A 46,764-nucleotide genomic window follows, 5' to 3' on the forward strand; every position below is an offset into this window, starting at 1 on the left:
ACCCGTGCGCCACTGGTATTGCTACCCGTTCGACTTGCATGTATTAGGCCTGCCGCTAGCGTTCATCCTGAGCCAGGATCAAACTCTCCATAGTATATGAAGTTTTGTCCTTTATTGCTATTGCTAGCGATAAAGGACAGTGTCTGTTTGATGGCTTACTTTATTTTTCGAAATTGACTTGTCAAATTAACTACTTCAATGAAGTAGCAACCAACAAATGCGCTTATTCGTTTACGCTTGCTTTTTATGCTGTTTTGTCTGCCAAATATTCAAAGAACGTTTGCTAACCTCCACACACATTTGTATGCTTACAGTCAACATGGTGACCTAAAAGTCTAGTCTCACAAGAGATACTAAAACACAAAAATAGAATTTTAACTTCTGATACTTTTTTTTCTTGACTTTGCAGCTTGTCATTAACACTAACAAGAAAGTCTAAATCAGAAATGGGGTTGTATTGCCGGAGAGATACTCTTATCTGCCACTCGCTTTCACCACCTTCTGTTTTTCAAAAAAAACAGAATCTATTATTTCAATAATCAACACTAGAAACTCTAGCGAACAAAATCAGAAATCATTATTCCCGATTGACAATAAAGAGTCATTTTCAACACTCTTTCTCCTCTTTTTATTTCGCTTCTCAGCGCCTTCTTCCGTAAGGGGACACAAAGGTAAGGACAATTATTTAAAATACAAATCCACCCTATCTTTTTTTCAACTTTTTTTTCACATTAAGTTAATACCTTCACCAATATATCTGATAATGAAACCATTACACTCATCAATTAACAGAAAAAAAATATTATCAAGAAAAATCTGTCTTCAAAATACTTTACATTCTCTTACTAACTTATACCTACGTACCAAAGAAATGTTCTTAGTTATCTGGATGAAGCAGTTACACATCCTGTCTAATTAAGCAAATCACAATTAAAAGCCCATATCCTCACTGATAAGTAAATTCGGTAGTATAATCAATTAGCGTATACTTCTCTAAAGTTTATTCTTAGCTTGTCAGATTGGAGTTACAGTATGTGAAACAACCTCAACGCAACAAGTGCCCATAGTTCGAATCGTTTAAAAAATAACCAAACTCTATACTCTTTGGGTTTTGAAATAACTGATCTATTAAGAATAAACAAGGATGAGCATTTATTCATTTTCAATCAAACCCTTGTAATGAATATAATTTTAGTGATTCATATGGGAAAGCCATATCATTTTTTCAACTATATATCTCATCTACTACATATACATATAGAGAAATATGTTAGTCCTGCCCAATTTAAGCCATATGTTGTCTGATCCAAAACTCATACTCCTCTAAAAATATTAACTAATAAATAAAAAAAGTAAAATAGGATATGGGGATTGTACCATTTGACTTGTCTGAAGGATGTTATTTATCTGCTTTGATAAATAATAAGGCGTAATACTACTTACATAGGATGCACTCTCCTCTCACTTTTTGGAAGAGTACTTCTGTCATCTTTCATTCTTATTCAAAACAATTCCTATGAGAAAATTAATGCGAATGATGCTGCTTGCAATGGTAGTAAGTGGTGCATGTATCGGTATCACAACCGCACAGACCTACAACTGGAATACAGTTCCGATAGGTGGTGGAGGGTTTGTAACAAGTATTAAAGCACACCCCAAAGTGCCTAATCTGTTTTTTATTACAAAAGATGTCGGAACTCCCTACCGATGGAATGCCACTACCCAAAAATGGGAAGAGATGATGTTGTTTGGTAAAATTCCTACTACTTACTGGAACTGGGAAGGAGGTGCAAAATGTGCAGAAGTCGCCTTTGACCCAAGTGATGCTACAGGTAATATACTGTATGCGACTATCGCTACAGGAAAAGGTACAGTCCCAGGAGGAGGAACGTCAATGGGAACGCTGATGAAATCCACAGACAGAGGTCAAACCTGGACAGATTGTCAATTATCCATAAAAGTTACACCTAACGCATCAGATAAAGCTTATACCGACCGAATTGCTGTTGATCCCAATAATAGTAATATAGTGTATGTAACAACCACCTACAATGGTACATACAAAAGCACATCAGCGGGTGCTGTAGGATCATGGGTTAAGGTAAATACATCTTTTCCTGATTCAGATATAGGAAGATTTGTCATTTTTGATAAAACGGGTGGAGTTATCAATGGAGTCACCAGAAATATATTAATCGGAGGCTCACAAGGAGTATATAGGAGTACTGATGGCGGAAACACCTTTGCACTGATGAATGGAAGTCCGGGAGAACCGAGACGTTCATCTTTCAGCAATGATGGAACCCTATATGTTACCCAAGTAGGACAATCTGCAACACGACCATTAGGGGGTCAAGGCTTGTATAAATGGAATGGAAGTTCATGGAGTGAGATAGCGCCTGTGGCAGGAAAAGAACTAGGAGGTATAGCCGTTAACCCGCACAATAGCAATGAAGTGATTGTTACTACAACGGGAACATGGAACAATGATGTTGCCTATCGTAGCCTGCTAGGCGGAGTACCAGGTAGCTGGACTGCTTTAGTGCCTACAACCCGGGATGCTTCAGAAGCACCTCATTCACTGGGTAATGGAGCGAATGGAAATTTTGGCCACAATATCTGTGCGTTTATGTTTGATCCATTCAATGCAGGTCATGTATGGTTTACAGATATGCTCGATGTTGGGCAGACTACCAATGTATGGGCATCTACGGTTCACTGGAAACTTCGCGATGCTGGCCTGGAAGAAATTGTGGTTTCAGGAAACATGGTTTGTCCACCCAGTGGAAGTAATTTTTTGTTATCTACTACTGGTGATGTAGGAGGATTTGATCATAAGTCATTTACCAGCCCACCCGCAAAAGGGATGGCGAGCTTCTTTAGCACCTTCAATGGAGTAAACACATCTGGCGTGGCCTTTCAGCAAACAAATCCTGATTTTATTGCACGGGTAGGAAGCGACGGATGGAATGGGGTTGCTATTGGTGGCTATTCTACTAATGGCGGACTTAGTTACACGAAGTTTCCGACTGTTCCTTCTAGTGGCTCGGCAAGAGGAAGGGTTGCTGTGTCTGCTAATAGCCAGAGGATAGTTTGGGTTACACAGGGAATGACAACAGGAGGTTTGACTTATTATTCAACAAATCTTGGATCTACCTGGACTGCCAGTACAGGCCTTCCTTCTGGTATTCTCAAGCCAGGAGATATTTACACCATCTGGGCAGGGATGAATCCATTGGCTGCTGACAAAGTTAACGGGGATATTTTTTATGTATACTCTGGTGGTACAGTATATGTAAGTACGAACGGCGGTGTTAGTTTTTCTGCTGCTGCTACCAATCTTCCCAATGTAGGGAATGTTGCTCAGATGAATGTAGAGACAACTCCAGGAAAGACAGGTGACCTTTGGATTGCCTTTACCACCGGATTGTATCATTCAACAGATACGGCAAAAACATTTACCAAAGTAAATCCGAATGTGGTAAAAAACCCTAAGTGGGTGGCAGTTGGAAAAGCTGATACTTCAGCCTCTTCCAATCCTATTGTTTTTGTAACCTCTGAGTCTGGTACTGTAGACAATCGTACCTATAGTGTTTTCAGATCAGATGATAATGGACAAAACTGGACAACTATTCTAGATACTGTTCCTGATGTAGTGGCAAACTTAGCCGCTGACTACCATGGAAGAGTGTTTTTGGGAGCATCTGGCAATGGGATTTTTGTTGGTGAACCTGCAGGTGGTCCTGTAACCAGCGTTTCTGTTACACCAGCGTCGGATTCTGTAGTTGTTGGATTCACCCGACAGTTCAAATCTGTTCTTACTCCTACCTATCCAACAAACAGTGCCGTTAGCTGGAGTTCCTCGGATAATTCTATTGCTACTGTAAATGCCTCAGGACTGGTTACAGGTGTTTCACCTGGGACAGTTACGATCACTGTAACTACTCAGGATGGCGGCAAGACTGCACAGAGCACACTGAAAGTAACACCAACAATACCTGTTTCAGGCATTGCCCTTGATTCGGTCATTATTATGGGATTGGGAACGTCACAAAATCTGATTGCCAGGATAACTCCTGCTAATGCAACCAACAAAGCAGTAAACTGGAGTTTATCAGACACAACGGTAGCTAAAATCAATTCCAGTGGATTGCTGTCTGCACTTAAATTTGGTACAACAGTCGTTACTGCCACAACAGTAGATGGTGCAAAAACAGCAACCAGTACAGTGACCATAGGAACGAGTATTATCGCCAATAACTGTGGTGGACCTTCGATTCTTAATTTTATCGCAGACACTCCCTCGTCTGGGTCTATGTGGACCACTGGTACTACCACTCCTGTAAGTACAACCGGCCTTACAAATCCTGCACCGGCACAGGTTTATCTCTCTCAACGCCAAAGCGGACAGCCAATGACCTATACCTACAAAGGACTCATACCAAATTCCAAATACAAGGTACGGTTACATTTTGTAGAAATCGGTACCACAACAAACGCAGGACAACGGAGATTTAATGTGACAGGAAACTCAGTAGCGGATACATTATTGAAAAACTTTGACATTTATACACAGGCAGGGGGCAGATTCAAAGCCATTATTCGGGAGTTTGAAATACGTTCGAATGGTGCGGGTCAGATTTCTGTGGTTTTCCGTCCTATTGCAAATTATAGTTATCCTGCTGTCAGTGCAATCGAAGTATTACTCACTCCATTAACTTCTATCGCCATTACACCGACTTCCTTTTTCGTAGGTGTAGGTGATACTACCCGGCTTACCTCAATAGCTACTCCTGCCAATGCCAGCAATCAGCGGGTACTCTGGAGTTCTTCCAATTCTGCCATTGTGACTGTTGATAGCAAAGGGCTGGTAAAAGGAATGTCTCCTGGAAATGCTATCATTACTGCAACGTCAGAAGAAGGTGGTTTTACAGCTAGTTCTACGGTAACGGCAGCTAATATTCCAGTAAGCGGGATTACGCTTAGCAGCACAACGGCCAGTGTAGGTGTCAATAACACTGTTACATTAACGGCAACCTTGCAACCTGCTAATGCAACTAATAAAGCGTATACCTGGAGCTCATCAGACACAACAGTCTTGACTGTTAGTCAGAATGGACTTTTGAAAGGGATTTCTCCTGGTAATGCAACTATTACTGTAACTACTCAGGATGGAAATAAGACAGCGACTTGTGCCGTATCGGTATCTAATATCTTAATCTCTTCGATTGTGCTTAGTAAATCAGCGTTAACAGTAGGAGTGGCAGATACAACCTCGTTAAAAGCGTCAGTACTTCCAGCTACTGCAAGCAATAAAAATGTAAACTGGTCTTCCTCCGCACCCGGTGTTGCCACTGTAAATGCAAATGGCAAGATCACGGCGATTGGTGTTGGAACGGCGAACATCATTGCAACTGCACAGGATGCTGGTGGGGTTAGTTCTACGGCTCAGCTTACTGTTATTAGTGCAGGATCATGTGGTCTAATGACCAACAATGGTTTTGAAAGTGGATTCGTTAACTGGATCCTTCCCAATGGCAGTAAGACAAAAGTAAGTGAAACCATTACACATAGTGGACTCAAAAGTGTTGCCGTTATGGGTGATAACTCGGCTATTAATTATGGTAGTAATCTGATTGTTGGAGGAGGGAAAGAAATTACCTTTGAAGTCTGGGCAAGAATAGAACGAACACCAGATCCTTACAACCAACTTCAGAACCCTTATTGGGCAGGAATTGGCATTGATTACTATGATGCCAATGGCAATAAAATTGCCAACGCAAGTAACCAGCTTCAGGCCTATCCTTCTGCTACACCGAGTGTTTTCACCCGTTTTTCCGTCACCCGCATAACTCCTCCCAATACAGCGTATGCAGGTGTTTGGGCGGCCAAGGCAGGTCCTTACGGTGAGCTATACCTGGATGATTTCTGTCTTACTGTTGCACAGGATTCTCAAACGGTTTCGTTTGATTCCCTTAGTGTAAAAACAGTAGGTGATGCAGATTTTACTCCTGTTGTCTCTGCAAGTTCAGGTCTGCCTATCGCTTTATCAAGCTCAGATACCTTAGTTGCTACCATTACAAATGGAAAAATCCGGATTGTGGGACCAGGAAGCAGCATCATTACTGCTTCACAAAGCGGAAATAACGCCTATTTGGCAGCTGCTTCAGTACAACGTACGTTAACAGTTTTGTCTGGTTTAAAAGTGCTTTATATGGATGGTGATACAGGTAAACTGACAAATAACAGTGTGCGTCCTTATCTCAAGGTTGTTAATGAGAGTAATGTTACAGTTCCATACAATGAGTTGACAATCCGGTATTGGTTTACAGCCGAAAACTATGCAGGTATCAGCCATTGGATTGATTATGCTCAACTGGGAAATAACAAGGTAACGATGAAATACGTAGAGATGACTAATCCACGTACCAATGCGTTAGGGTATATCGAATATGGATTTGATCCTTCTGCAGGAGGCATTCTACCTGGAAGCAACTCAGGTCAGATCAAATCAAGATTTGCTAATACTGACTGGCAACTGCTTTCGGAAAGCAATGATTATTCCTATTCTAATGCAACTACCTATACAGCCAATCCATCCATCACTCTCTATCGCAATGGTAAACTTTGGTGGGGTACTGAACCTGGAAGCATTGCTTCAGATACAACGCTGAAAGTCTACTCAGAAAACAGGAATACAACAGCGTCCAGCGCCATTCGTACCTGGCTTACGATTGAGAATACTGGCAATGTACCCGTTGACTATAAGGATCTGAAAATAAAGTATTGGTTTACTGACGATAATGCTTCTTCTCTTTCGTATACAATTGAATACGCAAAGTTGGGTGCCAGTAAGGTGACAGGTGTTTTTGGAGCTAGTACAGGTCAAAATTCCGATACCTATTTCGAATCTAAAATAGATTCATCAGTAGGAAAATTATATCCGCTAAGCAGTACGGGAAAAATTCAGTACAAGATCTATAGATCAGATGGATCTCTATTTAATGAGACAAATGATCATTCCTATATGCCTGCGGCACCTTTTGCTGAAAACAGCCACATTACCTTGTATTATAAAGGGGTGCGTATTTATGGAATCGAACCTACAGTTTCGTCATCTGCCAGAATAGCACCAAAAGAGGCTTCTACAGGCTTACAGGTAACAGTACTTGGAAACCCTACTGCTACAGATCAGGCTGATCTACGTCTAAGTGGATTGAGTGGCTTGCCTGTCCGTTTACAGGTGATAGACACAAAAGGATCTGTCTTGTTTGAAAAAACAGTGTCTGCTCCTCTGGAAAATGAGGTTCAGACAATACCTTTGGGAAAACAAGCAGGTATTTATCTGATTCGGTTGGGATCTGGAACACAAACAACATCTGTAAAGGTCATAAAGCTCTAAACTGTTATTTTAACTCTGGTGATTGAGGAAAGTAGAATCTTTCCGCAATTCCTATTCGCTCAATAAGCCTGACCTACTTTATATAAGGTCAGGCTTATTGCATTTATAATTATTTCAGAAGGAAAAAAACATCTTCTTACCCTATAATGCTATAGACAAGTTCAAGAACTCACTTTTTTCAACTCAATTTTTACTTTCATATATAACTATCTGTTTGTCAATTCACAAGGCATGTATTTTTTAGACTTAGTATTACGAGCAACAATTATAAAATCAACAATACATCTATGATTTCCATTTTAATAGCCGCGCGTAATGAAGAAGATTCTATTTTAACATGTCTGCAATCTCTGAATCAGTTGACCTTTCCCATAGATCAGTTGGAAATATGGATTGGAGATGATGACTCTAATGATCTCACAGCAACATTGGTTCTAAAATATATTAGTGATAAACCACATTTTCACTATAAGAAGATTACTACCCATTTAGGTATGGCCCGGGGAAAGGCTAATGTACTGGCTCAATTGATTCGTTTTGCTAAAGGCAGCTATTTTCTCATTACAGATGCGGATGTAACGGTTCCTCCAAACTGGATAGAGGTTATGCTGAGTGCACATACACCTGGTATAGGAATTATTTCCGGAGTAACAGTATCTCAACCTGTTACACTTTGGATTGCAATGCAGGCTATTGACTGGGCACAGGCACTCTGTATGATTTATCACTTGTCACATTGGGGAATACCGATCTCAGGTTTGGGAAATAATATGCTGGTAACCAAAGAAGCCTATAAGGCAACAGGTGGATATGAAAACATGCGGTTTTCCATTAGTGAGGATCATCAACTGTTCAAGGCTGTTCTTAAAAAAGGATATGGCTTCCGGCAACTTTTTGCAGCAGACTGTCTGGTAGAAACTCAGGGGCTACCTACCTTTGATGACCTTATCAATCAGCGAAAACGGTGGATGAATGCAGCCATGCAAACGCCATGGTATATTCGAATGCTGACATTACTACCTCTTTTTCTACTTCCAATTATTGTAATTTCTTTTATTACTCAACCTTTTACCAGTCTGCTTTCATGGATAGGATTGTTACTGATACAGGGTCTAATAACATTAAGTTGTGTTCATGGATTAAAAGCTCACCACCTGTATATATATGCTTTGATTTATCCGGTATATTTTCATTTTATAACATTTTCAACGCTGATCCAATATGCTCTTGCATCACCAACATACTGGAAAGGACGCAGGTATGAACTCACAGAGATCACTTAACTTCTCTGATAGAACACTCACTCCGAGACACATAGATTTATTCTATATCTCATTGCCATTATACTTTTTCACTTGCATATTCATTCGGTGTTTTTCCAAACTGCTTTTTGAAACAACGACTAAAATAGCCTGGATCATTGAATCCAACCTGATAGGCCACCTCTGAAACAGTAAACTGACTTTCTTTTAGTAATTGAGCGGCACGTTGAATGCGAATGTAACGGATAAAATCGCGGGCAGACAAATCTGTTAGACTTTTTAGCTTTCGGTAAAGCTGCATCTGACTCATATTTAATCCTTCCTGCAACTGTTCTGCATCAAAGTTAGGTTCATCTATATGTTCCTCTATCAGGGCAGTTGCACGCTGGAGAAATACTTCATCCAATGAAGTTACCTTCACATTGCTGGGGCGTAACCAAACCTCCTGACTGAATGCTCTGCGTAGACGCTGACGGTTTTCAATCAGATTGTGAACTCTACTTTTTAACAAAGCGGCAGTAAAGGGTTTGGTTATGTAATCATCCGCGCCTGCATTGACACCAGATAGCTGATGAGACTGACTGGATCTGGCTGTTAGTAACACCAGAGGGATATGACTGGTTTTTTCATCCGCCTTTAGATGTTGACATAGTTCAGGGCCTTCCATTCCAGGCATCATCCAATCTGTAATAACCAGATCAGGTAAATGTTGTAATGTCAGGTCAAGTGCCTGTTGTCCATCAGAAGCTTGCAATACAATATAAGAGTCTGTGAAACAATCGGCAAGATAACTACGCAGATCGGGATCATCTTCAGCAATCAAAAGAATAGATTTAGGACTGCCCCCAGTAAAATTTTCTGCAGAAGGAGTCAGTTGTTGAGTAGCCTGATTGGGGGGCTCATCTGGGAAAGAGGCTATCCACTCCGATGGAAAATCGGTACTAACAATAGGGAGTGTGGCAACAAACTGGCTACCTATACCTTGTGTACTGAAAGCAAATATAGTCCCTCCCAATAACTCTGTTAATTCTCTCGTCAGCGCCAGGCCTACTCCCGTACCCAGTGGGTTAGATGCTTTTCCCTGATAAAATCGTTCAAAGATTCGGGGTAGTTCATCCGGTGCAATTCCTGCTCCAGTATCACTGACGACCAGTTGTAATTTATTTTCACAGATTGCAGCTTCTACTGAGACCAGCCCACCTTCAGGAACATATTTTAAGGCGTTAGAGAGTAAATTGAAAATGATTTTTTCAGTAATATCTGCATCATACCAGGCCTGACGGAGGGTAGGGTCAATTTGTAATTTTAGTTGAACCTGTTTAGATTCGGCCAATTGCTCAAAGGAACGAATGCTATTTTCCAGATGCTGATACAGGTTGCCCTGGCTTATTTGTGGCCTGAGAGACCCACTTTCAATTTTGGAAAGATCCAGAAGCTGACTAATTAACCGAAGCAGACGGTTTGCATGTCGGTTCATCAGACGAAACTGATGTTGCAGCCGTTCAGGAGAAGGTAGCTCTTCTGTTAGCAGTTTTTCCAATGGAGTAATAATCAGTGTAAGCGGAGTCCTTAGTTCATGGGAGACATTGGTAAAAAAACTGGTTCTCACTTGTTCAAGTTGACGAATGCTATCGGCTTTCAACTCCTGTATACGAATATCTGCTTTGAGTTTTTCACGAATACGCACAATTTGACGAATGAGTCCAAGAATTACCAGCAAAATAGCCAAGTATAGAGCCACTGCCCAGCCTGTTTTGAACCATGGTGGTTGAACGATCACTTCCAGTCGTTTTTCAGGTCCCCAGGGCTGGCCACTTTGTGCAGCTTTTAGCCGAAACACATACTGACCCGGAGGAAGATTGGTATAGGTCGCATTTTCCTGGTTGTCCAGGTAATTCCAATCCGGATCGAAGTTGTCAAGTCGGTAGGCAAACCGGACATGTCTGTTACGACCATAACTCAAGGCTCCAAATGTGAGGGTAAACACACTTTGTTGAGGATTGAGCACTAGCTGACTGGTTTTAGAGAGTGCTTTTTGTAATGGATCACCAGCAGTTCCAATACCTACTGGTCTGTTGAATAATTTTAATTCGTCCAGGTAAGCTTTGGGAGGTGATGGAATTTCACTAAAACGTTCAGGATGTACAATGAGCAGACCTTGTGAGGTTCCGAAAGCAACCTCACCTGTGGGCATACGTGTACAGGCCAGGTTTGTAAATTCTGCAGAGGGTAGCCCATCTTCTTCATTAAATACAACCATGTGTTCGTTTTCTATTGTCAGGCGGGTAAGGCCACGAGTTGTACCTATCCACAGATTTCCCAATTGATCTTCTGTAATGCTATTGACCACATCACCTGACAACCCTTGTTGGCTTGTAAGTAAACGAAACTTGCCATTGGCAGAAAGAAGACAATTCAATCCACCGCCATTTGTTCCCATCCAGAGTTTACCCGATTTATCCTGGTAGAGACAGGTAATGTGGTCATCACTCAGGCTGCCAGCTTTAGCTTTGGCCTGATAATGAATTATCTGACCAGTCTGAGGATGCCATCCCACTAACCCGTAGGTATAAGTGCCAAACCACAACCAACCTTGCTTATCCTCCAGTAAGCAGGTAATGGTCATGTTTTGTTTCAACTTAAACAGGTTGAACAGATTGACTGCCTGCTCTAGTTTTTCGGTAAGTGGATCATATACATAAAGCTTCAGATCATTGCGCACCATCCATACTTTACCGTTTCCTCTCTGAGCAAAACAGAGTACATGCCGTGCAGTCTGTTCAGAAACAGGGATGACAGTGCTTGTACCATCTCTTTTGTGTCGTACTACTCCCCCATTCCAGTAGCTGGCATACACATCCCCCTGATAGTCTGTAAAGAGAGTATATACATCCTGTGTGTTAAAAGCAGAGGGTGCAGATATAGTAACCCTAGATTGAGTTTTACCCGAAAATCGTAAAATTCCTCGCACAGATCCTACCCATAAATCCCCTTGTAAATCTGTAGTCAGTGCTGAAACTTTAGGAGCAAGTAACCTTCGGGTGCCAGCTGGGTTAGGTTTTATGATCTCAAATCTGTTAGGTTCTGCATATCGAACGTTCAGACCTCCTTCCCATGTACCTGCCCACATATTGCCTGACTGGTCGGTGAGCAAGCACTGAATAGCATGGCTGCTTAGACTGTGTTCATCAACCGGATCAGGATGAAGTCCAATCCAGTTTGTTGAATCGCCATTAGGTAATATACGGATACCATCATCTGTTCCGGCCCAGATGGAATGTTGAGTATCTTCAGCGAGGCATCTTATAAAATTACCTTTCTCAAATACACCCGGCTCGTCAAATACTTTTATAAATTGACCACTGCCTTCTATAAAACGATACAAGCCTCTGTTTTTAGTACCTATCCATAGATTTCCACGATAGTCACGCAACAAGGCCTTTATATTAAAATCAGCTCTGGAGTGTGACTCAGCAGGCATACGAAAAACTTCCCATTGATTCTGCCCCTTTGGCAAATGAGCCAGAATACCATTTCCCATTCCAAACCATAATGAATGGTCTTTGTCTGTCAGGACAGAAAGGACTGATGCATTTCCAACAGAAGAAGTGTCCAATCGATACTGGCTTACTTGGCCGGTCCGCGTATCTACAACTAACCATCCATAGTCTGTTGTACCAGCCCAGACTCGCTGACGATCATCTTCGGCGAGGCAGTTAATAGACCAATGACTTACATCTACACCAGATGAAGTTTTACCATAATGGGTGAATGTTTTTCCATCAGCATTGAGACGATGCAAACCGCCATTGATGGTACCAAGCCAGAGTTGACCGTCTTTTCCTCCTCCCAGCGCCGTTATATCACTACTTTGAAGACTGCCAGGTTTCCTTGGCTGTCGATGATAGGATTGAAAGGAGCGTCCATCATATCGGTTAAGACCATCCCGGGTAGCAATCCAGATAAAACCTTCCTGATCTTGATGAATAGCATGAACTGTACTTTGGGATATTCCCTGGCTAGTCCCCAGATGTTCGAAAGAAATAGGGTGTGTAGAAACAGACTGTCCCTCGGATGGTGCTGTCCATAAAATGAACATGACAAGGGTCAAAACAGGAAGTGTGGTTTGCCACAAAAAACCGATCGTTCTCAATGGAGTTTCCCTTTTAAGGTGGTAAATCCAAAGTAGGAACAACAGCGGAATTAACCTAATCTGAAAGCATCTGTTTAGCTAAAAAAATTGATAATTGCAAACTGAGTACGATACTTTGCAAATAGCGTCCCATACAAAAGTAGCCTTTCCAGCTACTTTTGACACTATCAAAGAAATACTCTTTCAGGAAGTGCTTCTAAAACAAGTACCTGTAATCGATTAAAAACCATACATCAGAACTGTTCAATTATGTCACTGTTTAAAAAACGAATGCTTTGGCGACTCCCCACAGGAAGGTTTAGCTGGCTTTGGGCAATGGAATTTGTGCTGATAGGTGTATTGGTTTTTATCATTCTGGTTTCTGTCTACCTATGGTTCTGATGTAAAACCATGACTTGAGATCAAGTTGATTTTCCCATATACTTCTTTCACTTACTTTTATTCTCAAATTCCACTTTTTCCATCTTTCCTGCAAAAATCAGCCTGTTGCTGTTAGATCGGTTACTCTTTTCCAACAGAAGAGAGTGCACTTGGTGAAGTAACCATTCATTGTTAAAGAGTGATATTTTTTACCACTTTATCAAAACTAACAGGAATGAAAAAACAACTACCCTTTTTAAGCTATTGGGCATATACTGCTGACTATGCCCTACCTGGCTATTCATTATGCCAGTATTCCAGGAAAACGTCTCCTTTGACAACTTTTCATACCTTGTTTAATGACATGAAACTCATGTTCAGAACCGTTACCCCTTCAACCTGTTTGTTGCTATCCGAATGCTGTACACCTGGGGAGGAGGCTAAAGTATGAACGATGAATGTTTAATCCGGTCAGCTTTTGCCCAAAACACGAAGAAGGGCTGCGAGCTTTTGTTTCGAAGATATTATGTCAACCTATGTAATCATACCTTGCGGTTTGTACACTCCAGAGAGGTCGCAGAAGATATAGTTGCTGAGGTGTTTGCTGCTTTTATACAAAATAGGACATTCGAGCAGATCACCTATTCCTATCGTGCGTATCTCTATAAGTCTGTACGGCATCGTGCCTATAACTACCTCAAATGGAATCTAAATCGGACAGCTCCACTGGAGGGTATCAACATGCAGGCAGTAGCTTCTGCCTATAATCCCTTTGAAACATTGCATTTCAATGAACTATATGCACAGGTGGAACAGGTAGTAGAGCAACTTCCTGCACAATGTCGACGGGCCTATGTACTCAAACGTGTAGAAGGCAAAAGCCTCGAAGAAATTGCTACAGAACTAGAAATTACTTCAAAGTCGGTAGAAGCATTGATTACAAGGGCACTATCCCGACTTCGCAGTAAGCTTAAAAATCACTGTCTGATGTAGAAATACTATAGCTTGATACAAAATAGTAAAACAGGACATGGGGATTCTCTCCCCAGAATTGTCATATCTGTTACAAACTCCACTTCCAATTCTATGTTTAGCAAGAAAAACATACAAGTGCAAGCTGAGTACGATACTTTGCAAATAGCGTCCCATACAAAAGTAGCCTTTCCAGCTACTTTTGACACTATCAAAGAAATACTCTTTCAGGAAGTGCTTCTAAAACAAGTACCTGTAATCGATTAAAAACCATACATCAGAACTGTTCAATTATGTCACTGTTTAAAAAACGAATGCTTTGGCGACTCCCCACAGGAAGGTTTAGCTGGCTTTGGGCAATGGAATTTGTACTGATAGGTGTATTGGTTTTTATCATTCTGGCTTCCGTCTATCTATGGTTCTAATGTAAAACCATAATTTTGACACTGAGTTGATGCTACTCTTACTAATTATCCTGCTCTGTACCCAATTTCTGATTTACTCATCTTCCTTTCTGCACAGAATAAGCCTATCGCTTTTCCACTGAGTAACTTTCTTCTTCCAGAAGAGAAGCTTACTTGGTGAGCCAACCATTCATTGTTAAAGAGTGCAGTTTGTTTACCACTTTATCTATTTAACAAGAATGAAAAAAAGAATACTCATTTTTAGTCAGTTGGTATTTGCAATCTGCTATACCTCACCTGGCTATGCATTACCCGTACACATCCCGTCTTTAACGGATGTCGGGATAAAACTAAAAGCAGATATCCCTGTTTCGGGTACTGTTCGCTCAGAAGATGGCGCACCTATGCCAGGAGTTAGTGTACTTATCAAAGGAACTACCAATGGCACTACCACTGATAAAGATGGCAAGTACCAAATTTCAGTACCAGAAGGGGCTACATTGATCTTCAGCTTTGTAGGATATCTATCACTGGAAAGAACTACAGATAAGCTTTCCATTATTGACATACAACTAGAGCCTGATATCCAGACACTTGAACAAGTTGTAGTTGTAGGATACGGTACTCAGCAAAAGAAAGATCTGGTTGGCTCTGTTGCTGTAGCAGGCCGCAAAGAATTTGGAGATGTCAATGTAAGTACGGTGAACCAGCTTATCCAGGGAAAAATTGCGGGTGTTCAGGTTGTCAATAACAGTGGTGTACCAGGATCTGGTACCAATATAGTTATCAGAGGTACTGGTTCTTTCTCAAGTGTTGCCCCTCTATATGTTATTGATGGTATTCAGAGTGACGCCGGAACATTCAACTCATTGAGTCCTTATGATATTGAGAGTATTACTGTACTTAAGGACGCTTCATCTGTGGCTATATATGGAGCACAGGGAGCCAATGGTGTAGTACAGGTAACTACCAAACGAGCCAAAAGTGGTGCCCTGCGGATTGCTTATGACGGCTATTATGGTATTTCACAAGCCTGGAAGAAACTAGATCTGCTTAATGCCAGTCAATACATAGATCTGGTAAAAGACATTGCTGCGGTTCAAAACACAAAAATTCCGGATAAACTGAATACACCGGATGTATTGGTAGACCGCACCGACTGGCAGGACGTTATTTTCCAGACAGCAAAATTACAGGAGCATCACCTGAGTTTGTCTGGAGGAACTGATAAAGTGTTATACACCATAGCAGCAGGATACACCAATCAGGAGAGTATTGAGGTGGGGTATAACTTCAAGCGACTGAATCTATTAATAAATCTGGAAGAAAATATAGGAAAGCATATCCGTTTGGGGCAAAGCCTGAATATGCGTTATACACTACGTACTGGCACCACTCCAGACTTCACAGCTGCCTTGCGTATGCCTCCCTATGCACCTGTCTACGATCCAACCAATCTCGGAGGGTATTCAAGGGTAACAACCATCAATGACCTTAACGACTCTTTCAATCCATTAACAAATGTATTTCTACGTGATAAAAAGGATAGAAGCTGGCTCAATTATGCTCAGTTCTTTGGCGAAATCGACATTTTAAACGGATTAAAGTTTCGTTCTCAGGCATCGCTCAATATTGGATATGGCAGTGGGTATGATTTCATCCAGGCCAATAAGAACGGTAATCTAACCAATCCAGATGGGATTATTGAAGGATATGGATGGAGTTTGTTTCCATTACTGGAAAATATTTTGAGCTATAACAAGCACTGGGGTAAACATATGGTGTCTGCTACGCTAGGAAATTCATATCGTGATCCTGGCGCTGCTCGTTCTGTTAGCTTGTCAGGAAGTGGGTTTAACAACTATGATATTACCCAGATTGGCGTAGTAAGTAAAGCGAACCTGAACCCTGCCGGAGGAACAGCCGCAGGAGCAGCCACTTCCGCTCTGATATCTTATTTTGGTCGGGTCAATTATTCTTTCCGCGACCGATATCTGCTCTCTTTCACCTTGCGTAGGGATGGAGTATCTGTATTTGGACCCAGCAAACGTTTTGGCAATTTCCCATCGGTGGGCTTAGGCTGGAAAGTCAATGAGGAACCGTTTATGAGTGGTCTTACTTCTGTGTCGTCCTTGAAGCTTCGGGCTAGTTGGGGCAAAACAGGCAATGCCAGTATTCCACCGTTTTCGTATGAGCCACTCGTCTTTAAAGGGGTCGCCAATAACATTGTCTATTCGCTTGGACCTGACAAGATTTATGTAAGGGGCGCAACTATTGGCGCTGCCTCCAATCCTAACTTAGGCTGGGAAGAAACTACTCAAACTGATGTGGGAATAGATCTTGGGCTGTGGGAAGATCGATTAAATCTGACCGTGGATTATTATAATCGGCAGAATGATGGCTTGCTGGTGAATGTAAATATTCCTCCTTCTACAGGTGTAGGAGGCACCGGGTACATTCCGACTGCTATCCTCACCAATGCCGCCTCAGCATATAACCGAGGTCTGGAAGTAAGTGCTACCTACAATGGACAAGTGGGCCCGCTGCAGTTTAGTATTAGCGCAAATGGAGCCTATAACAAAAACCAGGTAACGACACTTGGTACTCAGAATGCTGTACCAATCACTGGGGGTGGTTATGCTGGCGTGTCTGCCATGACCCGCACAGAGCCCGGACATCCGATCGGAGCCTTTTACGGGTACAAGACTGATCATGTAGCTATCAGCCAGGCCGATGTGGATGCCTACAATAAACTGGCACAGGAACGTTCAGGAGGAAAAAGCACTGTCTACCAGGCTAATCTCAAACCAGGCGATATTATCTTCCAGGATCTGAACAATGATGGAGTGGTAAACGAAAAAGATCAGACGTTTCTAGGCAGCCCCATTCCGAAATGGAACTATGGAGCGAATGTAAACCTGTCATATCATTCCTTTGATCTGATGGTTTCTTTACAGGGAATTGGTGGTGTTCAGACTGTGAATGCACTCCGGTATTGGACAGAAGGCACTACCCGTCCTTTTAACTCCAGCACAGCTGTATTGGATCGCTGGCGCAAAGAAGGAGATATTACCTCCATACCCAGAGCAGGCCAAAATGCCAACAGCAATCTGAACCTGCGTCCTTCAGACCGCTTTGTAGAGGATGGATCTTACCTGCGCGTGCGAAATGTAACACTGGGGTACGGAGTCCCATCGGCTGTATTGCATCGTTGGATGGGTAATGCTGTTTCCAGTATACGTATGTATGTAACAGCCCAGAACCTGTTTACTATAACCAAATACAGTGGATATGATCCGGAAGTCAGTGGACAATCGTTCCTGTTTGCACGTGGCATCGATCAGGGGCAGTATCCTCAACCACGTACGTTTCTGGTAGGCTTGCAACTCGGTTTTTAATGAATGTACTTTCAATTCGATTAATCTGTTTTGACTTTCCACCTATGAAAAAAATAACCTTATCCCTACTAGCAGCTGGACTTTTACTGGCTAGTAGCTGCTCAAATGATGCGCTTGATATAAAAAATCAAAATGCCTATAGTGATGCTACCTATTTTAAAACAGCTACTCAATTCAACGAAGCTGTTATTGCAACTTATTCTGTATTCCTGCATCAGGGCATGTATTCCCGTGACTGGTATTTTCTATTTGACTTACTGGGTAACGATGCTGAGCGGGATGCCCCGTTACTGGGGGATCTCTTACAATTGCACGATTATAGCTATGGTACTACCCAACAACAGATAACCAGCTTGTGGGGGTCACTCTACCGCATGATCTATCGTGCTAATCTGGTAATTGACAAAGCCGGACAATGGTCGCCAGAGCTTCCAGAAGAGATAACTAAAAAGAATCAGTACCTCGCGGAAGCTCACTTTCTGAAAGGGTTTGCCGAGTTTCAGCTAGTTGCATTATGGGGACGAGTACCACTCAGACCAGATTACTTTAGTTCAACAGCTTATGCGGCTCCGCGAGCCACGATTGCCGAGGGTTGGGAAGCTGTGGAAGCAGACCTGAAGGCAGCTATTGAAGGTTTGCCTGTAACGTATGCCAGTGCAGACCTGGGTCGTGCCACACAAGGTGCTGCCATTGCCTTGCTTGGCAAGGCCTATCTGTATCAGAAAAAATATGCTCTTGCTTCTACTGAGCTGGAAAAACTTACCAAGCCGCCTTTTGCGTATGCGTTAAATCCGAATTTTGACAATCAGTTTTCTGAAAGCAATGGCACGAGTCCCGAAACGGTTTTTGATATACCTCATAAATGGGTAGATGCTGCGACTGGACAACAAACCTATTATTTTGGTGGACAGGAAGCATGGGGTGGACTTGCCACCCACTCAGGTCGTGCACAAGAGTATGGATGGAACGATTGGCGAAATGTATTTATTTCCAACGCTGCCGTGCAGGCGTTTACCTATTTGGACGAAGAGGGAGAATCCTATACAGACCCTCGTGCGAAATTGACTTTTTATGGAGATGCTGCCAGTGGTGGCGATACAGATTTCTGTCAGACATGTCCTGCCAGCAAGATAACTCCACTGCCTTCCTATGCAGCCAACTCGCCCAATGGCGGACCATTCCCCTACCCGTTTGAAGCAGCAGGATACCGGTGGCGTAAATATGAAAATTACGAAGTGGTAGAACAGTTTGGAGGTCCACAAAGTAATATCAATTCTCAGGTAATTCGCTTTGCCGATGTCCTGTTGTTACTGGCAGAGTCCTACATCCAGCAATCCAATATGGAAGCGGCACTACCACTGATCAACCAGGTGCGTGTTCGTGTGAATGCTTTTCCTTATACACAACTGGGTAACCAAACCGAAGCGATGAAGCTGCTGATGCGTGAAAGACAACTGGAATTATGTGGTGAACAATCCCGCTGGTTTGATCTGAATCGCTGGGGTATTGCCAAACAGACTATCAATCCTGAAAAACAGGCAGCTATTGGCTCACAACCGTTAACAGACAAGTACTTACTGTTACCAATTCCCGAAGCTGAGAAATTAACTAATTCGGCTGTCGCAAGTGACATTGCGGACGATTGGAATTAAGAAAAGGGGGTTAAAGGGTATGTAGCTGGTCGTGTATCAGTTGCATATCCTTTTGTTTTTTACATGGACAAAAAGTGTTCATACCCACTACTACTGATAGGATATATGAGTTTGATCCTTTTCTAGATCCTTTTTCATACTACTTCAACAAAGTACTTCACAATTCTTTGTGTAGTTTACTGACTTATGAATAAAAATATAACATTTATAGTAACCCTGTTATATAGTTGTGCTCTCTTTGCACAGAAAACGCCTCTTCCCAAAAACGAAATACATTTTAAAGCCAGTTGGATTGCCCCTCCCAAGGTTTCTTTGACCACCTATGGCGTTTACCATTTCAGAAAAAGAGTAGACTTAGCATCAAAACCGGAGTCATTTACTATCCGGATTTCGGCAGATAACCGTTATCTGTTGTATGTAAACGGAGTATCTGTACTTTCTGGTCCCCAACGCTCTGACCTCACTCACTGGAGGTATGATACAATGGATATTGCATCGTATCTTCATAAAGGCAGTAATAGTATTGCCATTCAGGTATGGAATCAGGGAGAAGGGATGGCATGGGCACAACTGTCATTGCAGACAGGCTTGTGGGTAGAAGGTATTGGAGCAGCCTCGATTATCAATACGGACACGACCTGGAAAGTAATTAAGAACCAAGCCTATAGCCCCCTTATCAGCACATTACATATTACCGGGCCATTCGATCACATTACATCTGAAAAATATCCGTGGGGCTGGCAAGATCCAGACTATGCCGATGATACATGGATGTACGCCATTGAAACAGAAAAAGCGATTTCTGTTCATCACGCTAGCGCATCAGAAAGGCAGTTGTTGCCACGTAACATTCCAATTATGGAAGAAAAACAACAGATTTTTGCTCATATCAGAAGAGCCGAGGGAATAGCAGTAGACGACAGATTTTTAAGAGGTAATCATCCATTATATCTATCTTCCCAACAAAAAGGTACACTCCTGATTGATCAGGGTGTACTGACAACAGCTTATCCGCAGTTAGTGGTAAGTGGAGGAAAAGGGTGTACGATAACCGTTACCTATTCAGAAGCATTGTATTCTGATACAAATGGTGTAAAAGGAAATCGTAATGAAATAGAAGGAAAGCATAGCAAGGGAGACAAAGATGTATTTATACTGGATGGAGGAGATAAAAGACTTTTTTGTCCATTGTATTACCGCACATTTCGGTATGTAGAACTCAAGATAGAAAATGCTCAGTTTCCATTAACCATTCATACGTATAACAGTCGTTTCACAGCCTATCCTTTTATGGAGAAGGCAAGTTTTACTTCCAGTGATACGAACCTACATACTATATGGGAAGTTGGTTGGCGTACAAGCCGCTTATGTGCATTTGAAACCTATATGGATTGCCCCTACTATGAGCAATTGCAATATATTGGAGATACACGTATTCAGGCACTGATTTCATTGTATGTTTCAGGAGATGACAGACTGATGAAAAATGCGCTTGAGCAGTTTGATCAGTCACGTATTCCAGAAGGGCTTACCCAAAGCCGCTACCCTTCTGGTAAGAAACAGATTATTCCTCCATTTTCTCTTTTCTGGATTGCTATGCTGCATGATTACTGGATGCTAGGCAGTGATCCGGATTATGTAAAGCGTTTTTTACCCGCAGTTGAGGAAATTATACAATGGCATAGCAGGTATATAAACCAGCAACAAATGCTAACTCAAATGCCCTACTGGAACTTTGTGGACTGGCCTAAAGAGTGGCCCTGGAAAGGAGACGAAAATATAAGTGGAATACCTTCCGGAGCCTTGGAAGGGAATTCTGCAATTTTAACCTTACAGTATGTTTATGCTCTGCAAAAGGCAAGGGACTTGTATTATGCTTTTGGTAAGGTTGAAGAAGCAAAAAGACTTGATCAGCTCGAACAAAAGATAAGAATCACTACCTATAAAACATGTTGGGATCAGACAAAAGGAATGATGGCGGACACACCTGAAAAAACAGTGTTTAGCCAGCATGTGAATGCGTTGGCAGTGCTAACCGGTACTATTCCTAAAAAGGATGAAAAGAAATTACTACTACAGATAGAAAAGGACACCAGCATCATTCAATGTACCCTCTATTACCGCTTTTATTTGATTCAAGCCTTTAAAAAAGCTGGCTTGGGTAACGAATACCTCAGACTACTTACCCCATGGTATCATATGATAGATTTAGGGTTAACCACTTTTGCAGAACGCCCCGAACCTACCCGATCAGACTGTCATGGGTGGAGTGCCAGCCCTACCTACGATCTGTTAGCCACTGTATGTGGAATTGAGCCTGCACAACCAGGATTTAAGCGTGTACAAATAGCTCCGAATTTTGGTCATTTATCATGGATTAAGGCAAGCATGCCTCATCCTACAGGCAAGATTACTCTTCGTCTTGAAAAAAAAGGAAAACAGATCAAAGGAGAAATAGCCTTACCTCAAGGAGTTGAAGGAGAACTGATCTGGAATTCTAAAACACTGACATTAAAAGGAGGCTCACAAAAAATTCAGTTGGATGGAAACTAACCCTAATCAGATATACATGCTCTGTTTTCAGTTAATCAACAATAGAGTGTAACTTAGCCTATTTCCAATGTATAAATTGTATTGTAGAAAAGCTTGCAGATATGTTATCTCCTGAGGAAGTTTTGTAAAATAAAATTGCCCAGAATAAACTTCCATTGGAAGATGGGATTCAGTGGTATGATTGCCTGGATGAGGAGCAACAGAAAAAAGCTATGTATCATATGATGTTTTATCTGTCTCAATCAGGTCCTACACCTGAAACGATAGTACAGGGAATTGAAGAGGCACCTATAAAGAAAACGATGACTCCAGTAGTCATTTTTCAAAAAAATAATCTTTCTCTGGCATTTCAGAAGATAAGCAAACTTCCTGCTACAGAATATCGCAAATCATTTATTGTAATGCTGAGTATATTTAAGGCTTCCGATACACTTCGTCGGGAAAAGTGGTGCAAAGGAGAGTGTTCTCATGAATGGCATCATCTGGATGACGAATAGTGTGTTGTGTCTATCATCAGATATATAAGAAATCGCCCTATGAAAGGAGTTTATCCATGCAGATAGGGCGATTAGTTATTTAGTATTATGAGGTTCTATTATAAGGCTTTATTCAGTGCCTGCTCAATTTCTGGTTTAGTGATCCCACCGGATTGTCTCCATACAGGCTTGTTATTTTTATATAAGATTAGAGTAGGTACAGACTCAATTTGAAGCTGGCTTGCCAGTTGACGGTTGTCATATAATTCAATCTTAACAAGTTTCAAGGTAGACGCATGCTCATTGGCAACTGTATCTACCACAGGCGCCAGCTTTTTACAACCTCCACAATATTTAGAGCCAATTTCAACCAGTACTAGTTCATTTGATGCCACCAGTTGGTTATACTCCTGTTGAGCCAGTCCTTTACCTGCTTTTGTTTCTACAGGTTTACCAGCTCCCAACCAATGGGCTATACCTCCTGGCAATTCATATACACTAGAGAAGCCTTGATTACGTAATTGTTTTGCAACCTGACCACTACGTCCATTGTTAATTGAATACACAAAAACGGGTTGTTGTTTATCAAGCAAGCTAACTCCCTTTTTAAAGCCAATGGAATCTGCCACACTCAGGTTTATAGCTCCTTTCAGGTGATTTTCTGAAAATTCAGCAGGTGTACGGACATCCAGAATCTGAGGATGTGTTGTAGTACGTAGCTTTTGCTCGAAGGCATCCAGTGTGAGTTGTTCAGGTTTATTGCCTGACTGTGCATGTAGTGGCGTTCCAAACGGCAACAGAACTGCTACAAAAAGAAGAAGTAGGATTTGTTTCATACGAAGTACAGATAAAAATGTGAATCAATAAGCCATACAATTCAACCAAATGAGTAGAATAAACTCTAGTTGAGTTTGAGCTTTCTAATTTGTTTTGGGTGTTTGATAAAACTTTAGCAATTATTGACAGGCTTTATAGAATACCTCGTCTGATCAATAACTGCCTATGCCCCAGGAATCAGGAGCATCTAATTAAGTTGGTGGGCATTAATTAGAGGATAAGCAAATGTAAAAGGTGATTAGTGTATTTGCAAGTATTTCCTACTAAATTTATAGAGATAAATATTTTTTTGAGAGAGATGAGGGATAATTTATATGACTCTAAAAAGTACAGAATTTGGTTTTGCAGATTTTGCTTCCTGATAAAAATTCGATCTTATCTCTACATGTATAAATAAGAAAGTAAAGCATTAGCATCAGCTTTATTCGAATATGTTACAGGTTTACCCTTTTTCTTTCATGAATTTGCCTTAAAAAATCATCCCTATCAGTAACATAAAATGTACAGCCTGAATATATAGAGAAATCTAACACATATTCATTCCTATCTTTTTACTATGTATTTAACTGATTATCAAAAATCTATTTTATCCAGATGCTACATTCCAGGATTGGTTTTTGTTGTATTTAAAATCGTACAGATGTACTTTTTTCAACAAAATGCACCATTTGCAGATGATGTAATACTTATTCCTTATGGATTTCTTTGGGTGTGGCAATTGCTGCTGGAGAAGAACTATAAAAGAGCTTTACTGGTGATCGGTGTCTGGGGAGTAGCAGAAACTGCCTTGCACCTTAGTGCTGATGTCAGTATTACAAGCACAGATAGCTGGTCAAGGTCACTTTCATTACTTGTCATATTTCCTTTAGCTATATTGCTCCTGGGATTTATTCGCAACAGGAAACAAATCGGATGGTACTATTTATTTTATCTGACATTTTCATGTCTCACCACCTCAATGAATTATGTTGAATATACATTTACCGATACCTATTTTTTTCGAGAATATCTGGGATGGATGATTTTTAAAGTTGAGCAGCAAAACAATGTTTCTATGCAGGTTAGTATTCTTGGTTTCCTCCTCACATTTCTTCTGCCCTATCTTTATCATCTGTTATTGTTTACTTTTGAAAACTGGCTCGTTTCAGAAAACAAGAAAAATCTTTTGATATTTTTGAATATCAGTACTAAAAGTATCTCAAGGCGGGCTTTTGCGCTTGGTTTTGGAATAACCTATTTATGTGTATGTGGGAATCTGTTTTTCATAGGTAAAACTTTATCTCTGATCCTACAGCATAATGTACCATATTCTCCTGCTTATAAGTGGATTTTTATTCCATATTCGGTTCTTCTCTTTTTACCTCTGATATACGTCTGCCGCAACATTCTTATACAACGGTTAGTAACTCTTCATAAAAAGATAAGCTGGACATGTATAGTTTCTTTTATACCTGTTGTGAATCTGATTCCTTTTCTGGTACTAACCTTCTCTAAAGAAAAGACAGACGAAGAGTCAGCTTATACTTACCGAACGATGATGAACGATTGGCATAGTAATACCAATCAGTTACTAATCTGGCTTATTGTTGGGGGGAATATCTTATATACGTTGTATCATTTATTGGTTTTGTTTAAAGGGCATGGTGCTAGCTCTCAGATAGAATCTATTATGGTGATTGTCTTACTTGTTCAAAGTTTTCTGCTTTTATATTTTGCCTCTTCTCCTCAGGGATTTTATTGGCTGATGGGTCTTATTTCAATCAAATTTATATGGATGTTGATAGCTTTGATTTTTGATTCCTCTAACTATGGGAAAGGTGCAGCGATAATGGGAATAGTACAATGTATGTTGATGGTAGGTGTACTCATTATTTATCAACAGCTATTTCATCCCACTCTGGTATTTACAGAAGAAGCTGCGGAACCAAGGACTGAGGAACACTATTTACCAAGCTAAAATGGTAGATCAAAATCTGTCTCACAGTTAGGGAGCCAATGACGGACTTGTTCCTGCATATACTCGCTTCCTGGATTGTCATGTAGCTGAATAGTTTTCAATTTTGAGAGAAAGCAAATTTCTTCAGGCAAACTGGTTAGTTGGTTATGCTGTATTCTTAATTCTTCCAGATTATGCAGATCCCCAATACTTTTAGGAATACTGGCTAGTTGATTATTATCAATACTTAACAAACGGAGTTTAGATAAGTTTCCTATTTCATCAGGGAGGCTCTGTAGGTTGTTAGTAGAGAGTTTGAAGTTTTCTAAGCTGGATAAACGGTCTATGTGATAAGGCAATTTCTGTAATTGATTATTATGTAGCTCAAATGTGACAAGATTTTTCAATTGTACAATTTCCGAAGGCAATTCTTTTAAACTATTGTAATCCAATAATAATACTTTTAACTCTTCCAATTGACCAATGGCCTCAGGCAAATGTTCTATATGATTGGATCTTGCCCATAAAAATTCCAGTTGTCTCAAATTGCCAATTGCAGAGGGAAGACTAGTTAAATGAGTATGGTGAATATAAAGCTTCTTTAAGTTTGCAATCTGCCCGATTTCACTGGGAATATGTAACGTTTTTCTGTTAGATAATGACAAGCTGGTTAAATGAGCCAAATAGTGGATCTGAGGTGGTATAGCTGGTTGACCATCTACAGAAATTGTTAATGAATCATTTGCAAACAAATATACCAACATGCTAACAAGAGACATTTTCTTTTTTTTCTGATTGGTAGACCACTGATAGAGTATTTTTATATCCTCAGTAAATTCTTCAATATCGATTTGTAACGATTTCACGATTTCTAAACCGAGAAAAATATTCTCTATTTGTCCTGTTTGTAATAACCGAAACACATTTTTCTTTTCTTGTATAGTAGATAACATCCTATGTGTATTAAAAAATGGAAAAGTACAATTCTTTCTTGCAGAATACAAGTTTCAGTAAGTTAGTTATATCAATATACAACTGTTTAGAGTATATCCTTGAAAACAAGTATGTGTGTTTATGGCAGAACTAACACAAATACTTGTGGTGTCTTGAAAAAAGTTATAGCTTTTAGACAATTTAACCATTTAATCTAATTTGCATGAAACAAACTATTACTAACACATGGGAGTATTTGATTTCTTTAAAAATAAAAAAGATAAACCTGAGAACAACCAGCCAGATCTGCAACTACAGGCTGAAATAGATAGGTTTGAAAATGAGATATTTGCTACAACTGCACGATATATCTCACAACCAGGAGTGCAGGTTAACATTCGGGCACGCCATAAAGAAACAAATGAAGTGATTCCGTTTGCAGTCGGCTTTCCGGAACAATTTAATGAATGGCGAACCGTACAATCACTGGCAGACAGACGAGGTATTATTTATAGATTACTGGACTCACAGATAGGTAATCAATTAGTTTTATGGCAAGTGATGGAAAGATTCAATGATGATAGATACTCTGAACGAGCCTTACAGATTGCCACAGAACACAAGCAAGAGGCTGATGAACAAGACCCGGATTTCTGGAATGCATTGGCACGAACAAATTTTATCTTAACCCGTTACGAAGAGGCAGAACGTAATTGCCAGAAAGCGCTTGAACTGGATAGCACCTCTATCAGAAGCAAACGCATCTTGGCTGATACACTGCATGTGATGGGCAAACACGACAAAGCACACGAGTTGTATCAGGAAATTTTAGCAGAAAAGCTTCCCAAAAACCAACCAGCAAACTTACCACTACAGGATCTGCTTGGTTTTGATGGAGATATTGTCAACTCCCCCATCTATGCAATTGGCTGGCTGAAAAGCGATGAAAATGTAACGCCAGGGGTTTGGGATTGGGCTGTAGAAGAATTTTACTATAGTCCACATTTTCGAACTGAGCATGCATTTTACTTGATTCAAAACAAGGAAGTAATGAAAGGGTTTGCCAAGTTGTTGCACGTAAGCAAAGAAATGCCCTGGTTCAAAGATGCAGTTGTAAACAGCTATCACATCATTGAACAGTTGGGTTTGAGTGATAAAATGGAAGATGAAAGAACCCGATTGAAAGGAATAATGGATATACAGAACTGGAACTAAGCCGTAACTTGTTCCGTAACTTTTTCAGAAATAGGGGTTTTAGAGAAAACAATCTTTTACGTTTTCCCTCTCTATCCTTCTAAAAGTATTACTCCTTGTTCCTGTACTTCCCCTTCCTGTCCTCCTGAAAGAAACCCATGGCAAGACCGACGGCCTCTCCGACTAGAGATGATTTTTTCTCTCAGAAAGAAATATGGCTCTATTTGTCACAAGTTTCTTTCAGAAGGACAAAAAATAAATAGGAGAAAAACAAATCAGCTTAAGTTGATAGTTTAGGGTGTATATAAAAAGGATCTGATTTTATCCTTATTTTTATTTCTCATCCTTTGGAAAAAAATATTCCTAAGGATGAGGAGTAGATGTTGCCATTATATTTGGATTAAGACGAATAATTGAATCTACTTTCAGAATTATAACTCACCAATAATTTGTTATTTGTCGATTCTCATGCCTATAAACCGGTTGGGTGGCCCTTGTACTTGTTCAGTTTGAAGATAGATTGTAGTGGCAGATAAATTCATAATGATTGAGGCAAATCCCCGCCCATAGATAGCATCAAATGCTTCTGCAAATGTCAGTATCTGATTATCCACATCCTCATAATGAGAAATTACGTAACACAAATCTTTCTCTTTGAAGCCAAGCAACTCCTGAATATCTTCGGGATAGGTAAACTCTTTTTCGATCTTATGCAGGTATTTCATCTGTACTACATTCTCCCATGTATGGTTAAATCTTCTTATAAAAGATGCCCTTCGTTTGGGAGTTGACAACTCAAGAAGACTTCGTTCTCTTCTTTCTTTGATAACAAAATTAGCTATAAACTGTCTGATGATTGTTTCTGGATTTGGCATGACCTTATTGTATGATCGTATGTTATCTTTTTATGGGTTGCCATTGAGACTGGCTGGGAAATACTACTGTTTCGTTTTACTCCCCTGTCCACCAATTGTGTACAATGTATTTTGATCCCAGATCAAAAAGATAAACATTGTCATACCAGTCTTTCCGCATCAGCAAACATCCTTTGATGGCATTTGGATCAAAATCTTTGACAAAGTGTTGAATCTCCACAATTTTGCCAGCAACCTCTGCCAGAGGTACAGGAATACAGCTTCCATAGAAAGAACTATTGAAAAAAGTAGCATTTTGGAGTAAGGCTAGATTATTCTGTTCAACTTGACCATTACTTATCCAGGCGATATACGATATCCAAAAGTCTGTAACGTCTTTGTACTGGATAGATGTTCCTGAATAAATATCTGTTTGCTGATTGTTATATATACCTATTACTTCGATGTGAGGAACTATTGGAGGGATTGTTAGATCAAACTGATCAATTCTTTCCTTTATCATCAATGGCTCTGTTGTTCGGCCAAGAAGTTCAATAGCTTCTGACTCTGTAGGAGTTAATGTTTCCAGATAATACCAGTAATTACTGGATAGCTTAAAGAAATCTTCTATAAGCACTACAATTTGTGGATACTCTCTATTGACAAATGGCTTCCAGGTAGTACACTGGATTTCTATTTCCATAACATACTGACGATTCGTTATCACATATTCATACTGAACCTTTGCCTCACTGATTATCTGTTTTGAGTTATAGGGAAGTTGATAATCATGTGTAACCAGGTAAGTCTGTAATTCGCTTTCCAGAAAAGGTACATGTCCAGTCGGATTGCCTGGAAGTTTACTGTAGGCACTGATGGTCCATTTCATAAATGATGTAGAAGCTATTGAGAGTAGATTTAGTGAATGTAGCAACCAAAATTAAGCATAAGCGATTTGTCCTGTCCCTGAATACATAAAAACCGCTGCTCATAACTAATGTAATACTCATGTGTAGTAGCCTGCCAGTCTTCAACAATATGAATAATCTGATTCTGAACCTTTTCGATGATCTGATGTAAATTATCCATATGATACTTGCTTTGAAAAAGAGTTGGTGCCTGATTACATATAATTAGATGGTCCAGACACGATTGAAAGTTTTCAATGATTCGTTTAGATACAGATGAAACAGGGGTTCTTGTCTCATTAATGTATTCAAAGTGACGTCGATTTTCTTGCTCGTTATTTCCTCCCAAATGCTTAGGGAGTACAAAATATTCTCTTTCATCCAGATTTCGGTCCAAGGTTAATGTTACATAAATCAACGCCGGATTATACCCATCCGATAGTACCATAAAGAAATCGGTTAACATTTCAACAGAGTTCTTCATCAGCAGGCATTCTACATGTTTTTCATTCATAGTTTTTATAGTTGTATTTTGTATGCAATACATATGTTTTTGAAACGGAGTGTAAGAAGTTAGTCAAACCTTATTTCCTAAATCCGTTTCAAAACAAATCGCCTACTGTGCAATGTTTCTGCGCAGTAGGCGATTTGTTTTCTGGAATAAAAAGTAGTTCCTGGTATCTATGAAACTCCAGGCAAGATTTGCCAGCCGTCTTCCTGTGTTGGGGTTATGTTTACATTGGGATGAAGCAGGATTAGTCAAACATCAGCATTATTCTATTATAATTTTTTGAGAATTATTAAACCATACGTTTTATCAGCTTATTTTTCATATAAGTGCGAATAGGAATATCCAGCAGAATCATAATGAGATAAGCCCATACAATTAGTAGCACAGTCCCCACCATAGCAATAAGTATCATCTGATCAAGTGTAGGCTTTTTAGCTTCTACATAACTCAGAAATATCCATAGAAAAGGGTAGTGAGTCATATACAAGGGATAGGAGATTTTGCCTGCAAAATTACAGACTTTGGTAAGAGCATTAGATAAATGGGCACCGGCTCCTAATGAGACCAGAAAAGGAAAATAAAACAGCACAATCAGAGGGTCTACAGCCCAGTTGACACTCTTCACAAAGGGTGCCAAAAAGCTAAGCATCAGCAATATCCCTACTGGAATAAGTCCGAAACGGGACTGAATTATCCATTTAGAACGATACACCAGAATCCCTATGATAAAGGAATAAGAAACCCGGATGGCCCCACCTAAAAAAGTATCTCCACTCCAACCTACAATCAAAGAACCGGATACATAGGATTCATAGATAATAGCCACTGCTGAAATAAGTGCTAAAGCCCAGATTATTTTGTTAGGTAGTCTGACAAGAATAAAGGCATATACTATATTGGCAACATATTCCCAAAACAATGACCAGGAGGGTGGATTGAGATGAAACAAATTAAAATACCGTTCTCCAACAATTGGATAAGGAATCATTAAGCAAGAGGTAACAAACAGCAGCACTGATTGGCTTGTGTATTTATCAAACAAGTTGCTGAATGGATCAAATATAAACCCAAGTAGTCCAATAACTGAACCAATGATTACCAGAGGGTGTAAGCGAATAAGTCGTAACGTAAAGAATGCCGAAATGCCTATTTGTGGTAGTTTCTGATCATAGGCATAGGCAATCACAAAACCTGACAAACAAAAAAAGAAGTCAACGGCCAGATAGGCATGAGCAATAAAGTTCTTACTCGGATCTGGAAATATTATTTCCATAAAATGAAAGATAACCACTGCGATTGCTGCTATTCCTCTGAGGCCATCCAAAATGGCAAAATGCTGCGTGGTTTTTAAAAGAGAGGGTTCGGCTTCTGATTGATACATTACTATTCACTAAATGAGAACGCATAATACGTATTTGTTTCTGTCTACACACTCAAAATATAGAAAACATTTACCTTTGCCGCTTGAAGATGAGACCTAAGTTATTTTAAAAAGACGAAAAAGGCTGAAAAACAGATAGTATTGCAGGAATAAAAAGAATCTATGAAAAAAGACTATAAAGCACTTTTTCTCAAGTGGGGACCTGCAAATCTCATTCTGCTGGTTGTTTCTTGCTGCAGGAATAGGTGTCTTTCTGCGTTATATGCAAATTGGATATCTTCAATCCATAGCAGTTCCGCTGAGTTTCCAATACCCGTACTGGTTGCATGCTCATTCCCATGTGATGTTTCTTGGCTGGATTTTTAATATGGTATTTTCCTTTCAATCGACTAAGTTTGGATAGTAGAGTCATGGGGAGTTTTTTGTTTGTTTAGCCACTACAAATTTCTCCTTTTTGACTCTATTTTTTTATCCCTTACTTAAATTGTCTAGTAGTATAAATTAGTCCATAAAATCTACACATAATGCCTTTTGTGTTTTTAGATATTACTTACTATTTCTGTTCAGGTATTAAGAAAAACTTAATCAGTTGCATATAATGCTTTGTATTTAATCATATCCTATTGCTTATTTTCATTTGGAGAATATACTTAGGAGAATATGACTACTTTCTTCAATACAATCTCCACACTTATCCTATATATTAATTGAAGCTGTTTAAACAAATTATAAAGCAGCGAAACAGATTTTGGGGCGGGCCAAGATATTTACTTATAGGCCAATCGCAACATAGCCAGCGGCTATGGGCCGAAAAATAGGCGAAGGCTTAGCCCAAAAGATGTATTTGTAGCCTTTACTAATTTGTTTAAACAGCTTCATTATTAAAATCTACAGTTGACTCTATTCATTTAAAATCTTTGGAGGGTTGGTCTAACTATAAAATAATGTCCGAAAATAGACGTTTTTTGCACTCAGGAAATGAAATAATGATTAATGGATGGCAACTTTAAAAATAATTCTTCTTTCTGGCTAGGGTCTTTCTGCTGTGATGGATATTAAGTAAAGAGACAGATGTCAGGTGAGTCGGAGGATGCATGGAAATCTGGGCAGGAAAAGTCTGCTTTTAGTCTCCAGATACAATAAAGCATTGATAATCAGAGTTTTTATTTGCAATTTGTGTTAAAGACATAAACCCGTTTGCTTGTACGCTGACAGGTCAATAACACGATTGCACATTGATAAACGGAACCAATCCTCCCGGACGAATTAAAAAACTCCTGCAAATTCACTTTTTTAACCTTTATTTCCATGAAACTACGATTCTCTGTATCCAAATGTAGCCATTGTGCCACCTCTTTTCTGTCCGGTACGTTTAGTCAGAACGGATGGTTTTTTATGATTGTTTTTCTAGGTATGTCACTTGTTTTATCTCCTACCTTTGCCCAGCCAACAGTTGAACTGGATACCAGTGTAAGACCTGTTGGGAGCGGTAGGTTGAAAGGAGCAGCGTTTGGTCGATCCGTAGCTACAAAGGATAACACTGTGATTATAGGCCAACCCGGCACCTACGACGGAAGTCAGGAGGTAGTGTATGTATATGGCACAAACAATGGACAGTGGTCACTTACTCAAGTCCTCTCCGTTGACGGTAATGTCTCAGGTATCGGGGGCAGGTCTGATGATTTTGGGTGGTCATTGGCTTTGTCAGGAGACATAATTGTGATTGGTGCTCCTGGAATAACTTTCAGCAGTAATGGACAAGGAGCTGCTTATGTGTATATGCGTAACAACAATAGCTGGACACAAACCGCCAAACTCATACCCAGTGATGCCGCACCGGGAGACGGGTTTGGTCTCTCTGTTGCTACAGATGGAACTAAAATTGTTATTGGTGCCCGGAATGCCGCTTATCTATATACTCGCAATGGAAATGCCTGGACACAGACGACTAAACTTAACACCAATGATCAGCCGGACAGATTTGGCACTTCAGTAGCAATAAATAACCAAACCATCGCGGTTGGAGCAACGGGAATTGATGCTTTGATTTACGAAGGCACCAGTGGAGCCCAGGGAGCCGTCTATCTGTTCAATGCGAATGGCGGTAGTTGGATGCAAACGGCTAAACTCACGGCTACTGATGGGGCAGAGGGAGATGGATTCGGCTGTTCTTTAGCTATGCAAAGCGATCGGTTGGTGATCGGGGCAGCAGGGGCGAACGTAAACGGTAATGCCTACCAGGGAGCTACGTATATATATGCCTTAATGGGTAGCGATTGGACACAAGCCGCCAAGCTCACTGCCGGTGATGGTAAGGACGAAGACCGGTTTGGCAATGCAGTAACGATTGACAACCATACCATAGTAGTTGGAGCTTTCCTGGCGGATTTAACCCAGGAGAATGCGGGGGCGGCCTACGTATACAGTCAGGAAGGCAGCTCCTGGACGCAAACGGCCAAACTGACTTCCATTAATGTTGGCAGAGGGGTAACCTTTGGTAATTCGGTAGCCGTGCTAAATAACCGGGTAGTAGTGGGTGAAAGTGGCTTTGGAAGCTCTCCTGGAAATGCCCAAAACGGAAGAGCTTACATCTTTGATTTGTTGCTTGTAAAACTCACGGTTGCGCTAGATGTGGCAAAAACCAAGCCCGATACAGCAGCCTTCAGCTTAAAGTGGAACTATATTGGCGACGAAACCGGCTTTGTACTGGAAACTATCCTGGGCAGTCAGGCCGGCGCATGGCAAACGATGGACACGCTGGCTGCTAATACCAATGCACTCATGCTTAAGATAAAACGCGGTCAGGCCGATTCACTCCGTTCTTTCCGTTTACGAGCCTTACGTGGTGGGCAGGTAATTGCCAGCAGCAGCGTGGTTACTGCCCATGTACAAGTGGCTGGTCAGCTCAACCTACCTACATTACGCATCAACTGCGGCGGTCCAGCAGTAACTACTGTGAATGGAAAAATAGCACGCAACTACATTGGTGATAGGTATTTTACCAGTGGTAGCCAACCGAGAGCCATTAATGCCGGAGACATTGCTAACACCACCAATGATATTCTCTATCTCACCTTCCGCAGCGGGGAGAATTTCTCTTATAATATCCCGATCAAAAACGGTCAGTATCAGGTCTATCTCAATTTTGCTGAATTGTTCTTTACAGCACCTGGTCAGCGGGTATTCTCGGTCAATTTAGAAGGCGGTGAAACCGAACTGGCAAATCTGGATGTATTTGCTATTGCTGGTGGCTCTAACCGGGCTTTGTCACGCAACTTCCCCGTGACAGTCAACGATGGTGTGCTTACTATTGACTTTATCAGTAGCATCAGTCGCGCAATGATATCAATTATTCAGATTGTTCCCGCAGGCTCTTCGGCCAGGGAAGGAGTAAAAGAACTGGCGCTGGACGAAATTAGTTTTATACTTTATCCTAATCCGTCGGATGGCTCGGTGATGGTGCAATTTTCGCCAAACGGGAATACTGCCTCTGTAGTAGAAATCTATGACCTGAAAGGTAATCTGGTCGAATGGCAGATAGACAGCGAGCAGACAGGACAGCTTGCGATTAACCAGCAACATCGGTTAGCGCCGGGCATCTACGTGGTTAGGGTACAATCGGCGGGCAAAGTACAGCATCAAAAACTAGTTGTTACCCATTGAATGACAGGCAGTAAAGGTCTTAAAAAAACGATACTGCCTGCAAAACTTGTCACTACGATGCCTTTTATTCCCTTTCGGGTAATAAGAGTTAATTTTCAATAGCACAAGTCTCTATTTGCTGTAATATATTGATAATATGACTATTAGATAGCTAGTCCTTAAGAATATATTGACTGTTAATTTGTTTTTAAGGGTTAACTAATTAGGTTATCAGGCACTACAAAATAAAGGTATTATTTTGTAGTGCCTGATAAGTAGCTCCCTGGCTGATTCCGTTTTTAAACATCAACAATATCCCTACTGGAATAAGTCCGAAACGGGACTGAATTATCCATTTAGAACGATACACCAGTATGCCTATGATAAAGGAATAAGAAACACGGATGGCCCCACCTAAAAAAGTATCTCCACTCCAACCTACAATTAAAGAGCCGGACATATAGGATTCATAGACAATAGCTACTGCTGAAAAGACTGTTAAGACCCTGATTATTTTATCAGGTAACCTGACAAGAATAAACGCATATACTATATTGGCAACATACTCCCAAAACAATGACCAGGAGGGTGGATTGAGATGAAACAAATTAAAATACCGTTCTCCGACAATTGGATAAGGAATCATCAGTCAGGATGTAATAAACAACAGTATTGATTGACCTGTGTATTTAGCAAACAAATTACTGAATGGATCAAATACAAAACTAAGTAATCCAATGATCGAACCAATGAGCACCAGAGGGTGTAAACGAATAAGTCGTAACGTAAAGAATGTCGCAATGCCTATTTGTGGTAGTTTCTGATCATAGGCATAAGCAATCACAAAACCTGACAAACAGAAAAAGAAATCAACGGCCAGATAGGCATGAGCAATAAAGTTCTTACTCGGATCTGGAAATATTATTTCCATAAAATGAAAGATAACCACTGCGATTGCTGCTATTCCTCTGAGGCCATCCAAAATGGCAAAATGCTGCGTGGTTTTTAAAGGAGAGGACTCGGCTTCTGATTGATACATCACTATTCACTAAATAAGAACGTATTATACGGATTTGTTCCCATTGTGACAAAGAATTGCAAGGTTAAAGAACAAAGTTGTGTTGTAAAAACTGAATGAAAAAGGAAAGCGCGCAGGTAAGTATCCCACCCTAATACAAGCATAAATTTTCCTTTATCATCCTAAAAGGTGATCTAAATTATTTTTAAAGAGACGAAAAGGCTGAATTTTGTAGCGACTTTAGAATAAAGGCCAAAAATTGGTTAGACTACCTCTAAAAAATATTCAAACGGTCATGAAGCTACAATGTCAGGTTATTCCGCAGCATTGTAGTAATTGGAATAATCTATGCAAAAAGACTATAAAGCACTTTTTCTCAAGTGGGGCCTGCAAATCTCATTCTGCTGGTTGTTGCTTGCTGCAGGAATAGGTGTTTTTCTACGTTACATGCAACTTGGGTTTCTTCAACCCATAACAGTTCCGGAGAATTTCCAATACTCGTTCTGGTTGCATACACATTCCCATGTGATGTTTCTTGGCTGGATTTTTAATATTTTATATGTAACTCTCATTGATGCCTTTGTAGATCAGACAAGAGTGTCCCGTTATCGGAAGTTATTCATAGGGTTTCAGTTAATGGTACTGGGAATGCTTATTAGCTTTCCTGTTCAAGGCTATGGTCCGGTTTCTATTGCCTTCTCCGCCCTGCATATGTTTGGAAGTTATTTGTTTGCTATATGGCTACTCACCGATGCCAAATCATTCAAGGAACATATTTCTTTTTACTGGATACGATGGGGTTTATTTTATATGGTTCTTTCATCAATTGGGCCTTTTTTGCTGGGTATCATTAAAGCTAAGGGATTGGCAGGTACTTATCTTTATAACCTGGCTATCTATTTCTATCTACACTTTCAATACAACGGATGGTTTATCTTTGTTTGTATAGGTTTATTTTTTCGCTGGCTTGAACAAAACAACCTTCCGTTTCGCCGTTCGGATGCCAATCGCTTCTTGATGTTGACCACACTAGCCTGCATTCCAACATTTGCCTTATCTGCCTTGTGGATACAACCACCTATATGGGTGTATCTTGTAGGAGGAGCAGGAGCTATAGTGCAACTTTGGGGAATGGTATATTTTTTTCGCTCGTTATATCCTTTGTTAACTCACTGGCAGCAACAGGGATTTTTCTCTGGTCGAGTATCCTTCCTTTCTGGTGTTTGGATAATCGCTCTGATTGCCTTTATAGTAAAACTCATTTTACAACTTATCTCAGTATTGCCCTCTATGGCTATGCTGGCCTACCAATACAGATCCGTTGTGATTGCCTACTTGCATGTGGTATTTATTGGTGTGGTCAGTTGCTTTCTACTTGGCTATCTGTCAGCTAAAAAACTATTGGAGGGAGTTACAAACTGGTTTTACCGGGGTGTATGGCTATGGATTTCAGGATTTATACTTCATGGGCTGCTGCTTATTCTTCCAATATTTAATACAAAAGCAAATAGTTTTCTCTATCCGGTATTATTTGGAATAAGTTTTTGGATGTGGTTGGGTATAGGCTTGTTAACTTTAGGCATTTTCAGTGTCCGGAAAAGTAGTAATTTGATTTAGCTAAAGCAAAATGTTTACATTTGTCAGCGATCTCCATTATTCCAGAGCTTTTCTACAATCTCTTCTAATGTATATTCAAAGTAATTTCCGTCCTTATTTTTCTGAAGCTGAAATAACTTTTGATTATAGGTTTTAAAATTTAGCTTGAGAAGGTTGTCAAAATATCCACCAGTTGTAGTAGTTCGCAAGTAAAAAATAGCTTTAAAACTATTTTCATTTTCATCTGGCAGTTCAAACTTTGTAAGACGTCTGACAATTTCTGTAAGTTCCTGTTTGGTTAAATCATTTATTTTGTCAGGGTCTGGCAAGCAAATGTCAAATGCCAGATTTTCGGCACCTTCTTCTTCCCACCATTCCCAAAGATTAAATGCTGACATATCCTTTCCAGAAATGAGGTACAGGTTCTCTTCCAGCTTTTTGTATTCAACCGACTGTTCATCACCTGTTTGCTCACAATAATCTGCGTAGTTGATAATAAGCCTGAGAACATGTGAATATCTGTCTTCGGCTATGTTAAATTGTGGTTCGATTTCTTTCCGTAATTCCATTGGGTTATTACTTAGATACTGGGCACTTATACCAGAGGCAGGAAAAATTGATGATAATTTGTCCAGTCTTTATTTTCCAAGAAAGCTGTTCATCATAGTTATTCCGAAAATTCAGCCAGAAGTACTTTGTAACTGTTTGGTGTTAAATATTTATTATCGGGTAAGTCTATCTTTTCTCTATAAGAAAGTAAATAAGTATATACTTTCTGTTTTAGCTGCGTCAGGTGAGGGCTATTTGTTGCTTTTCCCAACTGTACAATATCCTGTATGGTTTTGAAGCGTACTGCTGAGGGAACCGGAAAACCCAGTCTAATACGAATCTGCTCTATTTGTTCAATCAAATGGGAAACATATTCGACTGTGGCAAACTTTTGTCCCAATACCTCAAAGACATTTTCTGCGGTACTTTCAAAAACAGGTATACAAAGCTGGCTTAATACTGTATCCAGCTGACTCATTGCTTTGTCCAGTTCTGTACGGGTTTTCAGTTCAGATGATCGATAACACATACACGAAAACTCGCCATTTGTATAAGCAAATTGTGTCTGTATTATTGTTGGCTCAGCAACTTGTATCTTTAGCTTTATTTCAATACGAACGGCATAACTACATAGAATAACAGGTGAAAGTATAATCTGAAGGTTACTGGTTTTTCGTAGAATCACTCCTGGCTGCTTCCAGAAATTCATATAATCATTGTCTTTTCCAATCTCCTTATACTTTCTTATTTTGAGTTTTAAGTCACTAAAGGGCTGATTAATCCGGTTAATAATCATTTCAAGACATTCCGCTTCAGTACCCATCGATTCATTGATTGTCTGGATCTGACTGATTCCAAAGTCTTCATTTATCCCTACGTTCATACGAAAATTATCGAAATCTGGCATTTCCCCACAAAATGATTCAATCAGATTCAAACCTACATTGGTGTCTACAATCCCCTGTTTATATTCTTTCAAAGTACGAATATCCAGATCAGGAGTAGAATTATCATAACAATCTTGCTCTTCAGGTAATATATCACCTTTGTCAACAAGAATCTTTGATCTGTGAACATACTTATATCGAATGACTTTCCACGCATTAATCTTAACAACCAGAAAGTCCATTGCAGTATCATTGCCAAATACCAGGATCATATCTGCATTGGGAAACCAGCTTTCCCATTTTCTTCGTGCCGCCTCAGACAAATGTCCTTCACGAAAGGAATCAAGCAGCAATTGCCTGATCCGGTCTCCACACAGTATGGTAAAATCTTTCCAGAACCCAATCGAAACTCCATGTTGGTTGATTGCTGAATTGTATTCAATATCCTGCTCACAAATTCTCTGAGTGGTATACTCCAACGACCAGGAAGCAGGATTAAACGCTTTGAGAACACTACTCGCATCAGCAAAGGGCTGTGAACGAATGATAATCGTATTAAAATAAGTTGCCATTAAGTTCAGATAGTTGTGGCTTAAAGCTAACCATATAAAATCTGTTAAGAATATGATTTTATATCAAAAACTTACAGCTACGCATGTAGGATATAAGCAAAAAGATTTTCCTACTTATTACACGTTACATTTACATTTTCTACTCATGGTCATCTTAAAAAACAATGAGCGACCTTCTTTTATAAGCTATGTATGGCATTCATTTTCCAAAGAACAGGAACAGATTTGTACATTCAAGTGGAAAGGCTTGATAAAAAAAGATTGACAGAGCATGTTTATTTTTTATAGGTAACCGTATTAATAGAGCCTTGTGTCAGAATATATAAGCATTTGTCAGAACGGATTGCCAGTAGTACCTCTTTTTATTTCATTATGATTACTTTTCTGAAACTCCTTTTACCTGATTCCTCTCACTGTTTGTTCAAATGGTAAAAGTTTTTTCTCTACTATGGATGTGGCTGATTGTTTGCAGTTGTCTGGCACAGTCATTTGCCGGGCATGCTATTTCTGTGTCCGAAGGATTGCCCAGCTCAGAAGTATATGAAGTATTTCAGGATAGCAAGGGTTTTATTTGGTTTGCAACAGATAATGGAGTGGCAAAGTTTGACGGAAAACAAATGCAGAATTTTCATATTCAGGAGGGACTTAAAGACCCTGTTGTTTTTGGCTTTTTTGAAGATGACCAAAAAAGAATATGGTTTCGAACTTTCTCCGGACAACTCTTTTATTATGAAAAAGAGATCATCCGGCCTTATCAATGGAATAACAAATTGACTGCTCTGCTTCAGAGAAATTTGTTAACTGCTATTTATAGTAAAGATAACCAGTTGTGGTTTTCTGCTGAGAAGTTTTTTGGAAAAGTGGATTCAGTTGGAAACATTTTCAAAGAACCTGTTGATAAAGCTGATCTTACCTATAAAGTTATTGAAAAGAACTGTTTTTTAGTGGCTTCGGATAATATCAGGATGCGTTTTGTTAAAATCAACTCGCAACGATTTCCCATACATTTAACTTCTGATGTACAAGAGCAAAAGATACATTGTGTTCAATTTTGGAAAGGAAAGTTATACCTGGCTATTGATAGTATGCTATTTGTCTTTGACGGTAAATCACTTAGTCATGTTTTTACAGGAAAAGGCAATATTCTAACCTTATCTGTAGACAAGACGGATTATCTATGGATTGGATACAGGGATAAAGGGGTGACACGAGTCGAAGATACCATGTTCAAAAAGCTTTGGAGTATTGCTTATTTATCTACTCGATCAGTGACGAAGATACTACAAGACCATGAGGGAGGCTTCTGGTTTTCTTCCCTAGAAAAAGGAGTATATTATATTCCCAATCTGGACATCTCTTATATTCCCTATACAGATGAATCCAAAACAACGGCTGTGCTTTCCACACCACAGGTAATTCTGACTGGTAATCAAACTGGTATACTGTCTGCATACGATCCTATGTCCGGTAACATACGATGGCAGCAACCGTTGGGAACCTACATAAACAATCTATTTTATACAAATGCTAAGGTATGGGCCTCTACATTACAATCAACATTTTTGATAGACTCTGTCTTACACTATAAAAAGATCTATGATGTTTATGTGGCAGGTTTGACCAAAGACCGCAAAGATAATGTCTGGGCTACTGGCTTTGTTCGCATTACTCAGTTTGACCAACAGGGAAATTGTCTTTTTTTTCAGAATGTAGGGCATAGTTACCGAAAAATCATTGCAGATGATACGTTGTTATATCTTTTACCGCGACTGGGGCTGCACGTATATACCACAGGATTATCTCTTGTTTCTGCTCCACCCCAATTAGCTGGTTTTAAGATAATCAATGTAACCTCTTTAAACGATTCTGTTCTTTTACTGGGTACAGTAGGGAGTGGTTTCCTGTTGGTTGATAAGAAAAGCTGGAACTATAGGCAGTTTGACGTGAATCACTCTTTTATTGCCAACAATATTTATGCTGTTCTAAAAGCAAAATCTCTGCTCTGGCTTGGTACAGAAAAAGGGATAATTACCATGGATATTTCATCGTTGTTAAAGGGCAATTTTACATTTAACAACATTACACAATCTAATGGCTTACCAAGTAATAGAATTGCCTTTTTTGCAGAGACTCCTCAAAGTGTGTGGGCATTTTCAGATGGAGGTATCTCTGTTATTCCTTATACATTTACTCATAAAAAAGCCACATTTCCTCCATTCTATCTCAAACAGCTTCAGGTCAACAACCATTCTGTTTCTTTACACGCAGATTCCCAACATTCAGAAATTGATCTGCCCTATACTGAAAATAATATTAAACTGGATTTTGGGTATATATCTTTTACGAATCAAACTATATTAACCCGTTATCGGCTTGATGGAAAGAGTCGTTGGATTTCTTCTCCAGATCGAAGTATTCAACTAACTTCTCTTGCTCCTGGAGAATACTATCTGGAAATTGAATCGTCCATAGATAATATTCACTGGCAGAATGTTTTTATTCCTTTGCCTATCCATATACATCCACCCTGGTGGCAACGGTGGTATGTTTGGCTGAGTGCTTTTGCTTTGTCACTACTATTGATTTATATATATTACTATAATCGACTACTGATTTACAAACAGAGGCATTTGTATCTGAAGACAATCAATACTCACCAGCAGAAGCTGATTCAGGTAGAGATTGAGACACAGGAAAAAGAGAGAAACAGGATTGCAAAAGAATTACATGATGGAGTAAGTACTACATTGAGTGCTATTCGTTTACTGGTGCGACAGTTTACCCAATCAAAAGATGATTCTGTTGCCAGTCAGATTGAAGAGCAGTTTCAGTATACTATTGAGGAACTGAAAGCTATAATTTATGCTCTTACCCCTGCTGGGCTTGACCGATATGGCCTTACAAGTGTTGTGAAAGAGTATGTAGATAGATTAAACAAGGCAACTCCTATCAAAATTGATCTTACAGTATATGGTACACAAACCTATACACCCGCAATAAATATTCAAGTCTTCAGGGTAATCCAGGAACTGCTTGCTAATTCTGTTAAACACTCACAAGCTGAGAAGATTACTATTCATCTGAATCTGTTTGAGGACCTGCTTAATCTGGTCTATGAAGATGATGGCACTGGTATTTTGACAGACGAAAATTCTTCAATACAAAAACAACAGGGATTTGGGCTCGGTAACATCGAATCCAGAATACGAGCTATTCAAGGAACGATTCAATTTGAGTCAAGCCACCTTGGCGTTTCGTACATGATTGACATACCTATTTTAGTAAATCTCCATGATTAGAACCTATCTTGTCGATGATCACAATCTATTTTGTGAAGGGATTGACCGTATCCTCACCCAATCAGGACAATTTCATGTATTGCAAAAGTTTTATAATGGAGCCAGTCTTTTAGAAAAAGTTCAGGAATGGGAAGTTGATCTATTGATTATGGATATAGAGATGCCACTCATTAATGGATTGGATATTATCAAACGAGTTAAACTGTATAATCAGCAGGTCAAAATTGCTTTGTTGACTATGCATGAAGAGCAAGCCTACATTCAGGAAGCTTATCTGCTGGGTGCAGATGCCTATCTGAACAAGTCAATGGAAACACAAGCATTGATAGGTTCACTACTCACAGTTTGTACAGGTAAAAAGGTTTTTCCCCGATTTACCTTATTTGAAAAGGAAAACAATCTTCTCTCCAAACGAGAGGAAGAGATTTTGAAATTGATTGCACGAGGTAAGACCAGTGCTACTATTGCGGAAGCTTTGCAGATTTCAGAACTAACAGTTAAAACGCACAGAAGAAATATGATGCGTAAATTGCAGGCAAACAACACCTCCGAAATGATTACAAAAGCCATAGAAAAAGGGATTATATGACAGCATTTTTGATCTATATTCACAGCTTAGCTATTATAATTACCTTTCAATGAGTTATTTTTTTCAGTACTTATTGCCCGGCTGGTCTCCCTTTCATTTCTTCATATTCTCTCAGAAAGTTCTTCTCTCTTACCTATTCTTTTGAGTATTTCAGTTCGATAAAAATTCAAAATATGTAAACATGTTTCAAAAGAGCACCTGGTTACCTGTTAACACATAGGTTTCCTATGAAATAATATATTTTATGTCAATGTAATACACTTGTCGCTTATAGAGTATAATGTTCTGATAAGCAGTATTTGTAAAAATAAATATACTCCAAAAGGAGTAGTAAAATCTGCGTAATTAAGGGTATATAATCACTTTTTTTTTCAATTCGACTTTGAGGATCTTTACAGTAAGATTTCAATGTAACTTTTAATAATCTAAAAGCCAGCTTTTATGAGAAACCCTCTCTCCTATAGAACAACTATTATGTAATCTCATCTGAGGAAAAGACCAGCCCAACTATTCAGGGCTTGATTGGTATACGGAGAATGTAAATATCAAGGGTTTTAATCAGATAACGCTTGTTTAATTCCAACTTCTGATTGAAGGTAACTTTCTTGTCTTGTTTGGTTCTCCTTCCAGATAGTCAAATCAATTTAATGCTTAGTTACAGACACCCAATTCTCACCAGGCTACTATACTGGTGCATGGATCTGTATTGCCTATAAAGATTCGAAATCACAAATCTCATCCATACAATAACCTTTCTGTAATCCGTCACACTACTTGTTAGTTATTACTATGAACTATTCTTTAAAAAAAACTTATTTTCCGGGTTTAACAGGCCTTCGCTTCATTGCCGCTTTTGTCGTACTGATTTCCCATCTGGAAGAGATGAAGAAATTATTTGGGTATGACAACTGGCGGGATGTACCAGGTGTCAGGTATATGGGAGCGACTGCGGTCAACTTTTTCTTTGTTTTAAGTGGATTTCTGATTACTTATCTTTTATTACAGGAAAAGAGTACAACAGGAACGGTTTCTTTGATGGATTTTTACTCCAAACGCATGACACGTATCTGGCCATTGTATTATTTTCTGTTATTGTTAGGACTGGTTATCATACCTCAGATTTCATGGATGGATATTCCGCATGTTAGCACCGAAGTATCTGCCCGGAATGTATTTTTCTTTCTGACTATTTTTCCCAATGCAGTATTTGCACTATATGGCTTTACTCCCTATCTGGTACAAACCTGGTCTATAGGGGTTGAGGAGCAATTTTATGCCGTATGGCCACTGCTATTTTTACGTACCTCTAAACCTATCCGCAACATTAGTATCTTCTTTGTTGTCTATCTGTTTATTTATGTAATTGCTTCTATAGCTCTGCCTAAACTTCCACCAGGAAATCTCAATTCGGCTATTATGGTTTTCAAACTTACTCGTATTGATTCAATGGCAGTAGGGGGATTAGGTGCCTGGCTTGTATTTTCAAATAAACAACGAATTCTTACTTTGCTACTTCATCCGCTGGTTCAAATTGTGACAGGTATAGCTATTCTACTTCTTATGGTTAGTACCATCGCATTTCCTCTTAGTCATAGTGTATTTTCTGTGCTCTTTTTAGTATGTATTCTGAACGTTGCATTAAAACCCGAATCAGCATTGACAAAGCTTCTGGAGGGGAATGTACTTAATTACCTGGGCAAAATCTCCTATGGCATTTATATGTACCACTTTCTGGTAATTGGATTTGTTCTCCATCTCTTACGGGGAAGCTTTCTGATAAATCCGTTGGGGATAGTGGAAAACCTGGTACTCTATGTGCTTAGTACTGCATTAGTTATTCTGGTTTCTGCACTCTCTTACCATGCTTTTGAACTTAAAGTAATGCGTTGGCAACCCAGGGTAGCCGCCGGACTGAGAAAAATAAAAGCAAAGCTATCTTTCCAGAAAGCCCGACAACTTGCATAAGAACAATAAGTAGCATTCATATGTTTGCAGATAGTGCTTGCAAGATGACAGGCACTATCTACAATGTGATGTAACCTATTATGTGTTTTGCCTGTAAACTTTGATTAGATACTGTACAGAGTCAGGCATTTTTTTGTAAAGTGCCAAGACTGGTTCCACCCTATGTGGATGTTTGAGTTTTAGTACCAGTTGTCCATACAATGGCTCTCTGAAAGGAAAGATTTGTTCAAAGAGTAGTTCATGCCTTCCATAATGGATGCTCTTTGCGTTTTCAGTAAGTTTATCCTTTGGATCAATTGTTTCAAATGGATTCATATCCGGGCTTAGGTTTCTCAGATTACGTTTCGGAGAACAGGTTGGTTTTTCATTAAGTATTGTATAACTGTACCCAGTTCCAGTCTACCATCATCGTTAATTTCCTCCATAAAATCTTCTTCTGTCAGGTTAGGTTCCAGAAGGCCTTTTCGTTCTTTTGAAGAGTGCCACCCATATATATAGTCAGCCATGATATTACCTTTTATATCAAACCAATGCCCCGATTCGATAATCAGGTGAGCCTTAAGATCTCCTTCAACATCCAGGCTGTAATCACAGGTAGAATCTGCCACAATAGCATTGGAAACAGTAAGGTTGCCAGCAATACAAATCTGCGAAAAGGTAAAGAGATGGGTTGTGGTGACATTTCCCAGAACCAGTAAAAGTGAGATATTCACTTCCAGACAATCTTCCAGAATACCTGTAACAGTCAGGTTACCATTTACGATCACAATGTCATCTTTCACTGCCAGATAGCGCAAAGTGATATCACCTTCATAAAGAACAATCCGGGAAGATTCGTCTTCTACAAATTCAGCAAATGCCTCCAGATGAACACCCATCTCTTGTTGCACAGTTGACTGCGGGCTGTTTTCTAGTAAATCAAAAGGTACTGTCTGTAAAGTCAACAAAAATGTTATAATTATTTTAAGCTATTCTTATCTTTACACTCTCAAAGAGAACAGGTCCTGTTTAGCAGGTCGTTCATCTTGCGTAGCTACCCACTGTAGTAGCTACAACCTTTTTAGCGCAATAGGCTTGTGAGTATTTACTCTTATTTCTACTGAACCAAACTAGCCTGAGTGGAACTGGTCTGAGTGGTATTAAGCTGAGTGGTATCAAGCTGAGCCTGAAACAGTTCTTCTTTTTTCCACAAGGCATAGATCACACAAAGCAATTTGCGTTGAACCGCTACATAAGCTTTCATCTTCAGATAACTTCTTTCAAAAATACGCTGATAGAAAACGGTAAATCTTCTCTCGTATTTGACCACTGAAAAAGAAGGTAAATGCAACACACGTCGAATATGGGCATTGCCTTTTTTACTGATCCGACCCATACCTACCCGTTTTCCCGATTGGTTTTCAATTACATCATAGCCAGCATAACTACACAATTGTGCCTGATTCTCGATCAGAGCAAACC

At 39.8% G+C, this 46,764-nt stretch carries 33 protein-coding genes and 1 rRNA gene; 18 read left to right on the forward strand and 16 right to left on the reverse strand.

Annotated features, from left to right (window positions below; translation table 11 throughout):
* A 16S ribosomal RNA gene (locus QNI15_RS36105) occupies positions 1-94 on the reverse strand; the annotation flags it as partial.
* A 1,422-nt stretch (positions 95-1,516) separates the two neighbouring features.
* Here QNI15_RS36105 and QNI15_RS36110 point away from each other — a divergent pair.
* Both QNI15_RS36110 and QNI15_RS36115 read left to right on the forward strand, forming a co-directional pair.
* Positions 1,517-7,402, forward strand: a complete 5,886-nt coding sequence (locus QNI15_RS36110; RefSeq protein WP_314036805.1) for an Ig-like domain-containing protein — start codon at positions 1,517-1,519, stop codon at positions 7,400-7,402.
* 287 nt (positions 7,403-7,689) lie between these two features.
* The gene (locus QNI15_RS36115) at positions 7,690-8,685 is read left to right on the forward strand and encodes a glycosyltransferase (RefSeq protein WP_314036807.1); all 996 of its coding nucleotides are present in this window, start codon (positions 7,690-7,692) and stop codon (positions 8,683-8,685) included.
* Positions 8,686-8,743: 58 nt separating this feature from the next.
* Here the strand turns inward: QNI15_RS36115 and QNI15_RS36120 are convergent, their stop codons facing one another.
* On the reverse strand, positions 8,744-12,817 hold the full coding sequence (locus tag QNI15_RS36120; protein WP_314036809.1) for a hybrid sensor histidine kinase/response regulator transcription factor: 4,074 nt from the start codon (positions 12,815-12,817) through the stop codon (positions 8,744-8,746).
* A gap of 249 nt (positions 12,818-13,066) precedes the next feature.
* Here QNI15_RS36120 and QNI15_RS36125 point away from each other — a divergent pair, with 249 nt between their 5' ends.
* The 9 genes from QNI15_RS36125 (at position 13,067) to QNI15_RS36165 (ending at position 22,653) form a co-directional block, all read left to right on the forward strand.
* Positions 13,067-13,198: a hypothetical protein gene (locus QNI15_RS36125; protein WP_314036811.1), complete on the forward strand. Its 132-nt coding sequence runs from the start codon at positions 13,067-13,069 to the stop codon at positions 13,196-13,198.
* Between the two features lie 214 nt (positions 13,199-13,412).
* On the forward strand, positions 13,413-13,628 hold the full coding sequence (locus QNI15_RS36130; RefSeq protein WP_314036813.1) for a hypothetical protein: 216 nt from the start codon (positions 13,413-13,415) through the stop codon (positions 13,626-13,628).
* Complete coding sequence (locus tag QNI15_RS36135; protein WP_313982064.1) at positions 13,625-14,170, forward strand: RNA polymerase sigma-70 factor; 546 nt, start codon at positions 13,625-13,627, stop codon at positions 14,168-14,170. The genes QNI15_RS36130 and QNI15_RS36135 overlap by 4 nt, the downstream gene beginning before the upstream one ends.
* Positions 14,171-14,263: 93 nt before the next feature.
* Positions 14,264-14,416, forward strand: coding sequence for a hypothetical protein (locus QNI15_RS36140; protein WP_314036815.1), 153 nt, complete (start codon positions 14,264-14,266; stop codon positions 14,414-14,416).
* Positions 14,417-14,442: 26 nt separating this feature from the next.
* Entirely contained in the window at positions 14,443-14,574 is a 132-nt protein-coding gene (locus tag QNI15_RS36145) for a hypothetical protein (protein WP_313982062.1), read from the forward strand.
* 218 nt (positions 14,575-14,792) lie between these two features.
* Positions 14,793-17,951, forward strand: coding sequence for a SusC/RagA family TonB-linked outer membrane protein (locus QNI15_RS36150; RefSeq protein ID WP_314036817.1), 3,159 nt, complete (start codon positions 14,793-14,795; stop codon positions 17,949-17,951).
* Between the two features lie 44 nt (positions 17,952-17,995).
* Complete coding sequence (locus QNI15_RS36155) at positions 17,996-19,603, forward strand: RagB/SusD family nutrient uptake outer membrane protein (RefSeq protein ID WP_314036819.1); 1,608 nt, start codon at positions 17,996-17,998, stop codon at positions 19,601-19,603.
* A 186-nt stretch (positions 19,604-19,789) separates the two neighbouring features.
* Complete coding sequence (locus tag QNI15_RS36160) at positions 19,790-22,156, forward strand: family 78 glycoside hydrolase catalytic domain (protein WP_314036822.1); 2,367 nt, start codon at positions 19,790-19,792, stop codon at positions 22,154-22,156.
* 134 nt (positions 22,157-22,290) lie between these two features.
* A complete protein-coding gene (locus QNI15_RS36165) occupies positions 22,291-22,653 on the forward strand; it encodes a DUF5958 family protein (protein WP_314036848.1) in 363 nt (120 codons plus the stop codon).
* Between the two features lie 98 nt (positions 22,654-22,751).
* Here QNI15_RS36165 and QNI15_RS36170 read toward each other — a convergent pair whose 3' ends face one another.
* A complete protein-coding gene (locus QNI15_RS36170) occupies positions 22,752-23,468 on the reverse strand; it encodes a thioredoxin domain-containing protein (protein ID WP_314004648.1) in 717 nt (238 codons plus the stop codon).
* 641 nt (positions 23,469-24,109) lie between these two features.
* Here QNI15_RS36170 and QNI15_RS36175 point away from each other — a divergent pair.
* A complete protein-coding gene (locus tag QNI15_RS36175) occupies positions 24,110-25,426 on the forward strand; it encodes a hypothetical protein (protein ID WP_314036824.1) in 1,317 nt (438 codons plus the stop codon).
* On the opposite strand, the gene QNI15_RS36180 is transcribed toward QNI15_RS36175, so the two are convergent.
* Positions 25,423-26,271, reverse strand: coding sequence for a leucine-rich repeat domain-containing protein (locus QNI15_RS36180; protein ID WP_314036826.1), 849 nt, complete (start codon positions 26,269-26,271; stop codon positions 25,423-25,425). The two genes, QNI15_RS36175 and QNI15_RS36180, sit on opposite strands and share 4 nt — an antisense overlap.
* A gap of 313 nt (positions 26,272-26,584) precedes the next feature.
* On the opposite strand from QNI15_RS36180, the gene QNI15_RS36185 reads away from it, so the two are divergent.
* Positions 26,585-27,553, forward strand: coding sequence for a tetratricopeptide repeat protein (locus QNI15_RS36185; protein WP_314004654.1), 969 nt, complete (start codon positions 26,585-26,587; stop codon positions 27,551-27,553).
* A gap of 431 nt (positions 27,554-27,984) precedes the next feature.
* On the opposite strand, the gene QNI15_RS36190 is transcribed toward QNI15_RS36185, so the two are convergent.
* The 5 genes from QNI15_RS36190 to QNI15_RS36210 form a co-directional block, all read right to left on the reverse strand.
* Positions 27,985-28,407, reverse strand: a complete 423-nt coding sequence (locus tag QNI15_RS36190) for a hypothetical protein (RefSeq protein ID WP_314004655.1) — start codon at positions 28,405-28,407, stop codon at positions 27,985-27,987.
* A gap of 76 nt (positions 28,408-28,483) precedes the next feature.
* Entirely contained in the window at positions 28,484-29,275 is a 792-nt protein-coding gene (locus QNI15_RS36195) for a hypothetical protein (RefSeq protein WP_314004657.1), read from the reverse strand.
* A gap of 29 nt (positions 29,276-29,304) precedes the next feature.
* Positions 29,305-29,808 (reverse strand): hypothetical protein, encoded by a 504-nt coding sequence (locus QNI15_RS36200; protein ID WP_314004659.1) that lies wholly within the window; start codon positions 29,806-29,808, stop codon positions 29,305-29,307.
* Between the two features lie 286 nt (positions 29,809-30,094).
* The gene (locus QNI15_RS36205) at positions 30,095-31,186 is read right to left on the reverse strand and encodes an acyltransferase family protein (RefSeq protein ID WP_314036828.1); all 1,092 of its coding nucleotides are present in this window, start codon (positions 31,184-31,186) and stop codon (positions 30,095-30,097) included.
* Positions 31,187-31,397: 211 nt separating this feature from the next.
* On the reverse strand, positions 31,398-31,598 hold the full coding sequence (locus tag QNI15_RS36210) for a hypothetical protein (RefSeq protein WP_314004663.1): 201 nt from the start codon (positions 31,596-31,598) through the stop codon (positions 31,398-31,400).
* Positions 31,599-32,494: 896 nt separating this feature from the next.
* Between QNI15_RS36210 and QNI15_RS36215 the strand changes: the two genes are divergently transcribed.
* On the forward strand, positions 32,495-34,849 hold the full coding sequence (locus QNI15_RS36215) for a malectin domain-containing carbohydrate-binding protein (RefSeq protein WP_314036830.1): 2,355 nt from the start codon (positions 32,495-32,497) through the stop codon (positions 34,847-34,849).
* 217 nt (positions 34,850-35,066) lie between these two features.
* On the opposite strand, the gene QNI15_RS36220 is transcribed toward QNI15_RS36215, so the two are convergent.
* Together QNI15_RS36220 and QNI15_RS36225 are read right to left on the reverse strand one after the other, a co-directional pair.
* A complete protein-coding gene (locus QNI15_RS36220) occupies positions 35,067-35,474 on the reverse strand; it encodes a hypothetical protein (RefSeq protein WP_314004666.1) in 408 nt (135 codons plus the stop codon).
* A gap of 3 nt (positions 35,475-35,477) precedes the next feature.
* On the reverse strand, positions 35,478-35,867 hold the full coding sequence (locus QNI15_RS36225; protein WP_314004668.1) for an acyltransferase family protein: 390 nt from the start codon (positions 35,865-35,867) through the stop codon (positions 35,478-35,480).
* A gap of 327 nt (positions 35,868-36,194) precedes the next feature.
* Here QNI15_RS36225 and QNI15_RS36230 point away from each other — a divergent pair, with 327 nt between their 5' ends.
* On the forward strand, positions 36,195-37,463 hold the full coding sequence (locus tag QNI15_RS36230) for a hypothetical protein (RefSeq protein ID WP_314036832.1): 1,269 nt from the start codon (positions 36,195-36,197) through the stop codon (positions 37,461-37,463).
* A gap of 23 nt (positions 37,464-37,486) precedes the next feature.
* Here the strand turns inward: QNI15_RS36230 and QNI15_RS36235 are convergent, their stop codons facing one another.
* Both QNI15_RS36235 and QNI15_RS36240 read right to left on the reverse strand, forming a co-directional pair.
* Positions 37,487-38,011 carry a hypothetical protein gene (locus tag QNI15_RS36235; protein WP_314036834.1) on the reverse strand — a complete coding sequence of 175 codons (525 nt, stop codon included), beginning with the start codon at positions 38,009-38,011 and terminating at the stop codon, positions 37,487-37,489.
* A gap of 98 nt (positions 38,012-38,109) precedes the next feature.
* Entirely contained in the window at positions 38,110-39,450 is a 1,341-nt protein-coding gene (locus QNI15_RS36240) for a hypothetical protein (RefSeq protein WP_314036836.1), read from the reverse strand.
* Positions 39,451-39,875: 425 nt separating this feature from the next.
* Here QNI15_RS36240 and QNI15_RS36245 point away from each other — a divergent pair, with 425 nt between their 5' ends.
* The 3 genes from QNI15_RS36245 to QNI15_RS36255 all read left to right on the forward strand — a co-directional run bounded on the left by QNI15_RS36245 (position 39,876) and on the right by QNI15_RS36255 (position 45,303).
* Complete coding sequence (locus QNI15_RS36245) at positions 39,876-42,749, forward strand: sensor histidine kinase (RefSeq protein WP_314036838.1); 2,874 nt, start codon at positions 39,876-39,878, stop codon at positions 42,747-42,749.
* Positions 42,742-43,338 (forward strand): response regulator transcription factor, encoded by a 597-nt coding sequence (locus tag QNI15_RS36250; RefSeq protein ID WP_314004676.1) that lies wholly within the window; start codon positions 42,742-42,744, stop codon positions 43,336-43,338. The genes QNI15_RS36245 and QNI15_RS36250 overlap by 8 nt, the downstream gene beginning before the upstream one ends.
* A gap of 789 nt (positions 43,339-44,127) precedes the next feature.
* Complete coding sequence (locus tag QNI15_RS36255; protein WP_314036840.1) at positions 44,128-45,303, forward strand: acyltransferase family protein; 1,176 nt, start codon at positions 44,128-44,130, stop codon at positions 45,301-45,303.
* A gap of 78 nt (positions 45,304-45,381) precedes the next feature.
* Here QNI15_RS36255 and QNI15_RS36260 read toward each other — a convergent pair whose 3' ends face one another.
* From QNI15_RS36260 to QNI15_RS36270, 3 genes are all read right to left on the reverse strand, one after another.
* The gene (locus QNI15_RS36260; protein WP_314036842.1) at positions 45,382-45,618 is read right to left on the reverse strand and encodes a hypothetical protein; all 237 of its coding nucleotides are present in this window, start codon (positions 45,616-45,618) and stop codon (positions 45,382-45,384) included.
* Between the two features lie 17 nt (positions 45,619-45,635).
* On the reverse strand, positions 45,636-46,193 hold the full coding sequence (locus QNI15_RS36265; RefSeq protein WP_314036844.1) for a hypothetical protein: 558 nt from the start codon (positions 46,191-46,193) through the stop codon (positions 45,636-45,638).
* 206 nt (positions 46,194-46,399) lie between these two features.
* The coding region (locus tag QNI15_RS36270) for a transposase (protein ID WP_314036846.1) at positions 46,400-46,764 on the reverse strand (365 nt) is incomplete at its 5' end.

The sequence above is a fragment of the Xanthocytophaga flava genome (genome assembly GCF_030068545.1).
Lineage (GTDB): Bacteria > Bacteroidota > Bacteroidia > Cytophagales > 172606-1 > Xanthocytophaga > Xanthocytophaga flava.

What these genes read in the sequence shown, in the direction of transcription:
- QNI15_RS36110 (WP_314036805.1), top strand. Translation starts at nt 1,517, where the DNA reads ATGAGAAAATTAATGCGAATGATGCTGCTTGCAATGGTAGTAAGTGGT.
- QNI15_RS36115 (WP_314036807.1), top strand. Translation starts at nt 7,690, where the DNA reads ATGATTTCCATTTTAATAGCCGCGCGTAATGAAGAAGATTCTATTTTA.
- QNI15_RS36125 (WP_314036811.1), top strand. Translation starts at nt 13,067, where the DNA reads ATGTCACTGTTTAAAAAACGAATGCTTTGGCGACTCCCCACAGGAAGG.
- QNI15_RS36130 (WP_314036813.1), top strand. Translation starts at nt 13,413, where the DNA reads ATGAAAAAACAACTACCCTTTTTAAGCTATTGGGCATATACTGCTGAC.
- QNI15_RS36135 (WP_313982064.1), top strand. Translation starts at nt 13,625, where the DNA reads ATGAACGATGAATGTTTAATCCGGTCAGCTTTTGCCCAAAACACGAAG.
- QNI15_RS36140 (WP_314036815.1), top strand. Translation starts at nt 14,264, where the DNA reads ATGTTTAGCAAGAAAAACATACAAGTGCAAGCTGAGTACGATACTTTG.
- QNI15_RS36145 (WP_313982062.1), top strand. Translation starts at nt 14,443, where the DNA reads ATGTCACTGTTTAAAAAACGAATGCTTTGGCGACTCCCCACAGGAAGG.
- QNI15_RS36150 (WP_314036817.1), top strand. Translation starts at nt 14,793, where the DNA reads ATGAAAAAAAGAATACTCATTTTTAGTCAGTTGGTATTTGCAATCTGC.
- QNI15_RS36155 (WP_314036819.1), top strand. Translation starts at nt 17,996, where the DNA reads ATGAAAAAAATAACCTTATCCCTACTAGCAGCTGGACTTTTACTGGCT.
- QNI15_RS36160 (WP_314036822.1), top strand. Translation starts at nt 19,790, where the DNA reads ATGAATAAAAATATAACATTTATAGTAACCCTGTTATATAGTTGTGCT.
- QNI15_RS36170 (WP_314004648.1), bottom strand. Translation starts at nt 23,468, where the DNA reads ATGAAACAAATCCTACTTCTTCTTTTTGTAGCAGTTCTGTTGCCGTTT.
- QNI15_RS36175 (WP_314036824.1), top strand. Translation starts at nt 24,110, where the DNA reads ATGTACTTTTTTCAACAAAATGCACCATTTGCAGATGATGTAATACTT.
- QNI15_RS36185 (WP_314004654.1), top strand. Translation starts at nt 26,585, where the DNA reads ATGGGAGTATTTGATTTCTTTAAAAATAAAAAAGATAAACCTGAGAAC.
- QNI15_RS36190 (WP_314004655.1), bottom strand. Translation starts at nt 28,407, where the DNA reads ATGCCAAATCCAGAAACAATCATCAGACAGTTTATAGCTAATTTTGTT.
- QNI15_RS36195 (WP_314004657.1), bottom strand. Translation starts at nt 29,275, where the DNA reads ATGAAATGGACCATCAGTGCCTACAGTAAACTTCCAGGCAATCCGACT.
- QNI15_RS36200 (WP_314004659.1), bottom strand. Translation starts at nt 29,808, where the DNA reads ATGAATGAAAAACATGTAGAATGCCTGCTGATGAAGAACTCTGTTGAA.
- QNI15_RS36205 (WP_314036828.1), bottom strand. Translation starts at nt 31,186, where the DNA reads ATGTATCAATCAGAAGCCGAACCCTCTCTTTTAAAAACCACGCAGCAT.
- QNI15_RS36210 (WP_314004663.1), bottom strand. Translation starts at nt 31,598, where the DNA reads ATGACTCTACTATCCAAACTTAGTCGATTGAAAGGAAAATACCATATT.
- QNI15_RS36215 (WP_314036830.1), top strand. Translation starts at nt 32,495, where the DNA reads ATGAAACTACGATTCTCTGTATCCAAATGTAGCCATTGTGCCACCTCT.
- QNI15_RS36220 (WP_314004666.1), bottom strand. Translation starts at nt 35,474, where the DNA reads ATGATTCCTTATCCAATTGTCGGAGAACGGTATTTTAATTTGTTTCAT.
- QNI15_RS36225 (WP_314004668.1), bottom strand. Translation starts at nt 35,867, where the DNA reads ATGTATCAATCAGAAGCCGAGTCCTCTCCTTTAAAAACCACGCAGCAT.
- QNI15_RS36230 (WP_314036832.1), top strand. Translation starts at nt 36,195, where the DNA reads ATGCAAAAAGACTATAAAGCACTTTTTCTCAAGTGGGGCCTGCAAATC.
- QNI15_RS36235 (WP_314036834.1), bottom strand. Translation starts at nt 38,011, where the DNA reads ATGGAATTACGGAAAGAAATCGAACCACAATTTAACATAGCCGAAGAC.
- QNI15_RS36240 (WP_314036836.1), bottom strand. Translation starts at nt 39,450, where the DNA reads ATGGCAACTTATTTTAATACGATTATCATTCGTTCACAGCCCTTTGCT.
- QNI15_RS36245 (WP_314036838.1), top strand. Translation starts at nt 39,876, where the DNA reads ATGGTAAAAGTTTTTTCTCTACTATGGATGTGGCTGATTGTTTGCAGT.
- QNI15_RS36250 (WP_314004676.1), top strand. Translation starts at nt 42,742, where the DNA reads ATGATTAGAACCTATCTTGTCGATGATCACAATCTATTTTGTGAAGGG.
- QNI15_RS36255 (WP_314036840.1), top strand. Translation starts at nt 44,128, where the DNA reads ATGAACTATTCTTTAAAAAAAACTTATTTTCCGGGTTTAACAGGCCTT.
- QNI15_RS36260 (WP_314036842.1), bottom strand. Translation starts at nt 45,618, where the DNA reads ATGAATCCATTTGAAACAATTGATCCAAAGGATAAACTTACTGAAAAC.